The organism is Streptomyces sp. NPDC020597, from assembly GCF_044335095.1.
Classification (GTDB): Bacteria; Actinomycetota; Actinomycetes; order Streptomycetales; family Streptomycetaceae; genus Streptomyces.
The window spans coordinates 57,270-112,409 of record NZ_JBIRUL010000024.1; the positions used below are offsets into that span (position 1 = coordinate 57,270).

General features: G+C 71.1%; 54 protein-coding genes and 1 tRNA gene (1 of these 55 cut by a window edge). 32 read left to right on the forward strand and 23 right to left on the reverse strand.

Annotated features, from left to right (window positions below):
- The 3 genes in view from ACH4ZA_RS30920 to yjfF are tightly spaced (each overlapping or abutting the next) and all read left to right on the forward strand, a layout consistent with a single transcriptional unit that may run on beyond the window.
- Positions 1-390: the 3' end of a sugar ABC transporter ATP-binding protein gene (locus ACH4ZA_RS30920; protein ID WP_319279146.1), read on the forward strand. It extends 1,143 nt beyond the left edge of the window; the window shows 390 of its 1,533 coding nt (coding positions 1,144-1,533); its start codon lies off the left edge, out of view; the stop codon is at positions 388-390.
- Positions 387-1,508, forward strand: a complete 1,122-nt coding sequence (locus ACH4ZA_RS30925; RefSeq protein ID WP_319279145.1) for an ABC transporter permease — start codon at positions 387-389, stop codon at positions 1,506-1,508. The genes ACH4ZA_RS30920 and ACH4ZA_RS30925 overlap by 4 nt, the downstream gene beginning before the upstream one ends.
- On the forward strand, positions 1,508-2,530 hold the full coding sequence (gene yjfF / locus ACH4ZA_RS30930) for a galactofuranose ABC transporter, permease protein YjfF (RefSeq protein ID WP_319279143.1): 1,023 nt from the start codon (positions 1,508-1,510) through the stop codon (positions 2,528-2,530). The genes ACH4ZA_RS30925 and yjfF overlap by 1 nt, the downstream gene beginning before the upstream one ends.
- A gap of 138 nt (positions 2,531-2,668) precedes the next feature.
- Here yjfF and ACH4ZA_RS30935 read toward each other — a convergent pair whose 3' ends face one another.
- The gene (locus ACH4ZA_RS30935; RefSeq protein ID WP_319279141.1) at positions 2,669-3,091 is read right to left on the reverse strand and encodes an ATP-binding protein; all 423 of its coding nucleotides are present in this window, start codon (positions 3,089-3,091) and stop codon (positions 2,669-2,671) included.
- 179 nt (positions 3,092-3,270) lie between these two features.
- On the opposite strand from ACH4ZA_RS30935, the gene ACH4ZA_RS30940 reads away from it, so the two are divergent.
- Complete coding sequence (locus tag ACH4ZA_RS30940) at positions 3,271-3,813, forward strand: UTRA domain-containing protein (protein WP_319279140.1); 543 nt, start codon at positions 3,271-3,273, stop codon at positions 3,811-3,813.
- Positions 3,810-4,640 carry a GntR family transcriptional regulator gene (locus ACH4ZA_RS30945; protein WP_398432616.1) on the forward strand — a complete coding sequence of 277 codons (831 nt, stop codon included), beginning with the start codon at positions 3,810-3,812 and terminating at the stop codon, positions 4,638-4,640. Before ACH4ZA_RS30940 ends, ACH4ZA_RS30945 begins: the two co-directional genes overlap by 4 nt.
- Here the strand turns inward: ACH4ZA_RS30945 and ACH4ZA_RS30950 are convergent.
- Positions 4,637-5,110, reverse strand: coding sequence for a MarR family transcriptional regulator (locus ACH4ZA_RS30950; RefSeq protein ID WP_319279136.1), 474 nt, complete (start codon positions 5,108-5,110; stop codon positions 4,637-4,639). The two genes, ACH4ZA_RS30945 and ACH4ZA_RS30950, sit on opposite strands and share 4 nt — an antisense overlap.
- A gap of 113 nt (positions 5,111-5,223) precedes the next feature.
- Between ACH4ZA_RS30950 and ACH4ZA_RS30955 the strand changes: the two genes are divergently transcribed.
- Positions 5,224-6,243 (forward strand): NADP-dependent oxidoreductase, encoded by a 1,020-nt coding sequence (locus ACH4ZA_RS30955; protein ID WP_398432617.1) that lies wholly within the window; start codon positions 5,224-5,226, stop codon positions 6,241-6,243.
- A gap of 168 nt (positions 6,244-6,411) precedes the next feature.
- On the opposite strand, the gene ACH4ZA_RS30960 is transcribed toward ACH4ZA_RS30955, so the two are convergent.
- Positions 6,412-7,587, reverse strand: coding sequence for a serine hydrolase domain-containing protein (locus ACH4ZA_RS30960; protein ID WP_398432618.1), 1,176 nt, complete (start codon positions 7,585-7,587; stop codon positions 6,412-6,414).
- A 255-nt stretch (positions 7,588-7,842) separates the two neighbouring features.
- Here ACH4ZA_RS30960 and ACH4ZA_RS30965 point away from each other — a divergent pair, with 255 nt between their 5' ends.
- Positions 7,843-8,703 (forward strand): EI24 domain-containing protein, encoded by an 861-nt coding sequence (locus tag ACH4ZA_RS30965; protein WP_398432619.1) that lies wholly within the window; start codon positions 7,843-7,845, stop codon positions 8,701-8,703.
- A gap of 11 nt (positions 8,704-8,714) precedes the next feature.
- Positions 8,715-9,032 (forward strand): YrdB family protein, encoded by a 318-nt coding sequence (locus tag ACH4ZA_RS30970; RefSeq protein ID WP_398432620.1) that lies wholly within the window; start codon positions 8,715-8,717, stop codon positions 9,030-9,032.
- Between the two features lie 247 nt (positions 9,033-9,279).
- Here ACH4ZA_RS30970 and ACH4ZA_RS30975 read toward each other — a convergent pair whose 3' ends face one another.
- Positions 9,280-10,257 (reverse strand): aldose epimerase family protein, encoded by a 978-nt coding sequence (locus ACH4ZA_RS30975; protein WP_319279127.1) that lies wholly within the window; start codon positions 10,255-10,257, stop codon positions 9,280-9,282.
- A gap of 15 nt (positions 10,258-10,272) precedes the next feature.
- Positions 10,273-11,166 carry an SGNH/GDSL hydrolase family protein gene (locus ACH4ZA_RS30980; RefSeq protein WP_398432621.1) on the reverse strand — a complete coding sequence of 298 codons (894 nt, stop codon included), beginning with the start codon at positions 11,164-11,166 and terminating at the stop codon, positions 10,273-10,275.
- A gap of 281 nt (positions 11,167-11,447) precedes the next feature.
- On the opposite strand from ACH4ZA_RS30980, the gene ACH4ZA_RS30985 reads away from it, so the two are divergent.
- Complete coding sequence (locus tag ACH4ZA_RS30985; protein WP_319279123.1) at positions 11,448-11,942, forward strand: DUF3145 domain-containing protein; 495 nt, start codon at positions 11,448-11,450, stop codon at positions 11,940-11,942.
- A gap of 135 nt (positions 11,943-12,077) precedes the next feature.
- Here ACH4ZA_RS30985 and ACH4ZA_RS30990 read toward each other — a convergent pair whose 3' ends face one another.
- From ACH4ZA_RS30990 to ACH4ZA_RS31010, 5 genes are all read right to left on the reverse strand, one after another.
- Entirely contained in the window at positions 12,078-13,358 is a 1,281-nt protein-coding gene (locus tag ACH4ZA_RS30990) for a beta-ketoacyl synthase (RefSeq protein WP_266717250.1), read from the reverse strand.
- 102 nt (positions 13,359-13,460) lie between these two features.
- On the reverse strand, positions 13,461-13,709 hold the full coding sequence (locus tag ACH4ZA_RS30995) for an acyl carrier protein (RefSeq protein WP_057583001.1): 249 nt from the start codon (positions 13,707-13,709) through the stop codon (positions 13,461-13,463).
- 81 nt (positions 13,710-13,790) lie between these two features.
- Positions 13,791-14,792 (reverse strand): ketoacyl-ACP synthase III, encoded by a 1,002-nt coding sequence (locus tag ACH4ZA_RS31000; protein WP_319279122.1) that lies wholly within the window; start codon positions 14,790-14,792, stop codon positions 13,791-13,793.
- Between the two features lie 9 nt (positions 14,793-14,801).
- Positions 14,802-15,719 carry an ACP S-malonyltransferase gene (locus ACH4ZA_RS31005; protein ID WP_319279120.1) on the reverse strand — a complete coding sequence of 306 codons (918 nt, stop codon included), beginning with the start codon at positions 15,717-15,719 and terminating at the stop codon, positions 14,802-14,804.
- Positions 15,720-15,808: 89 nt separating this feature from the next.
- The gene (locus tag ACH4ZA_RS31010) at positions 15,809-17,014 is read right to left on the reverse strand and encodes a CdaR family transcriptional regulator (RefSeq protein ID WP_057583007.1); all 1,206 of its coding nucleotides are present in this window, start codon (positions 17,012-17,014) and stop codon (positions 15,809-15,811) included.
- 169 nt (positions 17,015-17,183) lie between these two features.
- Here ACH4ZA_RS31010 and ACH4ZA_RS31015 point away from each other — a divergent pair, with 169 nt between their 5' ends.
- The gene (locus ACH4ZA_RS31015) at positions 17,184-17,876 is read left to right on the forward strand and encodes a pirin family protein (RefSeq protein WP_398432634.1); all 693 of its coding nucleotides are present in this window, start codon (positions 17,184-17,186) and stop codon (positions 17,874-17,876) included.
- On the opposite strand, the gene ACH4ZA_RS31020 is transcribed toward ACH4ZA_RS31015, so the two are convergent.
- The gene (locus ACH4ZA_RS31020; protein WP_398432622.1) at positions 17,845-18,663 is read right to left on the reverse strand and encodes a serine hydrolase domain-containing protein; all 819 of its coding nucleotides are present in this window, start codon (positions 18,661-18,663) and stop codon (positions 17,845-17,847) included. The two genes, ACH4ZA_RS31015 and ACH4ZA_RS31020, sit on opposite strands and share 32 nt — an antisense overlap.
- 209 nt (positions 18,664-18,872) lie before the next feature.
- On the opposite strand from ACH4ZA_RS31020, the gene ACH4ZA_RS31025 reads away from it, so the two are divergent.
- Positions 18,873-19,361: a MerR family transcriptional regulator gene (locus tag ACH4ZA_RS31025; protein ID WP_319279117.1), complete on the forward strand. Its 489-nt coding sequence runs from the start codon at positions 18,873-18,875 to the stop codon at positions 19,359-19,361.
- The gene (locus tag ACH4ZA_RS31030; protein ID WP_319279115.1) at positions 19,358-20,374 is read left to right on the forward strand and encodes an aldo/keto reductase; all 1,017 of its coding nucleotides are present in this window, start codon (positions 19,358-19,360) and stop codon (positions 20,372-20,374) included. The genes ACH4ZA_RS31025 and ACH4ZA_RS31030 overlap by 4 nt, the downstream gene beginning before the upstream one ends.
- Here ACH4ZA_RS31030 and ACH4ZA_RS31035 read toward each other — a convergent pair whose 3' ends face one another.
- The 3 genes from ACH4ZA_RS31035 to ACH4ZA_RS31045 form a co-directional block, all read right to left on the reverse strand.
- Complete coding sequence (locus tag ACH4ZA_RS31035; RefSeq protein ID WP_319279165.1) at positions 20,375-21,226, reverse strand: DUF4429 domain-containing protein; 852 nt, start codon at positions 21,224-21,226, stop codon at positions 20,375-20,377.
- Positions 21,227-21,284: 58 nt separating this feature from the next.
- The gene (locus ACH4ZA_RS31040; protein WP_398432623.1) at positions 21,285-22,502 is read right to left on the reverse strand and encodes an alpha/beta hydrolase; all 1,218 of its coding nucleotides are present in this window, start codon (positions 22,500-22,502) and stop codon (positions 21,285-21,287) included.
- 113 nt (positions 22,503-22,615) lie between these two features.
- Entirely contained in the window at positions 22,616-23,245 is a 630-nt protein-coding gene (locus ACH4ZA_RS31045; RefSeq protein ID WP_319279112.1) for a TetR family transcriptional regulator, read from the reverse strand.
- 66 nt (positions 23,246-23,311) lie between these two features.
- Between ACH4ZA_RS31045 and ACH4ZA_RS31050 the strand changes: the two genes are divergently transcribed.
- Together ACH4ZA_RS31050 and ACH4ZA_RS31055 are read left to right on the forward strand one after the other, a co-directional pair.
- A complete protein-coding gene (locus ACH4ZA_RS31050; protein WP_398432624.1) occupies positions 23,312-24,931 on the forward strand; it encodes an MFS transporter in 1,620 nt (539 codons plus the stop codon).
- 234 nt (positions 24,932-25,165) lie between these two features.
- A complete protein-coding gene (locus ACH4ZA_RS31055; RefSeq protein ID WP_319279108.1) occupies positions 25,166-25,507 on the forward strand; it encodes a small hydrophobic protein in 342 nt (113 codons plus the stop codon).
- Positions 25,508-25,531: 24 nt separating this feature from the next.
- On the opposite strand, the gene ACH4ZA_RS31060 is transcribed toward ACH4ZA_RS31055, so the two are convergent.
- Entirely contained in the window at positions 25,532-26,317 is a 786-nt protein-coding gene (locus ACH4ZA_RS31060) for a potassium channel family protein (RefSeq protein ID WP_398432625.1), read from the reverse strand.
- 96 nt (positions 26,318-26,413) lie between these two features.
- A complete protein-coding gene (gene aceE, locus ACH4ZA_RS31065) occupies positions 26,414-29,161 on the reverse strand; it encodes a pyruvate dehydrogenase (acetyl-transferring), homodimeric type (protein ID WP_319279104.1) in 2,748 nt (915 codons plus the stop codon).
- A 448-nt stretch (positions 29,162-29,609) separates the two neighbouring features.
- On the opposite strand from aceE, the gene ACH4ZA_RS31070 reads away from it, so the two are divergent.
- The 6 genes from ACH4ZA_RS31070 (at position 29,610) to ACH4ZA_RS31095 (ending at position 34,174) form a co-directional block, all read left to right on the forward strand.
- Entirely contained in the window at positions 29,610-30,047 is a 438-nt protein-coding gene (locus ACH4ZA_RS31070) for a DUF3052 domain-containing protein (RefSeq protein ID WP_057583034.1), read from the forward strand.
- Positions 30,048-30,160: 113 nt separating this feature from the next.
- A complete protein-coding gene (locus tag ACH4ZA_RS31075) occupies positions 30,161-30,619 on the forward strand; it encodes a peroxiredoxin (RefSeq protein ID WP_057583037.1) in 459 nt (152 codons plus the stop codon).
- A 113-nt stretch (positions 30,620-30,732) separates the two neighbouring features.
- On the forward strand, positions 30,733-31,308 hold the full coding sequence (locus tag ACH4ZA_RS31080) for a calcium homeostasis/redox stress adaptation protein (protein ID WP_319279100.1): 576 nt from the start codon (positions 30,733-30,735) through the stop codon (positions 31,306-31,308).
- 118 nt (positions 31,309-31,426) lie between these two features.
- On the forward strand, positions 31,427-32,002 hold the full coding sequence (locus tag ACH4ZA_RS31085) for a TerD family protein (protein WP_319279098.1): 576 nt from the start codon (positions 31,427-31,429) through the stop codon (positions 32,000-32,002).
- A 182-nt stretch (positions 32,003-32,184) separates the two neighbouring features.
- A complete protein-coding gene (locus ACH4ZA_RS31090; protein ID WP_319279096.1) occupies positions 32,185-33,333 on the forward strand; it encodes a DUF475 domain-containing protein in 1,149 nt (382 codons plus the stop codon).
- A gap of 103 nt (positions 33,334-33,436) precedes the next feature.
- On the forward strand, positions 33,437-34,174 hold the full coding sequence (locus tag ACH4ZA_RS31095; protein WP_319279094.1) for a Tellurium resistance: 738 nt from the start codon (positions 33,437-33,439) through the stop codon (positions 34,172-34,174).
- A 40-nt stretch (positions 34,175-34,214) separates the two neighbouring features.
- Here ACH4ZA_RS31095 and ACH4ZA_RS31100 read toward each other — a convergent pair whose 3' ends face one another.
- Positions 34,215-34,961 (reverse strand): TerD family protein, encoded by a 747-nt coding sequence (locus ACH4ZA_RS31100; RefSeq protein WP_398432626.1) that lies wholly within the window; start codon positions 34,959-34,961, stop codon positions 34,215-34,217.
- Positions 34,962-35,136: 175 nt separating this feature from the next.
- Here ACH4ZA_RS31100 and ACH4ZA_RS31105 point away from each other — a divergent pair, with 175 nt between their 5' ends.
- The 3 genes from ACH4ZA_RS31105 to ACH4ZA_RS31115 are packed head-to-tail and all read left to right on the forward strand — an operon-like array spanning position 35,137 to position 39,761.
- Entirely contained in the window at positions 35,137-36,303 is a 1,167-nt protein-coding gene (locus tag ACH4ZA_RS31105; RefSeq protein WP_319279090.1) for an HpcH/HpaI aldolase/citrate lyase family protein, read from the forward strand.
- A gap of 24 nt (positions 36,304-36,327) precedes the next feature.
- Entirely contained in the window at positions 36,328-38,952 is a 2,625-nt protein-coding gene (locus ACH4ZA_RS31110) for a phosphoribosyltransferase (RefSeq protein WP_398432627.1), read from the forward strand.
- Positions 38,952-39,761: an HAD family hydrolase gene (locus ACH4ZA_RS31115; RefSeq protein WP_319279086.1), complete on the forward strand. Its 810-nt coding sequence runs from the start codon at positions 38,952-38,954 to the stop codon at positions 39,759-39,761. The genes ACH4ZA_RS31110 and ACH4ZA_RS31115 overlap by 1 nt, the downstream gene beginning before the upstream one ends.
- Before the next feature lie 31 nt (positions 39,762-39,792).
- Here ACH4ZA_RS31115 and ACH4ZA_RS31120 read toward each other — a convergent pair whose 3' ends face one another.
- Positions 39,793-40,011, reverse strand: coding sequence for a zinc ribbon domain-containing protein (locus ACH4ZA_RS31120; RefSeq protein ID WP_319279084.1), 219 nt, complete (start codon positions 40,009-40,011; stop codon positions 39,793-39,795).
- Between the two features lie 285 nt (positions 40,012-40,296).
- Between ACH4ZA_RS31120 and ACH4ZA_RS31125 the strand changes: the two genes are divergently transcribed.
- The 3 genes from ACH4ZA_RS31125 to ACH4ZA_RS31135 all read left to right on the forward strand — a co-directional run bounded on the left by ACH4ZA_RS31125 (position 40,297) and on the right by ACH4ZA_RS31135 (position 45,102).
- Positions 40,297-42,474, forward strand: coding sequence for a transglycosylase domain-containing protein (locus tag ACH4ZA_RS31125; protein WP_398432635.1), 2,178 nt, complete (start codon positions 40,297-40,299; stop codon positions 42,472-42,474).
- 48 nt (positions 42,475-42,522) lie between these two features.
- Positions 42,523-43,806, forward strand: coding sequence for a hypothetical protein (locus ACH4ZA_RS31130; RefSeq protein ID WP_319279082.1), 1,284 nt, complete (start codon positions 42,523-42,525; stop codon positions 43,804-43,806).
- A gap of 138 nt (positions 43,807-43,944) precedes the next feature.
- Positions 43,945-45,102 (forward strand): amidase domain-containing protein, encoded by a 1,158-nt coding sequence (locus tag ACH4ZA_RS31135; RefSeq protein WP_319279081.1) that lies wholly within the window; start codon positions 43,945-43,947, stop codon positions 45,100-45,102.
- Here ACH4ZA_RS31135 and ACH4ZA_RS31140 read toward each other — a convergent pair.
- Both ACH4ZA_RS31140 and ACH4ZA_RS31145 read right to left on the reverse strand, forming a co-directional pair.
- On the reverse strand, positions 45,090-45,638 hold the full coding sequence (locus ACH4ZA_RS31140) for a DUF4383 domain-containing protein (RefSeq protein ID WP_319279079.1): 549 nt from the start codon (positions 45,636-45,638) through the stop codon (positions 45,090-45,092). The two genes, ACH4ZA_RS31135 and ACH4ZA_RS31140, sit on opposite strands and share 13 nt — an antisense overlap.
- Positions 45,639-45,747: 109 nt before the next feature.
- Positions 45,748-47,130: a hypothetical protein gene (locus ACH4ZA_RS31145; RefSeq protein ID WP_319279077.1), complete on the reverse strand. Its 1,383-nt coding sequence runs from the start codon at positions 47,128-47,130 to the stop codon at positions 45,748-45,750.
- A 214-nt stretch (positions 47,131-47,344) separates the two neighbouring features.
- On the opposite strand from ACH4ZA_RS31145, the gene ACH4ZA_RS31150 reads away from it, so the two are divergent.
- From ACH4ZA_RS31150 to ACH4ZA_RS31170, 5 genes are all read left to right on the forward strand, one after another.
- Positions 47,345-48,409 (forward strand): hypothetical protein, encoded by a 1,065-nt coding sequence (locus ACH4ZA_RS31150; RefSeq protein ID WP_398432628.1) that lies wholly within the window; start codon positions 47,345-47,347, stop codon positions 48,407-48,409.
- Between the two features lie 15 nt (positions 48,410-48,424).
- Complete coding sequence (locus ACH4ZA_RS31155; RefSeq protein WP_398432629.1) at positions 48,425-49,600, forward strand: toxic anion resistance protein; 1,176 nt, start codon at positions 48,425-48,427, stop codon at positions 49,598-49,600.
- Entirely contained in the window at positions 49,597-51,180 is a 1,584-nt protein-coding gene (locus tag ACH4ZA_RS31160) for a VWA domain-containing protein (protein WP_319279072.1), read from the forward strand. Before ACH4ZA_RS31155 ends, ACH4ZA_RS31160 begins: the two co-directional genes overlap by 4 nt.
- Positions 51,167-51,769 carry a hypothetical protein gene (locus tag ACH4ZA_RS31165; protein ID WP_319279071.1) on the forward strand — a complete coding sequence of 201 codons (603 nt, stop codon included), beginning with the start codon at positions 51,167-51,169 and terminating at the stop codon, positions 51,767-51,769. The genes ACH4ZA_RS31160 and ACH4ZA_RS31165 overlap by 14 nt, the downstream gene beginning before the upstream one ends.
- 159 nt (positions 51,770-51,928) lie before the next feature.
- Positions 51,929-52,000: transfer RNA gene (locus ACH4ZA_RS31170), tRNA-Val, on the forward strand.
- Positions 52,001-52,077: 77 nt separating this feature from the next.
- On the opposite strand, the gene ACH4ZA_RS31175 is transcribed toward ACH4ZA_RS31170, so the two are convergent.
- From ACH4ZA_RS31175 to ACH4ZA_RS31185, 3 genes are all read right to left on the reverse strand, one after another.
- The gene (locus ACH4ZA_RS31175) at positions 52,078-52,443 is read right to left on the reverse strand and encodes a hypothetical protein (protein WP_398432630.1); all 366 of its coding nucleotides are present in this window, start codon (positions 52,441-52,443) and stop codon (positions 52,078-52,080) included.
- Positions 52,444-52,536: 93 nt separating this feature from the next.
- Entirely contained in the window at positions 52,537-53,457 is a 921-nt protein-coding gene (locus tag ACH4ZA_RS31180; RefSeq protein WP_398432631.1) for a serine hydrolase domain-containing protein, read from the reverse strand.
- A 262-nt stretch (positions 53,458-53,719) separates the two neighbouring features.
- Complete coding sequence (locus ACH4ZA_RS31185) at positions 53,720-54,670, reverse strand: ketopantoate reductase family protein (RefSeq protein ID WP_398432632.1); 951 nt, start codon at positions 54,668-54,670, stop codon at positions 53,720-53,722.
- Between the two features lie 98 nt (positions 54,671-54,768).
- Here ACH4ZA_RS31185 and ACH4ZA_RS31190 point away from each other — a divergent pair, with 98 nt between their 5' ends.
- On the forward strand, positions 54,769-55,005 hold the full coding sequence (locus ACH4ZA_RS31190) for a DUF2277 domain-containing protein (protein ID WP_319279065.1): 237 nt from the start codon (positions 54,769-54,771) through the stop codon (positions 55,003-55,005).
- Positions 55,006-55,140 lie beyond the last annotated feature (135 nt).

Consider the following 55,140-nt stretch of genomic DNA (forward strand, 5'->3'; position numbering starts at 1 on the left):
CAGCGCGACGAACTGGTCGCCAAGTACATCAAGGCCCTGGACATCCGCCCCGCCAACCCCGAGGCCAGGGTGGGCCAGCTCAGCGGCGGCAACCAGCAGAAGGTTCTGCTGGCGCGCTGGCTGATCACCCAGCCGAAGCTGCTGATCCTGGACGAGCCGACGCGCGGCATCGACATCGGCGCGAAGGCGGAGATCCAGAAGCTCGTCGTCTCCCTCTCCGAGGAGGGGATGTCCGTGCTGTACATCGCGGCCGAGCTGGAGGAGGTACTCCGGCTCAGTCACACCATCGGAGTGCTGCGCGACCGCCGGCTGGTGGCGCAGATCGCCAACGGGCCCGAGATCACCACGAGCCGGATCCTGGAGACCATCGCGAGCGGAGAGCACCAGTGACCACGTCTTCGACCACCTCTTCCCGGTGGCGGGCGCTGACCCGTCACCATCTGTTCTGGCCGGTGGCGGTGCTCGTCCTCCTGCTGCTCGTCAACGTCCCCTTCACGCCCGACTTCTTCTCGATCAAGATGGCGGACGGCCACCTCTACGGCAGCCTCGTGTCGATCGTGCTGTTCGGGTCGCCGCTCATCCTGGTGGCGGTCGGCATGACCGTCGTCATCGCCACCGGCGGCATCGACCTCTCCGTCGGCGCGGTGGTCGCCATCACCGGAGCACTGGCCTGCTCGTACATCAGCGACCAGAAGGACCAGGGCGCCCTGTCCGGAGTGCTGCTCGCCATGGGCCTCGGTCTGCTCGCCGCGGTCGTCTGCGGTCTGTGGAACGGCTTCCTCGTCGCCCGGATGGGCATCCAGCCGATCATCGCCACCCTGATCATCATGGTCGCCGGCCGCGGTGTCGCGCAGCTGATCACGGACGGCCAGATCATCACCATCAACAGCGAGCCGTACAAGCTGATCGGCGGCGGCTACTGGCTGACGCTGCCGTTCTCCATCTTCGTGGTGGCCGCGGTCGTGGCCGTCACCGGCGCGCTGACCCGCCGCACGGCGCTCGGCCTGCTGGTGGAGGCGGTCGGCGGCAACGCCGAGGCGAGCCGCCTGGTCGGCATCAGGTCCCGTCGCATCAAGATCCTGGTCTACATGTTCTGCGCGCTCTGCGCGGGCATCGCCGGCCTGATGATCAGCTCCAACACCTCGGCCGCCGACGGCAACAACGCCGGCCTGTGGATCGAGCTCGACGCGATCCTCGCCGTGGTGATCGGCGGCACCTCGCTGCTCGGCGGCCGGTTCTCCATCGGCGGCACGGTGGTCGGCGCCCTCGTCATCCAGACGCTGACCACCACGATCTACACCATCGGCGTGCCGACCCAGACCAACCTGGTCTTCAAGGCCGCCGTCGTCATCGTCGTCTGCCTGCTGCAGTCCCCGAAGTTCCGCGACAAGGTCTTCGGCGCGAAGTTCGCCGCCCGGTTCCGCGCGAAGGGCGGCGCCAAGACGGCCGAGACCCCGGCGGACACCGCCACGGCGACCGAGGCCGCTCCCAAGATGGAGGTGTCGTGATGAGCGCGACCACCCAGAGCCCCACGGCCTCCGAAAGCCGTACCCCGTCCAAGGCCGCGCGTCTGCTCGGCGACCGGCGGCTGCCCGTCGGCGTGACGGCCCTGCTCTTCCTCGTGATGTACGGGGTGGGCCTCGGCCGCTACCAGTTCTACGGGTTCGCCGAACCGCAGGTCTTCCTGAACCTGTTCATCGACAACGGCTATCTGCTGGTCGCCGCGGTCGGCGTCACCTTCGTCATCCTGTCCGGCGGCATCGACCTCTCCGTCGGGTCGATGATCGGCTTCACGACGATGTTCACCGCCTGGCTGGTGGAGCGCCAGGGGCTGCCGATCGTCGTCGTGATCCCCATGGCGCTGGCGGTGGGGGCCTTCGGCGGGTTCCTGATGGGCTATGTGATCCACAACTTCGAGATCCAGCCCTTCATCGTGACCCTCGCCGGTCTCTTCCTCTTCCGCGGTCTGTGCCTGGTCATCAGCAAGGAGTCGATCTCCATCGGCGACGCCTCGGTGAGCAGCATGGCCCAGGCGCAGGTGTCGCTGGGGATGGGCTTCGTGTCGATCGGCGCGATCGTCTCGCTGGTGGTCCTCGCCGTGGCCTTCTACGTCCTGCACTACACGCGCTTCGGACGCCGGGTGTACGCCATCGGCGGCAACGAGCAGTCGGCCATGCTGATGGGCCTCCCGCAGGGCGGCACGAAGATCGCCGTGTACACGGTGAGCGGGTTCTGCTCGGCGCTCGCCGGTCTCCTCTTCACCCTCTACATCCAGTCCGGCGACCCGCTGCACGCCACCGGCATGGAGCTCGACGCGATCGCCGCGGTCGTCATCGGCGGCACGCTGCTGACCGGCGGCTCCGGCTATGTGCTGGGAACCCTGTTCGGTGTGCTGGTGCTCGGCCTCATCAAGAGCATCATCCAGTTCGAGGGCACGCTGAGCTCCTGGTGGACGAAGATCGCCACCGGTGTGCTGCTGTGCGCGTTCATCCTGGTGCAGCGCTTCATGACGACCCGGAAGAAGACCTGAGCCGAGGAACGGTCCCGGAGCGGTCCCGCACTCCCTGAAGCGGTCCCGAGCGGTTCCTGAGCGGTCCTGAGCGGTTCCCGAGCGGTTCCTGAGCGGTCCTGAGCGTGCCGTCCCGGCCGCTCGGGGCCGCTTTCGTCGTCACTCCCGCGGCGACAGGAGGGCGGCCCCGTCCGTCTTGAAGGTGACCCACACCGTCTTGCCGACGGCGTGCTCGGTGACGCCCAGGTCGTCCGACAACTCCCGGGCCAGGTAGAGGCCACGGCCCGAGCACGCGTCCTCGGTCGGCGGGGGCGCGGGCGCGGGCCGGTCGCCGGTGTCGCGCACCGCGAGCCGCAGCACCGGGCCGTCGAGGGTCAGCGTCACGCAGTACTGCCTGCCCGGGGGCGCGCCGTGCAGCAGGGCGTTCGTGGCGAGCTCCGACGCGCACAGCGTGACGTCGTCGAACCGGTCGACGCAGCCCCAGTCCGTCAGCGTCTGCTGGACGAACACCCGTGCGGCCCGTACGGAGGCGCGGGTGCGGGGGAAACGACGTTGCCGTGACTGGTGCCGTGACAGGGGCACGGGGGCACCTCCATGGTTCAGGGGCGTCCTGCGGCGAAACCTCACTGTTGTTCGCGAAAGGTAACAAGGTCGGTGGGGTGGCTGAGGGTGGCTGAGGGTGGCGGTTGGCCGATGAGGCAAGTCGCCTACCGTGTAGGGCGGCAGGGTCGCAGGAACGGTCGGCCGTACAGGAGGACGTCGTGGGTGGGAGCGGTTGGGTCAGCACGTCGTTGCCGTATCTGACGCCGGGGGACCCCGGGCGGGGCGACGCCTGGGCGGCGGAGGCGGCGGCACAGGGCCGGCGCGGCGGTCAGCGCATCCTGCACGCCGGTGAGACGCCCGCCCCCGCCGAGGTCGCGGCGCTGCTCGGCGTCCCGGAGGGCGACCCGGTCGTGGTGCGCCGGCGGCTGATCCTCCTCGACGACGAGCCCAGCGAGCTCACCGACACGTACTACCCGCTCGCCATAGCCGGCGGCACCCGTCTCGCCGGCGTCGCCAAGATCCCCGGCGGTGCGCTGACGCTGCTCGCCGAGCTCGGCCACGTCGGCGTCCTCGTCCGGGAGGACGTGACGGCCGGGATGCCCGACGAGGAGGAGCGCCGAGTCCTTCGGACCGCCGCCGGGGAACCGGTCCTGCGGCTGCTCCGGCTCACGCTCGACCGCGACGACCGGCCGATCCAGGCCGACCGTATGGTGATGCCAGCCCTCCGGCAGAGGCTGCGCTACCAGATCAGGATCGGATGACCGTGCCCAAGGCAGAACCGGAAGCCGTCGACCGCCGCTCCCTCCATGAGCGCATCGCGGCCGATCTGCGCGACGACATCATGAGCGGAGAGCTCGCTCCCGGCGCCAACCTGCCCACCACCGCCCAGCTGAAGGAACGCTTCGGGGCGTCGAGCGCCACCGTTCAGAAGGCCCTGCGCCTGCTCAAGGAGGAGCTCCTGGTGGTCGGGCGCGCGGGCGCCGCCGTGACCGTCCGGGCCCACCGCCGGCGCACGGTCCGGCCCGCCGACCTCGCGCGGCCCGCAGATCCCGGGGCGCCCTACCGCTGGCTCACCGAGTCCGCCAAGCACGGCTCGCACGCCCGCAGCGAGCTCCTCGAGGTCGGGGAGCGCCGCCCGCCCGCCGACGTCCGCGCCGCCCTGGGCCTTCCTGCGGACGGCGCCGCCCTGCTGCGCAGCCAGATCCTCCTGGTCGACGACGAGCCCGCCGAGCTGGTCGAGTCCTACTACCCCCTGGACGTCGCCCGCGGCACGCCCTTGGCCGAGCGCCGCCGGATCAGGGGCGGCGCCCCCGCCCTGCTGACCCGGCTCGGCCACCCGCCCCGGCTGAGCACGGACCGCGTCTGCGCCCGCGTCCCTACCCAGCACCAGTACCAGGCGCTCCGGCTCACCGGCGCCATGCCGGTGCTGCGCACCCTGCGCGTCGTCCGCGGCGACGACGGCCGTCCCGTCGAGGTGACCGTCATGGTGAAGGCGGGCCATCTCTACGAGTTGCAGTACGAGTTCGCCTCGCAGGAGCCGCAGGAGCCGCAGGAGCCGCAGGACCGGCAGGGGCCGGACGGACTCTAGGGGCGGCCGCTCTCCTCCGCCAGCATCCGCCGCAGCAGTCCCCGCAGCGCCACCCGCTCCTGCTCGGCCAGCCCCGCCAGCGGCTCCCGGGCGAACCGCAGCGACTCGCGCAGGCCCTTGGCGACGTCACGGCCCTCGTCCGTCGCCGCCGCCAGCTTCACCCGGCGGTCGGCCGGGTCGGGGCGGCGCTCGACCAGGCCGCGGGATTCCAGGCGGTCCACGATGCCGGTCACGTTGGACGGTTCGCACTTCAGCTTCTGCGCCAGCTTGCGCATCGGCAGCGGCTCCAGCGAGAGCAGACTCAGCAGTCGGGCCTGCGCCCCGGTGAGGGAGTGGTCGGCGGCGGCGTCCTCGTAGTCCTCGTAGAAGCGCGCCACGACCTCGCCGATCAGCTCGACGACCTCCATGGTCAGGGCGTCGGGCAGGGTGGTCGGGGCAGCTGGACGAGGGGGCGGATGTGAGGCGGCCATGGATCCAGGGTACCCGTTTACTTGACATCCTGAAATATTCAGCGGCATGGTTGTTTCAGGTAATGAAGCATTTCCGTACCGACGCGCTCTCCACACGTGAAAGGCAGCCCCCCATGACTGACTCGGCCCTCCCCGCCACCGGCCGCGAATGGCGTCTGCTCAGCCGCCCCGTCGGCTGGCCGAAGCCCGAGGACTTCGAGCTGGCCGAGACGGAGATCCGCCGGCCCGGTCCGGGCGAGGTGCTGGTGCGCAACGCGTACGTCTCCGTCGACCCCTACATGCGCGGCCGCATGAGCAGCGCCAAGTCCTACGTCGCCCCCTTCGAGCTGGGCAAGGTCATGCAGGGCGGGGCGGTCGGCGAGGTCGTCGCCTCCGAGGCGGAGGGCGTGGCGCCCGGCGACCACGTCCTGCACTTCGGCGGCTGGCGCGAGTACGCGGTCGTCGACGCCAAGCAGGCCGTCAAGGTCGACCCCGACGCCGCGCCCCTGTCCACCTACCTCGGCGTCCTCGGCATGACCGGCCTCACCGCCTACGCCGGACTGCTGCGCACCGCCTCCTTCAAGGAGGGCGACTCCGTCTTCGTGTCGGGCGCGGCCGGCGCCGTCGGCAGCCAGGTCGGCCAGATCGCCCGGCTCAAGGGGGCCTCCCGGGTCATCGGCTCGGCCGGCTCCGACGAGAAGGTCAAGCTCCTGGTCGAGGAGTACGGCTTCGACGCCGCCTTCAACTACAAGAACGGCCCGGTCGCCGAGCAGCTGCGCGAGGCCGCCCCCGACGGGATAGACGTCTACTTCGACAACGTCGGCGGCGATCACCTCGAGGCGGCCATCGGCTCCCTCAACACGAAGGGCCGCATCGCGATCTGCGGCATGATCTCCGTCTACAACAACACCGAGCCGGCCCCCGGCCCGAAGAACCTCGCCCGCCTCATCCAGACCCGCGGCCGCATCGAGGGACTCCTCGTCGGCGACCACTACGACCTGCAGCCGCAGTTCGTCCAGGAGGTCGGCGCCTGGGTCCGCTCCGGTGAGCTGAAGTACCGCGAGACGGTCGTCGAGGGCATCGAGAACAACCTCGAGGCGTTCCTCGGCGTCCTGCGCGGCGACAACACCGGGAAGATGATCGTCAAGCTCTGACCCCGCCCCGGCCCGGCCGTCTCCGCCGCGCGGGCCGCACCCCCGGACGTGGGGTGCGGCCCGCGCTCGGCCGCCCGCCGTGGGACCTCGCCGCGGTACGCGCCGAGCGTCCCGGCTCGACGGCCCTGTGCGCCGACCGTCCTGTCGCCCGCACCGGCCGCCCCGCCGTCAGGGGTGTGCGAGGGCCGCGGTGTGCGCCGCCTTCACCAGCCGTTCGTTCTCCGGCGCGGCGCCGCCCGGGAAGGCGCAGCGGCGGCGCGTGTAGCCGTAGGCCAGCCCGCTGCGCGGGTCCGCGAAGGCCTGGCAGCCGCCCGCCCCGCTGTGCCCGAACGCTCCGACGCCCAGGAACGGGTACCAGGTGTCCGCCGTGGCCTGGAAGCCGAGGCCGTACGCCTTGTGCGAGCGCGCCACCACGTCGTGGCCCACCGAGTGCAGCTGCCCGAACTCCGCGGCCGTGTCCTCCTTCAGCAGCGGCGCCTTCCCGTCGGTCTCGCTGATCGCCGCCGCGTACATGCCGGCCAGCCCGCGCGCCGACGCCACCCCGCCCACCGAGGCCGGTCCGCGGGCCCGGATCAGCGGGTCGTTGGGCAGCAGCTCGAGGTCGGTCGGCTGGGCGCCGTGCAGGTTGAACGCGACGGCGGCCAGCGTGTGCGGTCCGCCGGGCAGCGCGTCCAGCAGCGCCCGCTGCTCGGCGGTCGGCGCCATCGGCTGCGCGCTGCGGAACCGCGGCTCGTGCGCCGCCGGCAGCCCCAGGAAGAAGTCCAGCCCGTACGGGACGCGCACCCGCTCCGCGTACACCTCCTGGAGGGTGCGGCCCGTGGCCCGCCGGACGACCTCGCCGGTGAGCGCCCCGATGACCAGCGCGTGGTAGCCGAACGCGGAGCCCGGCCGCCAGAACGGCCGCTGGTCGGCGAGGCGTTCGGCGAGCTGGCGGTCGTCGGCCAGTTCCTGCGGCGAGAACCCGCCGTCCGTGCCGACCACTCCCGCCCGGTGCGCGAGCAGCTCCCGCAGGGTCAGCGCCCCCTTGCCCTCGGCGGCGAACTCCGGCCAGTAGTAGGTGACTTTGCGGTCCAGTTCCAGGGTGCCCTCCTGGACCAGCAGCGCGACCACCAGATGGGCGGCGCCCTTGGTCGACGAGTAGACGCCGTAGAGGGAGTCGGGTCCGGCGCCGTCCGTGGACGCCCACAGGTCGACGACCCGCCGGCCATGCACATACGCGCACAACTGGCCTTCGTAGTCCGGCTGTTCCTCCGCTACGAACGCGGCGAACTCCTCCCGCACCGCTTCGAATCCTTCGGCGACGCTGCCGTGGATCTCCTTGGTCGTCCGAGTCAATCGAGTCATCCGTTCTCCTCAACCAGCCCGCTGCTTGCGTGTGTCCTGATGATCGACGCCTGTGCGACCTGCGGGAACTGCCCTTCGGACGATCCCGGACAGGGGCTTCCGGGATCGTTGCTTCCGGAGATCGGTACGGCGAGGTGTGCCTGTTCGACTCAACTGCGGCAGGGGGGCGTGGGTGTCACCGATGCCCCGGATGGCCCATCGCGGCCCTCTCGGGCGCCCGCCGGGTGAGGTGAACACGGCCGATAGAATTCGGTCATGCGCGATCTCGGGGTGGGCTTCCAGTACCTGCTGAAGGGCCAGCGGTGGGTGGCCCGGCACGGCAGGCAGTACGGGTTCGGGCTGGTCCCCGGCCTGATCACGCTCGTCCTGTACCTCGCGGCCCTGGTCGCGCTCGCGGTGTGGGGCGAGGACTTCGTGGGGTGGGCGACGCCGTTCGCCGACGACTGGTCGAGCCCCTGGATCGACCTCTTCCGCGACTTCCTCACCGTCGTGCTGTTCGCTCTCGGCCTTCTTCTCGCCGTCCTGACCTTCACCGCCGTCACCCTGCTCATCGGGCAGCCCTTCTACGAGAGCCTCTCCGAGCGGGTCGACCGGGACGTCTCGCCCGACGGCACGGCCCCCGAGTCCGGGCTGCCGCTCTGGCGGGAACTGTGGATCTCCGCCCGGGACAGCCTGCGCGTCCTGGCCCGCGCGCTGGTGTGGGCGGTGCTGCTGTTCGCCCTCGGGTTCGTCCCGGTCGTCGGCCAGACGGTCGTGCCGGTGCTCGGGTTCTTCGTCACCGGCTTCTTCCTCACCGAGGAGCTCGCCGCCGTCGCCTTGCAGCGCCGCGACGTCGACCTGCGCGCGCGCCTCGCCCTCTTCCGCTCCCGCAAGACGCTGATCTGGGGCTTCGGCACGCCCCTGGGGCTGGCCTTCCTGGTGCCCTTCGTCGCCGTGTTCCTGATGCCGGGCGCGGTCGCCGGCGCCACCCTGCTCGCCCGTGAACTGCTCGGCGAGGAGATCTCCGAGGGAGCCGGGGCGGCCGACGCGGACGCGGCGGACGGAGCCGTCGCCGCCGGCCGGGACGCCGCCGGCGCATCCCGTGCGTACGGGCGGCCCGGCGCCGTGGACCGATGACACCGCCGCCCGTGAAGACGGCCAACCTGGGCGTCCTCTTCCTGATCGAGCTGGCCGCCCTCGCGGCCGTCTCCCTCTGGGGCTTCTCCACCGCGTACCCCTGGCTGCTGGGGCTCGCCTCCCCGACGGCGCTGATCGTGCTCTGGGCGCTGTGCGGATCGCCGCGGGCCCGCTTCGCGCTCAGCGGCGCCGCCCGGGCCGGTTTCGAAGCGGTCTGGTTCGGGGCCGGGGTCGTCGCGTTCTGGGCCGTCGGCGCGCACGGCTGGGCACTGGGCTTCGCGCTCGTGTGCGCGGTCAGCAAGGCCCTCGCGGTCGCATGGGACCAGTGAGCCGCCCGCAGGCCGTCGGGGCCGAGGCGGACGACCGGTGGTCCTTTGTGAAGGGTTCGTACGAAACCCGGGCGGGCCGCTCGATCGCCGACCGGAGGAACACCGCGACGATTACCGTGTGGGCAGGCGCTCGCCGCCTCCGCGAACAGCCCCGGTCCGGGACCTGACCCCTGGACCGGGGCAATGCTTTTCTCCGGGCCTCCGGCTTCGCGGACCCCTCGCGGCTTTCGCGGACCCCCGTCGCCGGCTACCGGGCGGAGAAGCCGTACACCGTCTGCGACCGGTAGACCTCGCCCGGCCGCAGGACCGTGCTCGGGAACTCCGGGCGGTTCGGCGAGTCGGGGAAGTGCTGGGTCTCCAGCGCGACGCCCTCGCCGGGCGCGAACGGCTCGCCGAGGTGGTCGGCGGTGTAGAACTGGAGCCCCGGCTCGGTCGTCGCCACCGTCAGCACCCGTCCGGACGACGGGTCGTGCAGCTCGGCCACCTCGGCCGGCGCGTCCGTGACGCCCTTGTCGAGCACGAAGTTGTGGTCGTAGCCGGAGTCGACCTTGCGCGACGCGCGGAAGTCGAAGCGGGTGCCCGCGACCGGCGCGAGCTCCCCGGTCGGGATCAGGTCGGCGTCCACCGGCGTGTAGCGGGAGGCGGCCAGCCGCAGCTCGTGCCCGCCGGCGCCGCCGCTGCCGGGGCCGGCGAGGTTGAAGTAGCTGTGGTTGGTCAGGTTCACCGTCGTCGGCGCGTCCGTGACCGCCTCGTACACGAAGGACAGCGCCCCCGACGCGTCGAGCGTGTACGTCGCCGACACCTCCAGCCGGCCCGGGAAGCCCTCCTCGCCGTGCGCACTGACCCGGCTCAGCCGCAGCCCGTGCTCGACCGGCTCCACCTCCCACACCCGCTTGTCGAAGCCGCGCGCGCCGCCGTGCAGGGAGTTCGGCGCGTTGTTGGGCTCCAGCGCGTACGTCAGGCCGTCCAGCCGGAAGCGGGCGTGCGCGATCCGGTTGGCGTACCGCCCCACCAGCGCGCCGAGGTAGGGCTCGGGGTGGGTGAGATAGCCGTCCAGATCCGCGAACCCCAGGACCACGTCCGCCGTGCGGCCGTCGCGGTCCGGGACCTCGACGGACTGCACGATCCCGCCGTACGACAGGACCCGCACCCGGGTTCCCGCCCGCTCCAGGGTCCAGCGGTGCACCGCGGTGCCGTCGGAAAGTGTTCCGAAGTGTTCGCTCATGGGCGGAACTTTAGGTCACGAGGTCGTCGCGGTGACCTTGCGATACGCCATCTCCGCGAGCCGCGCCTGCCCGTCCTTGCTCGGATGGAACCAGTCCCAGTGACTCAGCTGCGCGGTGCCGAACCGGAAGTCGTACACCGCGCCGCCGTCGAACCGGCACCGCGCGTCCTTCGCGCAGACCTCCTTCAACACCGTGTTGTACTCCTCCACCCGCTTCGACACGGTCGCCCGCCGCAGCGTCGCCGCCGAGTCCAGCGCGTCCGCGTCGCCCAGCATCGACGGACAGATCCCCAGCTTCCACACCTGCTTGCCCAGCGCGTTCGTCCGCCCCTGCGACCACAGCCGCTTGAGGTTCGGCACGCTCGCCACGTACACCTGCGTCCTCGGCAGCGCGCGCCGCAGCGTGCGGAGCGCCTCCTCGAACTGGGCGCGGAAGTCCGCCACCGGCGTCATCGCCGCCGTCGACTTGCGGCACGCGTCGTTCGCGCCCGTCATCACCGCCACCAGCTGCGGTTTCTGCGCCGTCGCCCGCACCATCTGGGCCGGCAGGTCCGCCATCCGGGCCCCGGTCTCGGCATGGTTCCAGCTGTGCGTGGCCGCCTTCGCCGGGCCCAGCAGCCGGACGGCGAGACTGTTCACCTCGGCGCTGCTGCCGGTCGCCCAGGACACCTCGGGGCAGTCCGCGAGGACACCGCAGGCGTCGAAGCCGCGCGTGATCGAGTCGCCGACCGCCGCCACCGAGTCGGGGCTCGTGTCCCACTGCGACGTCGGCGACGGCTTCGCCTGCCGGGCCCGGGTGCCCGGCGCCCCCGCGCCGTCGCCGCCCTGGGCGTCGCAGCCGGCCAGTCCCAGGACGGCCGCCGTCGTGCCCGCGAGCAGGGCCCGCGCGTGCCGGTTTCGCATCCGCATCCGCTGGTGTTCCCCTCGACTCCGCCGACTCTGTCCGATCTTCGAACACGCTCTCCTCATGACAACGCACGGGAGTTCCCGGCGAATGACACCCACAAGATGGAACGCTCCATGCCCGCACAGGCGTCCTGCCGAGTGAAAGGCGGACGTTTCACGGCACTGGGACCGACGGTACGTCACACTCCTTGCGCCGCCGCACGGTAGCCTCGCCATCAGCGCGGCTGCCTGCCACCGCCGCCCTGCCAGCCAGCAAGACTGTCCCGCTCTGCCCGGAGGTCCCGGTGACGACACGTGGAGTTCTGTACGTGCACTCCGCGCCGCGCGCGTTGTGCCCGCACGTCGAATGGGCCGTCGCCGGGGTGCTCGGCACGCGCGTCGGCCTCGACTGGATCCGGCAGCCCGCCGCGCCCGGCACCTGGCGCTCGGAGTTCTCCTGGAAGGGCGAGGCGGGCACGGCCTCCAAGCTGGCCTCCGCGCTGCGCGGCTGGCAGATGCTGCGCTTCGAGGTCACCGCCGAGCCCTGCGCCACGGCCGAGGGCGAGCGCTACAGCTGCACGCCCGAACTGGGCATCTTCCACGCCGTCACCGGCATCCACGGTGACATCCTGATCCCGGAGGACAGGCTGCGCGCCGCCCTGCTGCGCAGCAGGCGCGGCGAGACGGACCTCGAGGGCGAACTCGCCAAGCTCCTCGGCAAGCCGTGGGACGACGAGCTGGAGTCCTTCCGGCACGCGGGCGAGGGAGCCCCGGTGCGCTGGCTGCACCAGGTGGTGTGACCCGCGTGATGTGACCGCCCGTCCCTCCGGGGCGCGCGAACCGCGCGATCAGCCCCGCCGGCCCGCGGCCTACGACCGACGCGAAGCGGCCCGGACCCCCACGGGGTCCGGGCCGCTTCGCGTGCACCAGGCGGATCAGACCGTCCGGAACGCCAGGACGACGTTGTGCCCGCCGAACCCGAACGAGTCGTTCAGGGCGGCGATACGGCCCTCGACGGGCAGCTTGCGCGCCTCGCCGCGCACGATGTCCGCGTTCGCCTCGGCCTCGGGGTCGAGGTTCTCGACGTTGATGGTGGGCGGGGCGATCCGGTTGTACAGCGCGAGCACCGTCGCGACGGACTCGACACCGCCCGCGCCGCCGAGCAGGTGACCGGTCATGGACTTGGTCGCGGAGACCGCGAAGTGGTCCGCGTCGTCGCCGAAGACCTTGCGCAGCGCCTTCAGTTCGGCCACGTCACCGGCCGGCGTGGAGGTGGCGTGCGCGTTGACGTGCACGATCTCCGCCGGGTTCAGGTCGGTGTTGTCCAGCAGGTTCTGCAGGGCGTGCGCGATGCCGCGGCCCTCGGGCTCCGGCTGCACGATGTCGTGGCTGTCGGCGGAGATGCCCTGGCCGACGGCCTCGGCGTACACCCGGGCGCCGCGCGCGGCGGCATGCTCCGCGGACTCCAGGACGATCACGCCGGCGCCCTCGCCCATGACGAAGCCGTCGCGGGCGACGTCGTAGGGACGCGAGGCGGCCTGCGGGTTCTCGTTGTTCTTGGACATCGCCATCATGTTGCCGAACGCGGCGATGGGCAGCGGGTGGATCGCCGCCTCCGTGCCGCCGGCCACGACGACGTCGGCGCGGCCCGTGCGGATCATCTCGATGGCGTAGCCGATGGCCTCCGCGCCCGACGCGCACGCCGAGACCGGCGTGTGCACGCCGGCGCGGGCGCCCACGAGCAGACCCACGTTGGCGGACGGGCTGTTCGGCATCAGCATGGGCACGGTGTGCGGGGAGACGCGGCGGACGCCCTTCTCCTTCAGCACGTCGTACTGGTCGAGCAGGGTGGTCACGCCGCCGATGCCGGAGGCGATGACCGCGCCGAGCCGGTCGGGGTCGACCTTGCCGTCGCTGCCGTCCTCACCGGCCTTGCCGGAGAACCCGGCGTCCTTCCAGGCTTCCTGGGCCGCGATCAGCGCGAACTGCGCCGAGCGGTCCAGCTTGCGGGCCTGCGGCCGCGGAATGACCTCGAGGGGCTCCACCGCGACCGGGGCCGCGATCTTGACGGCCTGATCGGCCGCCCACTCCTGGGACAGTGCCTTGACGCCGGACTTGCCGGCGACGAGGCCCTCCCAGGTAGAGGCTGCGTCGCCACCCAGCGGTGTGGTTGCGCCGATACCGGTGACGACCACGGTGCGATTGGTCGGGCTCACGGATTCTTTCTCCAACGTTGCGAGGAGGACTGCCCCCGCCTCAGCGGGGAGAACGGCGCCACCGCCGGGTGGCGGGGCAGTTCAGCCCAGGTGATCGGTAGATCAGGCCTGGTGCTTGAGGATGTAGCTCGTCGCGTCGCCGACGGTCTTGAGGTTCTTGACGTCCTCGTCCGGGATCTTGACGTCGAAGCGCTCTTCGGCGGCGACGACGACCTCGACCATGGACAGCGAGTCGACGTCCAGGTCGTCGGTGAAGGACTTGTCCAGCTGGACGTCCTCAACCGGGATGCCGGCGATCTCGTTCACGATGTCGGCGAGACCGGCGACGATCTCTTCCTGAGTGGCGGCCATGTGGCGCTCCTTCTTTACTGTTCCAGAGGGTGTGGCATGGGCTGTTTCCCGTACCGGACCGGATGATCCGGCACGGAGTGCCTAGGGGAGGGTAACGACAGTGGCGGCGTAGACGAGACCCGCCCCGAATCCGATGACGAGCGCGGTGTCGCCGCTCTTCGCCTGACCGGTCGCCAGGAGCCGCTCCATCGCGAGCGGGATCGAGGCGGCCGAGGTGTTGCCGGTGGTGCGCACGTCACGGGCGACCGTGACCGTCTCCGGCAGTTTGAGGGTCTTCACCATCGAGTCGATGATCCGCTCGTTGGCCTGGTGCGGAATGAAGACGTCCAGCTCTTCGGCGGTGATGCCGGCGGCGTCCAGCGCCTCCTTGGCGACCTTCGCCATCTCGAACACGGCCCAGCGGAAGACCGCCTGGCCCTCCTGCGTGATGGCGGGGAACTTCGCGACGTGGCCGTCCCGGTAGTCCGTCCACGGCACGGTCTGCTTGATGGTCTCCGACTTGTCGCCCTCGGAGCCCCACACCGTCGGTCCGATGGCCGGTTCGGCGGAGGGGCCGACGACGACCGCGCCCGCGCCGTCGCCGAACAGGAAGGCCGTCGCGCGGTCCTCCAGGTCGGTCAGGTCGGACAGCCGTTCCACGCCGATGACGAGCACGTACTCGGCGGAGCCCTCCACGACCATGCCCTTGGCGAGGGTCAGGCCGTAGCCGAAGCCCGCGCAGCCGGCCGAGATGTCGAAGGCGGCGGCCTTGTTCGTGCCGAGCTTGTCGGCGATCTCGGTCGCCACGGCCGGGGTCTGCTTGAAGTGCGAGACGGTCGAGACGACCACCGCGCCGATCTGCTCGGCGGTGATCCCGGCGTCGGCGATCGCCTTGCCGGACGCCTCGACCGACATGGCGGCGACGGTCTCCTCGTCGTTCGCCCAGTGCCGGGTCTCGATGCCGGAGCGCGAGCGGATCCATTCGTCGGAGGAGTCGATCGTCTCCAGGATCACCTCGTTGGGCACGACCCGGGTCGGCCGGTAGCCGCCGACGCCCAGGATGCGCGCGTACGGGGAGCCCTTGCTGGGCTTGATCTTCGCCATCAGGGCTCCTCAGGCGACGCCGTGCTCGGCGATGAGCTCGCGAGCGGCGTCGAGATCGTCGGGGGTCTTCAGCGCCAGAGTCTTCACGCCGGGCAGGGCACGCTTGGCGAGGCCGACCAGCGTGCCGCCGGGGGAGACCTCGATGATCGCGGTCGCGCCGAGCTCCTTGAAGGTCTCCATGCACAGGTCCCAGCGGACCGGGTTGGCGACCTGGCCGACCAGCCGGTCCAGGATCTCCGCGCCGGTGGACACGGCCTGCCCGTCCTTGTTGGAGACGTAACGGACCGTCGGGTCGGAGGGGGTGAGCTCGGCGGCAGCCTTGGCCAGGGATTCGACGGCCGGCGCCATGTGGCGGGTGTGGAACGCGCCGGCGACCTTCAGCGGGACGACCTTGCGGACGCCCTCCGGCTTGTCCTCGTTCAGCGCGGCGAGCTGCTCCAGCGTGCCCGCGGCGACGATCTGGCCCGCGCCGTTGATGTTCGCCGGGGTCAGCCCCAGCTTCTCCAGGTGCGCGACGGAGACCTCGGGGTCGCCGCCGAGCAGCGCGGACATGCCGGTCTCGGTGATCGCGGCGGCGTCGGCCATGGCCAGGCCGCGCCTGCGGACCAGGCCCAGCGCGGCGGTGTCGTCGAGGACGCCCGCGAAGACGGCCGCGGTGATCTCGCCGACGCTGTGACCCGCGACGGCGCCGGGCGTGACGTCGCCGAGCGCCGCGGCGGAGACGAGCCCGGCCGCCACGAGCAGCGGCTGGGCGATCGCGGTGTCGCGGATCTCGTCCGCGTCGGCGTTCGTGCCGTAGTGCACCAGGTCGAGATCGATGGCCGTCGACAGGGCGCGCAGACGGTCCTCGACACCGGGAAGGTCGAGCCAGGGAGTCAGGAAGCCGGGCGTCTGGGCGCCCTGGCCGGGAGCGACGAGTACGAGCACTCTCACACTCTCTCTTGGGGACGGCCGAAGCCGCCCGTGGGGACAGGGACGAAGAACGGCAGGGGGTTTTGTGGACCCCCGACAAAAAGCTAGCTCTGAGGATCTCCATCGACCAGACGCCCCAGGATCAGCGCGATCCGGAGCGTGAACGCGGAGCGTACATCCGAAGGCGACCAGCCGGTGACGTCAGTCACACGTCGGAGCCGGTAGCGCACGGTGTTCGGATGCACGAAGAGCATCCGGGCGGCCCCTTCGAGACTGGACGCCTGTTCGAGGTAGACGGAGAGCGTCTCCAGGAGCGCCGACCCCGCCTCCTCCAGCGGTCTGTAGATCTCCTCCACCAACTGCTCACGCGCGCCGGGATCGCCGGCGATCGCGCGCTCCGGAAGAAGGTCGTCCGCCAGGACCGGCCGGGGTGCGTCCTGCCAGGCGGAACACGCCTTGAGCCCGGCCGCGGCGGCCTGTGCGGACCGGGTGGCGGCGAGCAGGTCGGGCACGACGGGCCCCGCCACCACCGGGCCGGCGGCGAACGGCCCGATCAGGGACTTGGCGACCGCCAGCGGGTTGTCGCTGCCGCCGGCGATCACCACGAGCCGGGAGCCGAGCACCCCGGTGAGCACCTGGAGCTTGGAGTGCCGCGAGGCCCGCCGGATCGCCTCCACGGTCAGTTCGGAGTCGCCGTCCGGGGCGGTGCCGAGGACGACGCACACGTGCTCCGGCGAGTTCCAGCCGAGCGCGGCGGCCCGGCTCACGGCCCCCTCGTCGGCCTCGCCGCTCAGCACGGCGTTCACGACGAGCGACTCGAGCCGGGCGTCCCAGGCGCCGCGGGCCTCGGCGGCCTGGGCGTAGACCTGGGCGGTGGCGAACGCGATCTCCCGGGCGTACACCAGCAGCGCCTCGCGCAGCACGTTCTCGTCACCGGGCGCCGCGACCTCGTCGATCGCGGACTCCATGACCTCGATGGTGGTGCGCACCATCTCCACCGTCTGCCGCAGCGTGATGGCCCGGGTCAGCTCGCGCGGCGCCGTGCCGAACACGTCGGTGGAGATGGCCTGCGGGGCGTCCGGATGCCGGAACCACTCGGTGAAGGCGGCGATGCCCGCCTGGGCGACCAGCCCGATCCAGGAACGGTTCTCCGGAGGCATCGCCCGGTACCACGGCAGTGTCTCGTCCATCCTCGCGATGGCCTGGGCGGCGAGGCTCCCGGAGGACTTCACCAGCCGCTTCAGCGTCGCGGGGTGGGAGTGGACGGCGTGCGCCGCGGGTTCGGGATGACTGGTTTCGGGTTCGGGCACGGGACAAGACTGCCTCATCCCGGCGGCCGCGTGTGCCGCCGGGTCGCAGGTGGGGACGTCCCGCCGCGGCCGGACGGCCCGCTTGCGGGCCGTGCGCGGGCCTTTCCTCCGCGCGCCCCGTCGCGGCCCGGCCCACCTCGCCCGGCGGCGGGTCTACCGTGGTCGCGTGATGGACGTACGGCGCGCCGACGAGCGCTTCCGGGGCGGGGACCGGGCGGCCGGGATCGACACCCGGCACGCCTTCTCCTTCGGCCCCCACTACGACCCCGACAACCTCCGCTTCGGCGCGCTGATCGCCTGCAACGAGGAACGCCTGGAGCCCGGCGCCGGCTTCGACGAGCATCCCCACAGCCACACCGAGATCGTGACCTGGGTGATCGAGGGGGAGCTGACCCACCGCGACTCGGCCGGACACGAGACGCGGGTGCGCCCCGGCGACGTCCAGCGGCTCAGCTGCGCGGCCGGCGTACGGCACGTGGAGCGCAACGACGGCGACGTTCCGCTGGCCTTCGTGCAGATGTGGCTGGCCCCGCTGGACGCCGGCGGCGAACCGTCGTACGAGATCGTCCGCGGCATCGCCGACCCCACCCCGTACGCCGTCCCCGAGTCCGGCGCGATGCTGCACGTGCGGCGCCTCGGCGCGGGGGAGCGGACGGCGGTCCCGGACGGGGAGCACGTGTACGTGCACGTCGTGCGCGGCGAGGTACGGCTGGACGGCGAGAAGCTGGGACCGGGCGACGCGGCTCGCGTCACGGACGCCGAGGACCTCGAGGCGGTGGGTCTGAGCGGCGCCGAGCTGCTGATCTGGGAGATGGCCCGCCCGGCCCCGGCTACCGCGCCTCGGCCAGCACCGCGTCCGTGAACGGCGGCCAGGCCTCGACGGCCCACGGCCCGAAGGCGCGGTCGGTGAGCGCGACGGCCGCGACGCCCGCCGCGGGATCCACCCACAGGAACGTGCCGGACTGGCCGAAGTGCCCGAACGTGCGTGGCGACGACGAACTCCCCGTCCAGTGCGGAGACTTGGAGTCACGGATCTCGAAGCCGAGCCCCCAGTCGTTGGGGTTCTGGTGCCCGTACCCCGGCAGGACGCCCTTCGTCCCTGGGTACTGCACGCTCGTCGCCGCCGCCACCGTCCGCGGATCCAGCAGCCGCGGCGCCTGCAGCTCGGCCGCGAAGCGCAGCAGGTCCGTGACGGTGGACACGCCGTCCTTGGCCGGCGAGCCCTCCAGGGAGGTCTGCGTCATCCCCAGCGGCTCCAGCACGGCCTGCCGCAGGTACTCCGCGAACGGGATGTCCGCCGCCTTCGCGATGTGGTCGCCGAGCTGCTCGAAACCGGCGTTGGAGTACAGCCGCCGCTCACCCGGGGCCGAGGTCGTCCGGTGCTCGTCGAAGGCCAGCCCGGAGGTGTGCGCGAGCAGATGACGCACCGTGGAGCCGGCCGGCCCCGCGGGCTCGTCCAGCTCCACCGCGCCCTCCTCGTACGCGACGAGGGCTGCGTACGCGGCGAGGGGCTTGGTGACCGAGGCCAGCGGGAAGCGCCGGCCGACCGGGCCGTGGGTCCCGATGACCGTGCCGTCGGCCCGTACGACGCCCGCCGAGGCGGAGGGAACCGGCCAGTTGTCGATCAACGCGAGACTCTTCAGCGACATGCCGACGAGCCTATGCCGTGCGCTCCGCGCGTCTCACCGCAGCAGCTCCGTCGAGGGGCCTCGGGGTCCGGCGGACCGCACGGCCCGGCGCCCGGACGTCCGCACGGCACGAGGGCGCGGCGGCGACCGGCGCGATCTCGCCGCGCCGCCCGGATTTCTTACCGGTTTCGCTTGCTTGGAGCACACTCCAAGGCCATAGCGTGGGAGTCATGACGGTGTTGCAGACCACGCCCGTGACCATCGAGCAAACCCCGAGCCCCGCAGACGTCTGCTCCGCGCCACCCCCGCGGCACCCGCGCCCCGACGGACAGGACAGCTACACGATCAGCGAGGTCGTCGCCTTCACCGGACTCACGGCCCACACCCTGCGCTGGTACGAGCGGATCGGGCTGATGTCGCACATCGACCGCTCGCACACCGGCCAGCGTCGCTACAGCAACCGCGACCTGGACTGGCTGGACCTCGTCGGCAAGCTGCGGCTGACCGGCATGCCGGTCGCCGACATGGTGCGGTACGCCGAGCTGGTGCGCGAGGGCGAGAGCACGTTCGGCGAGCGCCACGAGCTGCTCGAGGCGACCCGGCGGGACGTCCGGGCCCGGATCGCCGAACTCCAGGACACGCTGGCCGTGCTCGACCGGAAGATCATGTTCTACGCGGACGCCACCCGCACCCCCGAAAGTGAGAGGACCGCCCGATGACCGACCGCAGGATACCGACGGCGCCGCTCGGCGAGCACGGCCCCGAGGTCGGCGTGCAGGGACTCGGCTGCATGGGGATGAGCTTCGCCTACGGCCCCGCCGACGCCGACGCGTCCCGGGCCGCCCTGGAACGCGCCCTCGAACTCGGCGTCACCCTCTACGACACGGCGGACGCCTACGGCGCGGGCGAGAACGAGCGGTTCCTCTCCCCCTTCTTCAAGGCGCACCGCGACGAGGTCGTGATCGCGACGAAGTTCGCCCTGTCGATCCCGCCGGACGACCCGACCCGGCGCGTCATCCGCAACGACGCGCCCTACATCCGCGAGGCCGTCGAGGCGAGCCTGCGGCGTCTGGACGTCGACGTCATCGACCTCTACTACATGCACCGGCGCGATGTGAGCGTGCCGATCGAGGACACCGTCGGCGTGATGGCCGAGCTGGTGCGCGAGGGCAAGGTGAAGCAGCTCGGCCTCAGCGAGGTGACCGCCGCCGAGCTGCGGGCCGCGCACGGCGTGCACCCCGTCGCCGCCGTCCAGTCGGAGTGGTCGCTGTTCAGCCGCGACATCGAGGCGCAGGTCGTCCCGGCGGCCCGCGAGCTGGGCGTGACGCTGGTGCCGTACTCGCCGCTCGGCCGGGGATTCCTCACGGGCTCCTTCGCCGACGCCGCGACGGACCTGACCGAAGGCGACTTCCGCCGCGGCCAGCCCCGCTACCACGGTGCGAACGCGGCGGCCAACGCCGCGCTCCTGGAGCCGATTCGCGCGGTGGCCGAGGCGCACGCCGCGACGCCGGCCCAGATCGCCCTGGGCTGGGTCCAGCAGCAGTCCCGGGTGCACGGGCTGCCCGTCGTCCCCATCCCGGGCACCCGCAGTCCGGGCCGGGTCGAGGAGAACGCGGCGGCGACGGCCGTCGAGCTGACGCGGCAGGAACTGGCGCTGCTGGAGCCGATCGCGGGCAAGGTCGCCGGCGACCGCTACGCGGACATGTCGTTCGCCTCCGCCGGCCGCGAGTGATCACAGCTCCGACAGCAGCTCCGCCTTCTTCACGGAGAACTCCTCGTCGGTGACCAGTCCGGCCCGGTGCAGCTCCCCGAGGTGACGGATGCGTTCGGCGATGTCGGAGGGATCGCGACGGGGGACCGAGGCCGGCACCATGGCCGCGGGCCCCCGGTTGCGCACGGCCGCCAGGACCGCCGCCGCGAACGGCAGCGACTCGTGGACGGGTCCGTAGCCGAGACCGAAGACGACCGTCGCCGGGTCCTGGTCGGCCGGCGTCGCGGTGGGCTCGCCGCTCAGCAGCCGCAGGTGCCCCTCGAACAGCTCCGGCGAGCGCCACTCCACCCCGGTCAGCTCGGACACGGCGAAACTCTGGTCGCCCGCCTTCCACTTCGCCGACGACGCGCCCGTCCAGAACCACCGGAAGCGCACCGTGCGCCCGTCGAACGAGGCCTTGCCGTCGTACGCCTTGAACGACAGCGGCCCCTCGGGGGCGTCCACCAGGAAGCGGTCCGCGGGACCGGACCCGGTCAGCCGCTCCCGCAGCTCGTCGGCGTAGTACTCGGCGAGCGTCTCCCGTTCGGCGGGCAGCACCAGCCGGTACGGATCGCACCCCTCCTTCAACTGCCCCGCGGCCGCCTCCATCAGCGGATCGGCGCCGGGCCGCGGCTCGGCGCGCAGCACGACCGTCCCGCGCCGTCCCGGGGTCAGCGTCACCCGGGCGATGGCCGCCACCGGGATGCGGCGCTCGCCCAGCGCCGACAGCAGCTTGGGGGTGCGCAGCCCCCGTTCGTGACGGATGAGGACGGAGTCGGAATCGAACTCCCAGGCGGCATGAAATCCGGCCAGTACGTCACCCATGCGGCTCATCGTATGCGGGACACCCATTCTTCGTCCCCTCCCCGCGCGCACCGCAATTCCAGCGTCTCTACGCGCGTCCGGCCTTCGTCGTGTCGGACAAACCCGTCGTGCAGGCGACATCGTCCTGGGCGCACTCCACCGAGCCGTACGCGCCGGTGCCGATCTCGGCGAAGTTGCGCAGGCTGTCGGTGCCCGGTTCGAAGTAGCCGCCGTGGCCCTTGGCCTCCCGTGCCGACAGCACCCGTGCGCCGAACTCCCGCGCCATCGGGTCCTCGCCGTGCCCGAGGCCGCCGACCTCCAGATGCGGCACGTCCTGGATCCAGTCGTCGGCGTCCCGCATCGCCCACACCCGGGCGTCGGTGCCCAGCCCGGCGGCGTTCTCCACGCGCATCCCGGGACTGCCCGCCACCGCGATGTCGGCCACCCGCTCGGGCATCGCGTGTGCGGCGACCCCGCAGACCACGGAACCGTAGCTGTGGCAGAACATCGCCACGGGCGCGTCGCCGGGCAGCGCGCCGACGAGGGCGTTCAGCCGGACGGCGCCGTTCACGGCGCGCATCGCGGTGGCCGAGTCGATGCCCAGCCCGTCGGGGGAGGTGTAGTCGGCCCAGGCGATCACGGCCGTACGCGTCGACGGGCTCGCCTCGCGCTCGGCCGCGTACAGCGCCTGGGCCATGCCGACCGGCGCCGAGTACTTGCGGTTGGTGCGCTGGAAGGTGAGCAGGTCGGTGTCGACGCCGGGCACGACGATCGAGATCCGGTCCGCCTCGTCGAGGCCGCCGAACACCTCGGCGGCCCGGCCCGAGCCCTCCGGGTCGAAGGCGAGGATCTGCCGGCCGGGGGAGCTCAGCGCCTCGTAGCGGTGCATACGGCGCTCGGCCAACTGCTGCCCGGCGGGCGAGAGTCGGCTGTCGTGCGTCCGGGTCCGCTCGATCGCCGCCTGCCGCAGCAGCGCGACGCGGTTGGCGCGGTAACGCAGCCCGGTGGGCGCGCCGTTCATGTTGCCGACGGCGAGCGCGTAGTCCTGCACGAGCGCGGTGTGCTGCGTCGCGCTGAGCGAGGCGAAGAACCGGGCGATCCGCGCGGGGCCGGAATCGAGGTCCGGCAGCGCACGGCCGGCGAGCCGGCCGTGCTCCCAGGCGGTGCGCGAGGTCTGCAGGGCGCTGTCGTCCCGTTGCTGTCGGACGGCGGTCCAGCCGGTGGTCGCCAGCATCACGAACACCACGGCCAGGGTGGCGAGGGTGCGCCAGACGCCGAGTTGCGGGGAGGTGTCGAAGGAAGTCACTGAAAGGACACACTAGGAGAACGAGACGGTCTCGAGTGACCCAAGTGATGGGGATCACGTTTCGTTCGGCGTGGGAATGGTCATAAAGACCCTCAGGCCTTGCGCCGAAACCGTCAGGCCGTGCGCCAGTCTCCCAGCAGCGCGGGTCCCACTCCGTCGAGGTACGCCGCCGTCAGCGCGCGGATCCCCGCCAGGCTGAAGTCGTCGCCGGTGGACCACTGTCGCTCCGTCACCCGCATCACTCCGCTGAAGACGGCCACCGCCAGCCGGGGCCGGGGATCGGCGTCCACGTCGAGCCCCTCGCGTTCGGCGATCACCCCGGCGAGGTCCTCCTCGACCTCCGTCGACCGCCGCAGATGTGCGGCGAGCAGCACCGGCGTCGACTCGATCACCCGGTACATGCGCAGGTACTGCTCCACCGGCGCGACCGACTCCACGACCTCGTTGATCGAGTCCCAGCCGTCCAGCACCGCCTGCCGCAGCGCCTCCAACGGCGGCTCGTGCGGCGGGCGTTCGCGCACCGCCTCCACAAACCGGTCCACCGTCATCTCCACCAGGGCGAGCGCGGCCTCCTCCTTGCCGGCGAAGTAGCGGAAGAAGGTGCGCTGCGAGACGTCGACCGCGTCGGCGATCTGGTCGACGGTCGTCCCGTCGTATCCCTGGGAGGTGAACAGTTCGACGGCGGCCCGCAGCAGCGCGTCCCGGGTGCGCTGTTTCTTGCGTTCGCGCAGTGTCGTCGGCATGGGTGTCAGTTACCGCCTTGTGAACTCGTTTGTCAATTGTCAGTGGCTGTCACTAGCCTCGAACGCATGACTAGTCAGACCACCATCGACTCGACGGGTCCGGGGGGCAAGGCGCCGGCGGACCGGTCGGACGGACCGCCCGCCAAGGGGCTGCGCGGCCACCCGTGGCTCACCCTCATCACCGTCGCCGTCGGCGTCATGATGGTGGCCCTCGACGGCACCATCGTGGCCATCGCCAACCCGGCCATCGCCAGCGACCTGGGCGCCACCTTCGCCGAGGTGCAGTGGATCACCAACGCGTACTTCCTCGCCCTCGCGGTCTCCCTGATCACCGCAGGCAAGCTCGGCGACCGCTTCGGCCACCGTCAGACGTTCCTCATAGGCGTCGTCGGCTTCGCCGCCGCCTCCGGCGCGATCGGCCTGTCGGGCAGCATCGGCGCGGTCGTCGCCTTCCGGGCGCTCCAGGGCCTGTTCGGCGCCCTGCTCATGCCGGCCGCGCTCGGTCTGCTGCGGGCGACCTTCCCGGCGGAGAAGCTCAACATGGCCATCGGCCTGTGGGGCATGGTCATCGGCGCCTCCACCGCCGGCGGTCCGATCCTCGGCGGCGTCCTCGTCGAACACGTCAACTGGCAGTCGGTGTTCTTCATCAACGTGCCGGTCGGCGCCCTCGCCCTGGCGCTGGGCGTGCTGATCCTGCTCGACCACCGCGCGGCGAACGCCCCGCGCTCCTTCGACGTGCCGGGCATCGCCCTGCTCTCCGGCGCGATGTTCTGCCTCGTCTGGGCCCTGATCAAGGCTCCGGCCTGGGGCTGGGGCGACGGACGGACGTGGGCGTTCGTCCTCGGCTCGGCGGTGCTCTTCGTGGCCTTCGCCGTGTGGGAGTCGAAGGTGCGGGAGCCGCTGATCCCGCTGGCGCTGTTCCGGTCGGTCCCGCTGTCGGCGGGCGTGGTCCTCATGGTGCTGATGGCGATCGCCTTCATGGGCGGCCTGTTCTTCGTGACGTTCTACCTCCAGAACGTGCACGGCATGAGTCCCATCGACGCGGGCCTGCACCTGCTTCCGCTGACCGGCATGATGATCGTCGGCTCGCCGGTGGCGGGCGTGCTGATCACCAAGCTCGGCCCGCGCATCCCGCTGGCCGGCGGCATGGCGGCCACCGCGATCGCCATGTACGGCATGTCCACGCTGGAGACGGACACCGGCAGCGGCGTCATGTCCGTGTGGTTCGCGCTGCTGGGCTTCGGCCTCGCCCCCGTCATGGTCGGCGCGACCGAGGTCATCGTCGGCAACGCCCCGATGGAGCTGTCGGGCGTGGCGGGCGGTCTCCAGCAGGCCGCCATGCAGATCGGCGGCAGCCTCGGCACGGCCGTGCTGGGCGCCGTGATGGCCTCCAAGGTGGACGGCGACCTGCCGGCCAACTGGAAGGCCGCGGGTCTGCCCGGGCTCACTCCCGCTCAGCTCGACCAGGCCTCCGAGGCGGTCCAGGTGGGCGTGCCGCCGGTCGCCAAGGGCACCCCCGAGGCGGTCGCCGCGAAGATCGCGGACGTCGCCCACGACACGTTCATCTCCGGCATGAGCCTGGCCTCGCTGGTCGCGGCCGGGGTGGCGGTCGTCGCCGTCTTCGTCGCGCTGCTCACCAAGCGCGGCGAGAACGCGGAGGCGGGCGCGGGCGTCGGTCACCTCTGACGGGATTTCCAGGCGAATTTCCCTCATCAGGGTGACGACGCTAAAGGTTTCTCGCCTCCGGCACGCGTCACAGGTCACAGTGGGTCAGGCCCTCCGGATGGCAGGGCCTGCCAGGGCCGTGGCGCGCTGTCGGAGGGGGACAGCGCGCCGACCGCCCGGTGGCGGCGGGGCATGGACCGTGTTCCGCGGGTTACCCGTTCATCGAAACATCCCCGCCAGTCCAGGGAGTTGACGATGGCCGGTTTCGGAAACGGCGCCCGCAGGTACCCCCGCTCGCCTGGCCGCACCAGGTCAGGATGGGGGTCCCCCCGGTCGAGCGAAGCGGAGACCGGGGGAGGGCCGGACAGCGCGACGCTGGGCATCATCGGCCTCGTCTGCGCGGTCGCCGGATTCTTCGCGCTGGGGATCGTCCTCGGCCCCGCGGCGATCGTCTGCGGCTGGCTGGCCATGGGCCGCACCTGGGCGGGCCCCCGCCCGGTACCGGCCCTGGTCGCGGTCGTCCTCGGCGCGATCGACACCCTGCTGGCGCTGGTCTGGCTGGCGGGAGCTGCGGGCCCGGGCAACGGACTCCTCTGACCCGGCCCGCCGGGCGGCCGTCGGCTAACCGGGCGGGTGACCGGCGGTCAGGGACGGGGCCTTCCGGGCGCCGTCCCGCAGCGCCGCGACCTCGCGCCGCAGCGCCCTCACCTCTTCGGTCAGGGCCAGGATCGCCTCCGTCTGCGCGCGCTCCTCGACGTCGTCCTTCTCGAACCGCTCGATGAACCACGCCGCGATGTTCGCGGTCACCACACCCAGCAGAGCGATCCCGGAGAGCATCAGGCCGACGGCGATGATCCGCCCCAGTCCGGTGGTCGGCGAGTGGTCCCCGTACCCCACCGTCGTCATCGTGGTGAACGACCACCACAGCGCGTCACCCAGCGTCCGGATGTTCCCGCCCGGCGACTCCCGCTCGACCGACAGCACGGCGAGCGAGCCGAACATCAGCAGCCCGACGACCGCGCCCACGACGTAGGTCGTCATCCGGATCTGCGAGGCCATCCGCGCCCGCCGGCCCACCAGCAGCAGCGTCGAGACCAGCCGCAGCAGCCGCAACGGCTGCAGCAGCGGCAGGACGACCGCGCACAGGTCCAGCCAGTGGGTACGGACGAACCGTCGCCGCCCGGTGGTCAGCGCCAGCCGGATCAGGTAGTCCGCGGCGAACGCCCCCCACACCGTCCACTCCACCGCGGCGCACACCACCGTCGTCGTGCGGCCGGCCGAGGTGTCCACGATCGGCACCGCGTAGGCGACGGCGTACATCACGGCAAGGGCCAGCAACGGCCGCTGGGTCCGCTGTTCCCACCGGTCCTGCCGGTCCCACGGGGGCTGCGCCGTTCCTTCGTGCATGCTCGCATCGTAAAGAACGGGTAAGGGTGGTGGAGCCAAAAGGGCGGTGGAGCCCGAAGACTCCACCGCCCCTCGTCCGCTCACGTCGTGCGCAGACTACGCGTCGCCCCCGGCGGCCCCCGGGTCCGCCGCCGAGACGTCCAGCAGCTGGTACCGGTCGACCGCCTGCTTCAGCAGCGACCGGTCCACCTTGCCCTCACGCGCCAGCTCCGTCAGCACCGCCACGACCACCGACTCGGCGTCGATGTGGAAGAAGCGGCGCGCCGCCCCGCGGGTGTCGGCGAAGCCGAAGCCGTCCGCGCCAAGCGACTGGTAGGTGCCCGGCACCCAGCGGGCGATCTGGTCCGGCACCGACCGCATCCAGTCCGAGACGGCCACGAACGGCCCCTCGGCCCCGGAGAGCTTGCGCGTCACGTACGGCACCTGCTGCTCCTCCTCCGGGTGCAGCAGGTTGTGCCGCTCGACCTCGACGGCTTCGCGCCGCAGCTCGTTCCAGGAGGTCGCGGACCAGACGTCGGCCTTGACGTTCCAGTCCTCGGCGAGGATCTTCTGCGCCCGGACCGCCCACGGGACGGCCACGCCGGACGCGATGATCTGCGCCGGGATGGACCCCGAGGTGCCCTCGCTGAAGCGGTGGATGCCCTTGAGGATGCCCTCGGCGTCCACGTTCTCCGGCTCGGCGGGGTGCTGGATGGGCTCGTTGTAGACGGTGAGGTAGTAGAAGACGTCTTCGCCGTGCGGGTGCTCGGCCGAGCTGCCGTACATCCGGCGGAGCCCGTCCTGCACGATGTGCGCGATCTCGAAGCCGAAGGCCGGGTCGTAGGCGACACAGCCCGGGTTGGTCGAGGCGAGCAGCTGGGAGTGGCCGTCCGCGTGCTGGAGTCCCTCACCGGTCAGGGTGGTACGCCCGGCGGTCGCCCCGAGGACGAAACCGCGCGCCAGCTGGTCCGACATCTGCCAGAACTGGTCGCCGGTGCGCTGGAAACCGAACATCGAGTAGAAGACGTAGACCGGGATCAGGGGCTCGCCGTGCGTGGCGTAGGCCGAACCCGCCGCGATCAGGGAGGCCGTGCAGCCCGCCTCGGAGATGCCGTCGTGCAGCATCTGCCCGGTCGGCGACTCCTTGTACGCGAGCAGCAGCTCCCGGTCGACCGACTCGTACTGCTGGCCGAGCGGGTTGTAGATCTTCGCACTCGGGAAGAAAGAGTCCATGCCGAAGGTGCGGTACTCGTCCGGCGCGATCAGCACGAACCGCTTGCCGATCTCCTTGTCCCGCATGAGGTCCTTGAGGAGACGCACAAAGGCCATGGTCGTCGCGATGGACTGCTGGCCCGACCCCTTCTTCACGGTCGCGTACGTCTTGTCCTCGGGCAGTGCGAGCGGCTTGGAGCGCACCACACGGGTCGGGACATAGCCGCCGCAGCTCTTGCGGCGGTCGTGCATGTACTGGATCTCCTCCGAGTCCCGGCCGGGGTGGAAGTACGGCGGCACGCCGCCTTCCAGCTCCTTGTCGGAGATCGGCAGGTGCAGGCGGTCGCGGAAGCCCTTCAGGTCGGCGACCGTCAGCTTCTTCATCTGGTGCGTGGCGTTGCGGCCCTCGAAGTTCGGGCCCAGCGTCCAGCCCTTGACCGTCTTGGCGAGGATGACCGTCGGCTGGCCGGTGTGCTCCACGGCCGCCTTGAACGCCGCGTAGATCTTCCGGTGGTCGTGACCGCCGCGGCCCAGGTGCAGGATCTGGTCGTCGGTCATGCCCTCGACCATCGCGCGCAGCCGATGGTCGTCGCCGAAGAAGTGGTCCCGGATGTAGGCGCCGGACTCGGTGGCGTACGTCTGGAACTGGCCGTCCGGCGTCGTGTTCATCCGGTTGACGAGGGTGCCGTCGCGGTCCTGGGCGAGCAGCGGGTCCCACGACCGGTCCCAGATCAGCTTGATCACGTTCCAGCCGGCGCCCCGGAAGACCGACTCCAGCTCCTGGATGACCTTGCCGTTGCCCCGCACCGGCCCGTCGAGCCGCTGGAGGTTGCAGTTGACCACGAAGGTCAGGTTGTCCAGGCCCTCACGGGCGGCGATCGTCAGCTGGCCGAGCGACTCCGGCTCGTCCATCTCGCCGTCCCCGAGGAACGCCCACACGCGCGACTTCGACGTGTCGGCGATCCCGCGCGCGTGCATGTAGCGGTTCATCCGCGCCTGGTAGATCGCGCCGATCGGGCCGAGGCCCATCGACACCGTCGGGAACTCCCAGAAGTCCGGCATCAGACGCGGGTGCGGGTAGGAGGACAGCCCGTGCGGCGCCTTCGACTTCTCCTGGCGGAACGCGTCGAGGTTGTCCTCGCTGAGCCGGTCGAGCAGGTACGCGCGCGCGTAGATGCCCGGTGAGGCGTGGCCCTGGAAGAAGACCTGGTCGCCGCCGTCGCCCTCGTCCTTGCCGCGGAAGAAGTGGTTGAAGCCGACGTCGTACAGGGACGCCGAGGAGGCGAAGGTGGCGATGTGGCCGCCCACGCCGATGCCCGGCCGCTGGGCCCTGGACACCATCACGGCCGCGTTCCAGCGGGTCGCGTTGAGGATCTTGCGCTCGATCTCCTCGTTGCCCGGGAAGAACGGCTCGGCCCTGGTGGGGATGGTGTTGACGTAGTCCGTGCTGCGCATCTCGGGCACGGCCACGCGCTTCTCGCGGGCCCGCTCGATCAGGCGCAGCATGAGATAGCGGGCCCGATCCCGGCCGCGCTCGTCGATCGCGGCGTCGAGGGAGTCGAGCCACTCCTGGGTTTCCTCGGGATCGAAGTCAGGAACCTGACTCGGAAGGCCGCCAATGATGATCGGGTTGCGATCGGATCCGGAAGCCACGCTGTTCCTTACCTGTCAGAGGGGCTGTGAGGGGCTGGGTGGGGCTATGGGTCTCGCTCGGTGTCTCGCGGGCGTCACTCGGACGGCTCCGCCTGTCGCTCGGGCGCCTGCACCGCCCCATCGTCCACCTAGGGGCCGTAAACGTCATCTCTACCCCTAGGTAACAGCAGTCCGTTCGGATCTCGTACCCTTGGGTGGTTCTCAAATGCGCAAACAGGGCAGATAGGTGTGGTGTACGTCACTATTCGTCCGCACCGTGTGCCTGGAGTTGCGTCGAGACGGCCAGGATCGTCACCGTTTCGGCGGTCCGAACCGCCGGGTACTTGCGCGATCCGTCCCGTCCGTGTGGACTACGGCCAATGCCTCGCGCACGCGCGTGGCTGAGTTTCCCCCCAGCCCTGGACGGGCCCGGGGGAACCCCATCCGAATCAAGATCAGGAGGCAACCCGTGAGCGCGACCGCGGACCACGCGGAGGAGCGGACCAGCCCTGCCGTCAGGCTGGGTTTCCAGCCCGAGCAGGTGGTCCAGGAGATCGGCTACGACGACGACGTCGACCAGGAGCTCCGCGAGTCCATCGAGGAAGTCATCGGCAGCGATCTGGTGGACGAGGACTACGACGACGTCGCCGACGCCGTGGTGCTCTGGTTCCGCGACGATGACGGAGACCTGACGGATGCGCTGGTGGACGCCACCACGTACATCGAGGAAGGCGGGTCGATCCTCCTCCTGACGCCGAAGACCGGCCGTACGGGATACGTGGAGCCGAGCGACATCTCCGAAGCCGCGACGACTGCGGGTCTGTCGGCCAGCAAGAGCGTCAGCGTCGGCAAGGACTGGAGCGGCAGCCGGCTGGTGACGCCCAAGGCGGCCAAGTCCAAGAAGTGATGTGACGTGCGGACGGGCCGGGCCTTCGCCTTCGGCCCGTCCGCCTGCCTTCGGCGGCCGCTGCGTAGGGTGGATCCCACCCAGACAGCCCCACCCGAAGGGACATCCAGGCGATGGCGATCCAGGTCGGCGACAAGGCCCCCGACTTCGAGCTCAAGGACAACCACGGCCGGGCCGTGCGGCTCTCCGACTTCCGGGGCGACAAGAACGTCGTCCTCCTCTTCTACCCGTTCGCCTTCACCGGCGTGTGCACCGGGGAGCTGTGCGAGGTGCGCGACCACCTGCCGCAGTTCGCCGACCGCGACACCCAGGTGCTCGCCGTCTCCAACGACTCGATCCACACCCTGCGCGTCTTCGCCGAGCAGGAGGGCCTGGAGTACCCGCTGCTGAGCGACTTCTGGCCGCACGGCGAGGTGTCCCGCGCCTACGGCGTCTTCGCCGAGGACAAGGGCTGCGCGGTGCGCGGCACCTTCGTCATCGACAAGGAGGGCGTGGTGCGCTGGACGGTCGTCAACGCGCTGCCGGACGCGCGCGACCTCGGCGAGTACGTCAAGGCGCTCGACACCCTGTGATTGTTCGGCCCCACGGCCTGCGTGCTGCGGGAACCCGTCACTAGGATCGACACGTTGATCCGATATCCGACGCATCACGGGGCTCCCCGCCCCGAAAACCAATGGAGGAGCTCGTGGGAGTCAGCCTCAGCAAGGGCGGCAACGTATCGCTGACCAAGGAGGCCCCGGGCCTGACCGCGGTCATCGTCGGTCTGGGGTGGGACGTCCGCACCACGACCGGCACCGACTTCGACCTGGACGCCAGCGCGCTGCTGGTGAACAGCGCCGGCAAGGTCGCCAGTGACGCCAACTTCGTCTTCTTCAACAACCTGAAGAGCCCCGACGGCTCGGTCGAGCACACCGGTGACAACACCACCGGTGAGGGCGAGGGCGACGACGAGGCGATCAAGGTCAACCTCGCCACGGTCCCGGCCGACGTCGACAAGATCGTCTTCCCGGTGTCGATCTATGACGCGGAGAACCGCCAGCAGTCCTTCGGACAGGTCCGCAACGCGTTCATCCGCGTCGTGAACCAGGCCGGCGGCGCCGAGATCGCCCGCTACGACCTCAGCGAGGACGCGAGCACGGAGACCGCGATGGTCTTCGGCGAGCTGTACCGGCACGGCGCCGAGTGGAAGTTCCGTGCCATCGGCCAGGGCTACGCCTCGGGTCTGCGCGGCATCGCGCAGGACTTCGGCGTCAACGTCTGAGCCGGCAGCACAACCCGAGTCACCTGGACGTCCGGCGCCGCACCGTTTACGGGCGGCGCCGGACGCGCAGGACAACCGAAGAGAGTGCCTGAGCACGACCTAGGGGAGGACAAGCAATATGGGCGTCACGCTCGCCAAGGGGGGCAACGTCTCCCTGTCCAAGGCCGCGCCGAACCTCACTCAGGTGATGGTCGGACTCGGCTGGGACGCGCGCTCCACCACCGGAGCCGCCTTCGACCTGGACGCCAGCGCCCTGCTGTGCACCGGCGGGCGGGTCATGGGGGACGAGTGGTTCGTCTTCTACAACCAGCTCCAGAGCCCGGACGGCTCGGTGGAGCACACCGGCGACAACCTGACCGGCGAGGGCGAGGGCGACGACGAGTCGCTGATCGTCGATCTCCTCAAGGTGCCGCCGCACTGCGACAAGATCGTCTTTCCCGTCTCCATCCACATGGCCGACGAGCGCGGCCAGACCTTCGGGCAGGTCTCCAACGCGTTCATCCGCGTCGTCAACCAGGCCGACGGCCAGGAACTCGCCCGCTACGACCTCAGCGAGGACGCCGGCACCGAGACCGCGATGATCTTCGGCGAGCTGTACCGGTACCAGGGCGAGTGGAAGTTCAGGGCCGTGGGACAGGGGTATGCGTCGGGTCTGCGGGGCATCGCGCTCGACTTCGGGGTGAACGTCTCCTAGGAGTCCCGGATTCCGCACGGAGGCCGGCTACCGATCGGTACGGGCCCGCCCGCCCCCTACGGAGCAGTCGACCTTTAGACTTCGCAGCTGGAAGTCAACGTTTCGTAAAGCCGAGTACGGCGTGGGGGAGACCCGCTCTCAGATCCGTCTGGGGGGACCCCCGACACAGGATTGGGTAGCCAGTGCTTCTGAAAACTTTCGGCTGGTCGTTCGCGATCACCGCGCTCGGCCTGGTCGCAGCGGCCTTCTACGGGGGGTGGGAGGCGCTCGGCATCGTGGCGATCCTCTGCATCCTGGAGATCTCGCTGTCGTTCGACAACGCGGTGGTCAACGCCGGAATCCTGAAGAAGATGAACGCCTTCTGGCAGAAGATCTTCCTCACGATCGGCGTGCTGATCGCGGTCTTCGGCATGCGGCTGGTCTTTCCCGTCGTCATCGTCGCCATCAGCGCCAAGATCGGTCCGATCGACGCGGTCGACCTGGCGCTGAACGACAAGGACAAGTACCAGCAGCTCGTCACCGACGCCCACCCGTCGATCGCCGCGTTCGGTGGCATGTTCCTGCTGATGATCTTCCTGGACTTCATCTTCGAGGACCGGGACATCCAGTGGCTGCGCTGGATCGAGCGCCCGCTCGCCAAGCTCGGCAAGGTCGACATGCTGTCGGTCTGCATCGCGCTGGTCGTCCTGCTGATCACCTCCTTCACCTTCGCCGCCCACGCCCACCAGCACGGCGGGGCGCACGTCGACAAGGCGGAGACGGTCCTGATCTCCGGCATCGCCGGCCTGATCACGTACATGGTCGTCGGCGGGCTCTCCGGCTACTTCGAGGACAAGCTCGAGGAAGAGGAGGAGCGGGAGCACGAGGAGGAGGAAGAGGCCGCGCGTACCGGCAAGCAGCGCCCGGCGATCGTCCTCGCCGGCCAGGCCGCGTTCTTCATGTTCCTGTACCTCGAGGTCCTGGACGCGTCCTTCTCCTTCGACGGAGTGATCGGCGCCTTCGCCATCACCAACGACATCGTCCTGATGGCCCTCGGCCTCGGCGTCGGCGCCATGTACGTCCGGTCCCTCACCGTGTACCTGGTCCGCCAGGGCACCCTCGACGACTACGTCTACCTGGAGCACGGCGCCCACTACGCGATCGGCGCCCTGGCCGTGCTCCTCATGGTCACCATCCAGTACCAGATCCACGAGGTCATCACCGGTCTCGTCGGCGTGCTCCTGATCGCCGGGTCCTTCTGGTCCTCCGTGCGCCGCAACAGGGCCCTGGCAGCGGCAGAGGGAAAAGCGACGGCCTCGGACGAGAAGACTGAGGTGTCGTCCGGGGTGTGATCACCTTCTGCGGGAGGAACGCTCTGAGCGGGGCGGCCGGTGAGGGAACTGTCCTCCACGGCCGCCCCGCCGGTTTTTCATCACTGGACGTGGGGGCGGGCAAATGGGCATCTTCGACGGGCTCCTGGGCAGCCGCGCGACCGACTTCGACTCGGGCAACGCGGCCACGAACGCGATCGAGCTGACCAAACGGCACAGCCAGGTCTCCCTCACCAAACAGGGGGCCGCCACGGGCAACCTGCGCGTCAACCTGGCCTGGCGGATGCGGACGTCCGACATAGGCGGGCCGCAGCGGGAGAGCCTGCTGCGCCACCCCTTCAAGGCGCTGCGGCCGCCGGAGGTCGTCGGGCACAGCCAGAGCATGGTCAACGTCGACCTCGACCTCGGCTGCCTGTACGAGCTGGCCGACGGGACGAAGGGCGTCGTGCAGCCGCTCGGCGGACTGCTCGGGGACGTGAACGCGCCGCCGTACGTCAAGCTCAGCGGCGACGACCGGTTCGGGTCGGCGTCCGGCGAGACGATGTACGTCAATCTCGACCACCGCGACGAGATCAAACGGCTGCTCGTCTTCGTGTACATCTACGACCAGACGCCGGCCTTCGACCGCACGCACGCCATCGTCACGCTGTACCCCAGCAACGGGCCGCGGATCGAGATCGGCCTCGACGAGCGGCACCCCCAGGCCCGCTCCTGCGCGGTCGTGATGATCGAGAACGTCAAGGGCGAGCTGATGGTGCGACGCGAGGTGCGGTTCGTCTACGGCTTCCAGGCGGAGCTGGACCGGCTCTACGGGTGGGGGCTGCAGTGGGGGCGCGGCTACAAGACCAAGGCCGAACGGTAGGGGCGGCCATCCGGCGGCCCGCTCGCAGGCCTTCGGCCGCTCAGCGTCCGACGAACTGGGGTCCCTGCGGCGGCAGCCGGAACGAGCCGTCGGGGTAGCCGTAGCCGTAGGTCGGCAGGTTGGCCGGGTAACCGTAGGCCGGCGGCTGCGGGGAAGCGGCCGACGTGGGCCGCTCCGGCGGCAGCGGCTGCGATGCGCCGGGCGTCTGCGGAGCCGGCGCGGCGGCCTCGGGGACGCCGGCCTCCTCGGACTCGTCGACCGAGATGCCGAAGTCGGTGGCCAGCCCCTTGAGACCGTTGGAATAGCCCTCGCCCAGCGCGCGGAACTTCCAGCCCTCGCCGCGCCGGTACAGCTCGCCGCAGATCAGGGCCGTCTCCTGGCCCGTCTCGGGGCGGATGTCGAAGGTGGCCAGCAGCTCGCCGTCGGTCGTCGCGTCGTACAGCGCGATGGTGAGGGAACGTACGCGGTCGAACGTGACGCCGTCCGCCGAAGCGACCAGGAGAATACGGCCGACGCCGGACTCGACACCGGACAGATCGGTCTGGATCGTGTCGGTGAGGCCCTCGGCGACCCGCTTCTTGCCGAGCCGCCACACCTTCCCGGAGGGGTGCCGGGGCTGGTTGTAGAAGACGAAGTCCTCGTCGGAGCGCACGCGGCCGTCGAGACCGAGGAGCAGCGCGGAGGCATCGACGTCCGGGACCCCCTGCCCGGGGGTCCAGCGCAGCACGGCGCGCACCGTGGTGGCTTTCAGCGGGACGTTCGACCCCTTCAGCATCGCGTGCGTCATGCGGTCATCCTGCCTTCTCGGGCCTGCTCACGACAACGCGGGGTACTCGGCGAGCTACATGGGCGAGTTACCTGAAATTCATGCCCTGGGGGAACCTGGGACATGAATCCCTACGTACTATTACCGGCCACCTCTTGCCGAATCCATTCCATACCTTGCACCGCGGGGGAGATTTATGCGTCATTTCGGGCACCTCGCCCCTGAGGTGCGACAGCGCCTCTTCCACCGGGAGCCGTGCGTCTTCGACCCCGACTCGCCGGCCAGGCTGCTCTCCGCTGCCCTGGGCGCGACGCTCTACAGCCCGGCCACCCGGCCCCGGCTGGCGGACGACGTCGTCAAGCAGACCGGGCGCGGCGTGGTGTCGATGGTGCTGTGCCTGGAGGACTCCATCGGCGACGAGGACGTCGCCGCCGGCGAGGAGAACCTCGTCCGGCAGTTCGCCGACCTCGCCGACCGGCCGGGCGGCGAGCTGCCTCTGCTCTTCATCCGGGTGCGCACGCCCGAGCAGATCCCCGATCTGGTCCGGCGTCTCGGCGGCGCCGCGCGGCTGCTCAGCGGGTTCGTGTTCCCGAAGTTCACCGAGGAGCGGGGCATCCCGTTCCTGGAGGCGCTGGCCGGCGCGGAGGCGGCGAGCGGGCGCCGCCTGTTCGGCATGCCCGTGCTGGAGACGCCCGAGCTGATGTACCGCGAGTCACGGGTGGACGCGCTGGAGGGCATCGCCCGCGCCGTCGACAAGTACCGCAGCCGGGTCCTCGCGTTGCGCCTCGGCGTGACCGACTTCTGTTCCGCGTACGGACTGCGCAGGGCGCCCGACATGACCGCCTACGACGTCCAGATCGTCGCCTCGGTGATCGCCGACGTGGTGAACATGCTGGGGCGGGCCGACGGCAGCGGGTTCACGGTGACCGGGCCGGTGTGGGAGTACTTCCGGGTCCCCGAGCGCATGTTCAAGCCGATGCTGCGGCACAGTCCCTTCCTGGAGGGGCAGGCCGTGGAGCTGCGCGAGAGACTGATCGAGCACGCGATGGACGGTCTGCTGCGAGAGATCAGCCTCGACCAGGCCAACGGCCTGCTCGGCAAGACCTGCATCCACCCCTCGCACGTGCCGGCCGTGCACGCGCTGTCCGTGGTCAGTCACGAGGAGTACAGCGACGCGGCGGACATCCTGCGGCCGGAACGCGGCGGTGGGGGTGTACTGCGGTCGCAGTACACGAACAAGATGAACGAGGTGAAGCCGCATCGCGCCTGGGCGGAGCGCACCATGCTGCGCGCGGAGGTCTTCGGCGTCGCGCACGAGGACGTCAGCTTCGTCGACCTGCTCGCAGCCGGCATTCCCGGCTGAACACCTTTCACGATCTAGGGACGCATGAGAAACGCAGTGAACAACGGGGTCTGGTCCGGCGCCTGGGTCGCCGAGCGGCTCGGGGTGGAACTGGCGGGCGACGACGTGCTGCCCGAGATGCTGGGGCTGGCCCTGCGCCGCAACCCCAAGCGGGCGCATCTGCTGGTCTCGCACGTCCTGGGCAAGCACGTCCCGCAGTCCCCGGCGGTCGTCCACGGCCACGGCCTCGCCCTCGGCCGCCGGGTGCGGGAGCTGCTCGGCCCCGAGGAGGCGGCGAGGGCGGTCGTCCTCGGCTACGCGGAGACGGCCACCGGCCTCGGCCACTGCGTCGCCGACGGCATCGGCGTCGCCCCGTACCTGCACTCCACCCGGCGTCCGGTGCCGGGCGTCGCGGCGGCGGGCGGCTTCGAGGAGTCCCACTCCCACGCCACCTCCCACCTGCTGCTGCCGGAGGATCCGACGCTGCTGGTGGGCGACGGCCCGCTGGTGCTGGTGGACGACGAGTTCTCCACCGGCAACACGGTGCTGAACACGATCCGGGATCTGCACGCGCGCTATCCGCGCGACCGGTACGTCGTCGTCGCGCTCGTCGACATGCGCTCGGCGGCCGACGCGGGCCGCCTCGACGACTTCGCCCGCGAGATCGGCGCCCGGGTCGACCTGGTCGCCACCGCGTCCGGCACGGTCCTCCTGCCGGAGGGCGTCCTGGAGAAGGGCCAGGCCCTGGTCGCCCGGCACGAGGCCGAGGCCGGGACCGCCCCGAGCGGTGAGCGGTCGCCCGCGGATCTGCGGGGGCCGGCCGCGCAGGTCCAGGCGTCCTTCGGGGACGTCGCGGCCGACGCCCGCTCCGACACCTCAGGGGCGCGGGGAACCGCGCGACAAGCCCCATCGGACCCGCACCCGGCGGACGACCGCACGGGGCGCACGCGTGCCCGGGGCGGCTTGACCCGCGTGGACCTGCACTGGCCGCGCGGCCTCCCCGACGGCGGCCGGCACGGGTTCACCCCGGCCCACCGGGACCGGCTGGAGGCCGCCCTCCCCGCGATGACGGCCCGCCTGGCGGAGGCGATACCGGACGACGCCCGGAGCGTCCTCGTCCTCGGCTTCGAGGAGCTGATGTACACGCCGCTGCGGCTGGCGCGGGAACTGGCGGAGGCGGTGCCCGCCGAGGTGCGCTACTCGACCACCACCCGCTCGCCGGTCCTCGCGGTCGACGACCCCGGCTACGCGATACGCAGCCGAATCGTTTTCCCCGCCCACGACGACCCCGCCGACGGCCCCGGCGAGCGCTATGCCTATAACGTCGCAGGCGGCGGCTTCGACGCCGTCGTCGCCGTAGTGGACTCCGTGGCGGACACCCCGCCGCTGCACGCCCCCGACGGCCTCCTGTCCCGCCTCGCCGCGCACACCCCGCACGTCGTCCTCGCGGTCGTCCCCTCGTACGTGCCCGAGCCGCTGTACGCAGCCGCCCTGCCCGAAAAGAGACCCTTCATGCTGCCCGAGCCCCTTCGCGGCCCCGCCTTCTCCTCGTACGCGCCCGAGGAGGTCGGCTGGCTGCTCCAGGACCTCTCGGACGTGACGCTGGAGGCGCCGACCGAGGAGCGCGAGGAGGCCATCCAGAGCGGCGGCGCGCACTACGCCGAGTCGCTGCCCGTGGAGTACCAGCCCAGCGAGCAGTACCAGGAGTTGTTCCACGCGGCGCTGGAGACCTCGGCCGGGCGGATCGCGCAGGCCGTGGGCGTCGTCACGGAGACCGTCATCGCCGAGCGGTCCCCGCGGCCCGTCCTCGTCTCGCTCGCCCGCGCCGGCACCCCGGTCGGCGTGCTGATGCGCCGCTGGGCGCAGTTCCGGCACGGCCTCGACCTGCCGCACTACGCGGTGTCGATCGTGCGCGGCCGGGGCATCGACGCCAACGCGCTGCGCTGGCTCGCGGCCCATCACGACCCGCGGGACGTCGTGTTCGTCGACGGCTGGACCGGCAAGGGCGCGATCACCCGGGAACTGGCCGCGGCCATCGAGGAGTTCGAGGCGGGCGGCGGTGCGGCCGGCTTCGACCCGGAGATCGCCGTGCTGGCCGACCCCGGCTCCTGCGTGCGGACGTACGGCACCCGCGAGGACTTCCTCATCCCCTCCGCCTGCCTCAACTCGACCGTCTCCGGGCTGATCTCCCGGACCGTCCTGCGCGCCGACCTGGTCGGGCCGGACGACTTCCACGGCGCGAAGTTCTACCGCGAACTCGCCGGCGTGGACGTCTCGGCCGACTTCCTGGACGCCGTGGCCGCCCGCTTCCCCGAGGTCGCGGAAGCCGTCGGCGGCGCGGTCAAGGAACTGCTGGCAGGTGACCGCACGCCGACCTGGGAGGGCTGGGCGGCGGTCGAGCGGATCAGCGAGGAGTACGGCATCCACGACGTCAACCTGGTCAAGCCGGGCGTCGGCGAGACCACCCGGGTGCTGCTGCGCCGGGTCCCGTGGAAGATCCTCGCGCGGGCCGGCGCGGGCGCCGACCTCGACCACGTACGGCTGCTCGCAGGACAGCGAGGGGTGCCCGTCGAGGAGGTCGGCGACCTGCCGTACAGCTGTGTGGGGCTGATCCACCCGCAGTTCACCCGCGGCGCGACCGGCGCCGACGGCAAGGCGGTGACGGTCTGATGCCGGTTCTGGTGGCGAGCGACCTCGACCGCACGCTCATCTACTCGGCGGCGGCGCTGGCGCTGACCATGCCCGACCCCCGGGCGCCGCGGCTGCTGTGCGTGGAGGTCCACGAGGCGAGGCCGCTGTCGTTCATGACCGAGACGGCGGCGCAGCTGCTCACCGACCTCGGGGACGCGGCGGTGTTCATGCCGACGACCACCCGGACGCGCAAGCAGTACCAGCGCATCAACCTCCCCGGGCCGCCGCCGAAGTACGCGATCTGCGCCAACGGCGGCCATCTCCTCGTCGACGGGGCGACCGACCACGACTGGCACGCACGCGTGCTCGCGCGGCTGGCCGACGAGTGCGCGCCGCTCGCACAGGTGCAGGAGCACCTGACGAAGACGGCGGACCCGCTCTGGCTGCGCAAGCAGCGGGTCGCCGAGGACCTGTTCGCCTATCTCGTCGTGGAGCGCGAGCTGCTGCCCGAGGAGTGGGTGAAGGAGCTGGCGGCCTGGGCGGAGAACCGCGGCTGGACCGTGTCGCTCCAGGGCCGCAAGATCTATGCCGTTCCGAAGCCGCTCACCAAGAGCGCGGCCGTGCGGGAGGTGGCCCTCCGCACCGGCGCCGAGCTGACGCTGGCGGCGGGTGACTCGCTGCTCGACGCCGACCTGCTGCTGGCCGCGGACCGCGGCTGGCGCCCGGGCCACGGCGAGCTGGCCGACGCGGCCTGGGCGGCCCCCCAGATCACCGCCCTCCCGGAGCGTGGCGTGCTGGCCGGAGAGCGCATTCTGCGGGAGTTTCTGAGGGTCTGTCGCGGAAAGTAGCGCACGGAAAGGGTTTCCGCGGGTAACAGCTTCAGGAACAGCAGCCCCCGCCGCAGCAACCGCCTCCGCCCCCGCCGCCCGCTTGTGGCGCGGGGGCGGATCTCGTGCCGCCGACGGCCACCGCGGACAGGAGTTTGACCGTATCGTCGTGCCCGGCGGGACAGGCCGCGGGGTCGGCGGACTGTGCCATCGGACGGCTCATTTCGAAGGTGTCGCCGCAGGTCCGGCAGCGGTACTCGTAGCGAGGCATGCGGTCAGGGTAAGCCCCTATGCTCGGAGACGGTGTCAGCAGTTCTCCCTCTGTTCGCTTCTGTCACTTTCTTATGTGGAGAACTTGCGAAGAGCGCTGGTAATTTGAGAGCGCCGCGCGGAACCCCTACGTCGGAGGGTTCACTGTTTGCGGCCGCGTCAACGGCAACCATGTCAGGCCCTCGGAAGTCTGTACGTCTGCCTGCGAGCAATACGGAGTGCGGGAGGGAGACGGGTCGTGACCCAGGCGGGGCAGGGGGAGGAGCCCCAGGAGCCGGATGCCACCATGCAGTTGAAGGTGCCGGCCGCTTTCCAGGCGGACGAGACCATGCAGCTGCGCGTGTCGGACATACCGGTTGTCCCGGATATATCCCAGGGGGGCGCCGACGGCGAAACGCGTTCGTCGAAGAATCGGCGCAAAGCCCCCCGGCCTCCCGTGCATGTCCGTATTTCTGCCGCTCTGGGACCTCGACTCGCCCCGCTCCTCGCCGCGCTGGCGCCATATGTGTCTCGTGTCACTCCCTACGTCCGCAAACTGCGTCCGCAGTACCCGCGACCCGGCCGTGACGACTGGCGGCGCTGGATACCCTCCTGGCGGCAGTGGCTCGGCGGGGTCCTCGCCTCCATAGGCCTGAGCAGCATGTTCCTCGTCGTCGCCTACGCCGCCACCGACATCCCGGACAATCTCAACACGTATGCCACACAGCAGGACAACGTGTACTTCTGGGCCGACGGGACGCCGATGGCCCGCACCGGCTGGGTGCAGCGGCAGGCGATGCCGCTGAAGGACATCCCCGAGGACGTCCGCTGGGCCGTGCTCTCCGCGGAGAACGCGAGCTTCTACAGCGACCCCGGCATCTCCTTCAAGGGCATCGGCAGGGCCCTGTTCCGCACCATCGGCCAGGGCGACACCCAGGGCGGCTCCACGATCACCCAGCAGTACGTGAAGAACGTCTACCTGAACCAGAACCAGACGCTCAGCCGCAAGTTCACCGAGGCGATGATCTCCCTCAAGCTGGACAACCAGATGAGCAAGGACGACATCCTCGAGGGCTACCTCAACACCAGCTGGTTCGGCCGTGGCACCTACGGCATCCAGCGCGCCGCCCAGGCCTACTACGGCAAGGACGTCGGCGAGCTCAACGCCAGCGAGGGCGCGTTCCTCGCCTCGCTCCTCAGGGGCGCCGGCCTGTACGACCCGACCCTCAACCCCGCCAACCGCGCCCGGGCCGTCGAACGCTGGACGTGGACCCTGGACCGGATGGTCGAGACCCACAAGCTGTCGAAGGCCGAGCGCGCCACCTACACGAAGTTCCCCGAGCCGCTCAAGGCCAACCCGCTCTACGACACCGGTGAGCAGAGCGACTACCTGGTGGAACTCGCCGCCCAGTACGCCAAGAAGGCCGGGAACATCTCCGACAAGGACTTCGACCTCGGCGGTTACCAGATCTACACGACCTTCGACAAGAAGCGCGAGGCCCAGCTCACCGCAGCCGTCGCCAAGGCCCGCGACAAGGCCCTCAAGGACGATCCGAAGAACGCGAAGGCCGCCCACTACGGCGCCTCCTCGGTGGCCACCGACGGGCGGATCCTCGCCGTGTACGGCGGCCCCGACCACCGTACGCAGGGCTACAACGAGTCCAACGCCACCACCGTCCCGGCCGGCAGCGCCTTCCTGCCGTTCGTCTACGCGGCCGGGCTGGAACACGGCGTCCACAAGTCCCGCGACGGGGACACCACGCCCGTCACCGGGGACTCGCTGTACGACGGAAACGACAAGGTGCCGGTGAAGACACCCGAGGGCCCCTACTGGGACCGCAGCGGCAAGCAGGTGGCCGCGAAGAACGACGGGGGCAGGTCCTACGGGCAGATCTCCCTGCACCGGGCGCTGGAGCTGTCGGTGAACACGCCGTTCATGCAGCTCGGCATGGACACCGGCCTGGACCTGGTGCGCGCCACCGCAGAGAAGTCCGGGCTGCTGCCCTCCAGCTTCGGGGCGCAGGTGCCGGCCCTGAGCATGGGCAGCGCCACGCCCAGCGCCATCCGCATGGCCAGCGGCTACGCCACCTTCGCCGCGGACGGCAAGCACACCGAGCCGTACTCGGTGCGTCTGATCACCAAGAACGGCACCAAGGTCGTCCTGGAGACCCCGACCGCCGACCGTGCGATGAGCGCGCGGGTGGCCAGGGAGGTCAGCTCCGCGCTCGCCGACTCCTTCCGCACGGCCCACCCCCGGGACACGCCCGACACCCCCTCCAGGGTGGCCGGGAAGGCGGGCACCTCCGAGGGCGACACGGCCGCCTGGTTCGTCGGCACGGCCAAGTCCGTGTCCACGGCGGTCGTCGTCTACCGCATCGACCTCACCAAGAGCCTCGAACCGCTTCCCCTGAAGGGCATCGCAGGCACGGCCCAGAAGAGCGTCCCGTACGGCATCTGGTCAGGTGCCATGAGCCCCCTCGGCTGACCACCGCGCAGGAGCCCGCGTCCCCAGAATCCGGAGAATGAGCCGCACATGAAGTCACCGTCGGGCCGCCGCCGCAAGGCCCCGGCAACAACGCGCCACCCCGCTGCCACGCATCCGGGGTTCCTGACGCTGGCGGCGCTGCTCGTCGTCGCGTCCCTGATGGCCGGATATCTGGTGCTCAACCGCACGACGAACACCGAGCCGACCGCGTCGTCGGGGGACAGCAAGAAGGCGTCGGCGGGGGCGACCGAGCCGGCGTGGGACGGCAAGACGCACGTGCTGGGGGACGGATCCACCTCGTACACCGGTCCGCAGAAGAGCGAGCTGAAGCCGGTCCCGCTCAAGCCCGGTGAGAAGCCGCCCCAGTTCGTGGTCTTCTCCTGGGACGGCGCGCTCATGGGCGACGACGGTCTCTTCGAGCACTACCGGAAGATGGCCGAGCAGTACAACGCGCACATGACCTTCTTCCTCACCGGCATCTACCTGCTGCCCAAGAGCAAGAAGGACCTGTACTCCCCGCCGCAGCACCCCAAGGGCTCCTCGGCGATCAGCTTCCCCACCGACGAGCACATCCGCACCACGCTGGAGCAGCTCGGCGAGGCGTGGAAGGAGGGGAACGAGATCGGCACCCACTTCAACGGCCATTTCTGCGGCGCCAAGGGCGGCAAGGACTGGAGCGTCGAGGAGTGGAAGAGCGAGATCGACCAGTTCTACAAGTTCGTGGAGAACTGGAAGACCAACACCGGCTACAAGGACATGGCGCCGCTGCCCTTCGACTTCAAGAAGGCGGTCGTCGGCGGCCGGGCGCCCTGCCTGGAGGGTCAGGCGAACCTGCTGAAGGCCGCCAAGGGCTACGGCTGGCGCTACGACGCGTCCTCCGCCGGCGACTTCCAGATCTGGCCGACGAAGAAGGACGGCATCTGGGACTTTCCGCTGCAGATGCTCCCGTACGAGGGCGGCAAGTACCAGGGCCTGTCCATGGACTTCAACTTCCTGTACAACCAGTCCAAGGGAGAGGTCCAGGGCAACCCGGCCGAGTATCCGCAGTGGGAACAGGAGACCGCCGACGCCTACATGGCGGGCTTCAACCGCGTGTACTACGGCAGCAGGGCCCCGCTCTTCATCGGCAACCACTTCGAGGAATGGAACGGCGGCATCTACATGAAGGCCGTCGACCAGACCATCGAGAACGTGTGCACCAAGAAGGACGTCAAGTGCGTCTCCTTCAAGGAGCTCGCCGACTGGATGGACGTCCAGACGCCCGCCACTCTGGAGCGGCTGCGCACGCTCGATCCCGCGCAGAGCCCGGACTGGTCCACGGTCGTCAAGTGACCGCCGGGGGACGGCGGGTGAAGTAACCAAACCTCAACCGCAACCCCCTTCACAACAGCCACACACCCCGTGCAAAGATGCCCTCCTCGGCATCCCATCGCCGGGGCAAGAGGGGAAACATCAGTGAAGTCAAGGAAATTGAAGGCGACACGCCGCCGCGTCGCGATACTCGGGGCCGCCGCCACCTCGGTCGTCGCCGGAGTGGCGCTGCTGCCCAACTGGTCCGCGGGCGCCGCGGTCGTCGACGACCCCACGGTCGACGCCAAGACGAAGGCCACTTTCCAGAAGCTGGCCGACGCGGTCTTCACCGATCGCACCGACGCGCTGGTCACCGGCGCGCAGGGCAACCGGTCGAAGCCGCTGACCGACGGTTTCTCGGGCGATGTCAAGCTGTCCTCCGGCACGGCCCGCACGGAGGACGCCGCGCTGTCCACGCTCGGTGAGCGCAAGGACAAGCTGGCCAAGGCCGGCGAGAAGTACAGCAAGGCCGCCACCACCGTCACCCTGAACGCCACGCGCGTGACGGGCCGCACGGCCAAGGCCGCGGTCACCGAGACCACGACCCTGACCTACGCCCAGACGCGCGGCAACGCCCCGAAGACCACCGGGTTCCAGGCCAGGCACGAGCTGACGTTCAAGGCCGACCGGCAGGGCAACTGGCAGCTCACCACCATCCGGGACACCGACCAGGGTGGCCTCGCGGTGAACACGCTCTCCAAGCCGACGCCGACGGTGAAGGTGACGACGGCGGACGACACCATGCCGAACGCCAAGCGCGCGGCGACCACCTGGAACCCGCCCGCCGTCCCGAAGACGGGCACCGCCTACGACTACAAGGCGATGGCGGCCTACGCCGAGAAGTACGTGTACTCGTACAACAAGGACTACCCGGACTTCAACAACCACACCGCGGGCGGCGACTGCACCAACTTCGTCAGCCAGTCCCTCAAGGCCGGCGGCTGGAAGCACGTCCCGGGCTACGTGTACGACTACACCCGGTGGTTCGGCAACGCCGACATCCAGTCCGACTCGTTCGTCGGCGTCAACGAGTGGTCCTGGTTCGCGCAGAACTCCAAGCGGACCACCCCGCTCGCCAACGTCTACCAGCTGGAGGTCGGCGACGTCCTCCAGATGGACTTCGACCGCGACGGGTCCAAGGACCACACGATGATCGTCACGGCCAAGAGCAACGGCATGCCGTACCTGACGTACCACTCGAACAACACGCTGCGTAAGTCGTTGTCGAGCATCATCATGCAGAACCCGAACTCGTACTACTACGCCTACCGCACCTGATCGGGGCCCTTCGCCCCTGATCCGGCCGGCCCGTCGCCCTCGGGGTGACGGGCCCGCCAGTACGGGTTGTCGTGCGGCAGGGCGGACCCCACCCTGCCGTACATCCCGAACACCATCAGCAGGATGCCGATCACGAAGCTGAGCATGCAGTTCTGGATCTCGAAGGCCAGGAAGTTGTAGTCCGTCTCCAGCAGGGCCATGTTCAGGAACCCGCTGAGGATGAACAGCACGCCGAAGACCATGTTCAGCGTGGACGCGACGTTCCCGCCGATCACCATGCCGACGACGAGCAGCAGCCCGACCGCCACCGACAGCCAGCTCAGCGCCCCGTTGGTGTTCAGGCTCCACACCTCGTCCCCGCCGGTGTCGAAGAAGCCGATCCTGTCGATGATCCCGAAGACGCCGAAGACGATCAGACCCAGGCCCATCAGCCCGGCGCCGATTCGGTAGACCAGGTTCAGCCGGTGATCGACGGGCAGATGGTCGTCGATCCTGATCCGCCGTTTCGAGCCGGAACGCAGTGCGTGCGTCGCCATCTCCGCCTCCCGATGGGTGAGACATGCGGACAGAGGGACGTCACGTGCCTGAAATGTCCGCACGTGTCCTCGTCATCCAATATCCGCCCGTCGGGCGGCGGGGGCAATGTCAGTGCCCGGTGCCGCGCTCCTCGCGGATCCGGGCCACCGTGCCGGCGACCGCCCGCCGGACGGCCTCCGTCTCGGTGAGGAAGTGCCAGTAGTCGGGGTGCCGGCCCTCCAGGCCGGCGATCGCCCGCTCCAGCCGGGCCACCGACTCGTCCAGCGGACGCGCGTGCCGGGGGTCGGGCGTGTTGCGCCCCGCCATGGCCAGCCGCTGGGCGTCCCGGATCGCGAACCGGGTCCGGTCGATCTCCGCCTGCGGATCCTTCTGCACCGCGTTCAGCCTGGTCAGCCGATCCCCGGCGGCCGACACCGCCTCGTCCGTGGTGTTCAGCAGCGCCCGCACCGTGGACAGCAGCGCGGTGGCGTCCGGCCAGCGCTGCGCGTCGCGTGCGGCCTGCGCCTCGATCAGCTTCGCCTCGGCCTGCCGGACGTTCTCCGTGGCCCGGCCGGGAACGTGCTGAAGATCCTGCCAGCAGGCTGCCGTGAACCGTCGGCGCAGCTCGCTGAGCACCGGATCCAGCTGTCCCGAGCGGGTCGTCAGCGCCTGTGCGCGGGTGCGCAGCGAGACCAGCCGGTGGTCGATCTCGGCGGCCCGCTCCGGCAGCCGGGCGGCCTCCGCGCGGACCGCCTCCGCCTCCCGCGCGACGCGTTCGGCGCGCTCCAGGGTCTGCGGCACCCCGTGGCGGCCCGCGCCCTGGTTCAGCATCGTCAGCTCCGGCGCGAGCGCCGCCAGCCGGGCCGCCAGATCGTCCGCCCGCAGGCCGCCCTCCCGGGCCGCGTCCAGTGCGCCGGAGGCGGCCAGCAGCCCCTGCCGGGCCCGCTCCACCGCGGGCGCGAGCCGGGCCAGCTGGGTCTCGGCCTTGCCGAGCAGCGGACCCAGCCCGGCGGCGAACCGGTCGAGCTCCTGCTTGACGCGGTCCAGTTCCTCCTTGGCGCGGGTCAGCCGCTCGCGCGCCTGCGCGGCCGCCGACGCCTCCAGGTCGTCCCGGTCGAGATCGTGGGCGTCCACCGCTTCGATGTACTGGTGACTGGCTTCGTCGATGCGCCTGCCGACGGCCTCGAAGTCCGAGACCGCGCGTCGCGCGGCCGGCGAGTCGTCCACCGCCTTGATGGTCTCCATCGAGATCCGCAGATCCCGCTGGGCGCTGTCCAACTCATAGAACGCGGCGGCCGCCGCGTCCTTGGCGGCCTGGGCCTCGGCGCGCTGCTCCTCCGACCGCCCGCCGAACCAGCGCCGGGTGCCGCCGCCGGCGAACGCGGCGGGCAGCGCCAGCGCGGCTGCCAGCGGGAGGGCGACGAGCAGCAGGGCGTCCTTCAGCGCGGTGAGCGCGGGTCGGTCCGCGCGCGGCGGCGACGGCGGGTACGGCCGTACTGGTGTCGCCGTCACATCCCTCTCCCGTGCTGTGGTCCACCCTGCCCCGTGTCATTCTCCCACCGGTTAAGGACGAACACACGGGCCGGTCAGTTCACCGTCCGGCCGGTTACTTTGCTCCGCACCCCGCAGGGGCGTCACACAGGCGTTGCAGGGCCGGGGCCGGCGTGTCACCGTCCGTTCACCAGGGATACCCGGGAACGTGGGGTTCCGGGAGCAGGCTCCACGTGTGAGACGAATCATGGGAATCGTCCTCGCGGTACTGCTGATGGCGGGTGTGGTGGTCGCCGTCGTCGCGGGTCGCAGCGATGAGGACAAGGGCACGGCAACGAAGACCGTGCGGATGGTGATCGGGTCGGAGAAGTCGGAGTTCTTCGCGGACCCGGACGTGGTGAAGGCCCTCGCCGCCGAGGGCTACACCGTCAAGGCCGAGACCTCCGGGTCCTGGGCCATGGAAGGGCTGGACCTCAAGGGCTACGACCTGGCGTTCCCCAGCAGCCAGGCGCCCGCCGTCGAGCTCGCGGCCAAGTACAAGGTGCAGGGGACCCTGCCCCGCCCCTTCTACTCGCCCCTCGTCGTCGTGGCGCACAAGAGCGCCGCCGGGGTCCTCGCGGCGAGCGGTCTGGCCACCCTGGACGCCGCGCACCGCGGCATCCTGAAGATGGCCGCCTATCTGGACGCGGCCCGCGCCGACCGGACCTGGCAGCAGCTCAAGGGCGCCGGGAAGTACGGGGAGCTGACCGGCACCCTCTACCTCTCCAGCACCGACCCGGAGACCTCCAACTCCGGCGCGCTCTATCTCGCCGCCGCGTCCTACGTCGCCAACGGCGGCAAGGTCGTCGCGAGCCCCGCCGAGGTCGACGGGACCGCGCCGCTGCTGCACGAGCTGGTCAGCGTCCAGGGCGCCCAGCAGTCCAGCACGGACGCGGCCTTCCGGGACTTCGTCAGCGGCGCCGGCAACCCGCTCGTCCTGGTCTACGAGTCGCAGGTCGCCGCCCTCCTCGCGGCCGGGCAGCAGCCCGACGACCTGGTGGTCCTCTACCCGGACACCACCGTCAACAGCGACCACACCGCCGTGCCGCTCACCGAGAACGGCTCCGGACTCGCCCGGCTCCTCTCCACGGAACCGGAGTTGCGCAAGCTGGAAATCCGGCACGGGTTCCGCCCGCAGGGCGTCGCCGCCGAGTTCGCCTCGGCCGGCACCTATCTCAAGCAGCAACTGACCGGCGTCCGCCAGGCGCCCGTGCCCACCTCCGCGGTGCTGCACGAGCTGGCGCGACGGGCGCGCGGATAAGGGGGACAGCAGCAGATGAGCAGCACCGACAACGACTTCACCCTCACCCCGCCCGAGGCCGTCGCCGCCGTTCCGCGCGAACGGGCCGGCGGACTCGTTCCCGTGGACGACGGCGTCCGCACCGACATGGCGACCAAGGCGGCCGCCTACGTCGACCAACTCGCCGCCCTCGACGCCCGCTCGCCCGAGTTCGTCGGCAAGGTCGGCGAGATCACCGCGCTCGGCGCGGGCGAGATGCGCACCGCCGCCGCACAGTCCAACCGCATGCTGGAGCGGACCGTGCGCAGCCTGCCCGACAAGGGCGGCGACGCCCAGTCGAAGGTCGCCGGCTCGCTGGTCGAACTCCGGCGCGTGGTCGAGGACCTGGACCCGCGGGACCTGCAGGCGGGCAAGGGCCGCAAGTTCCTCTCCAAGCTCCCCGGCGGCAACAAGCTCCGCGACCATGTCGCCAAGTACGCCTCCGCGCAGGGCACGTTGAACAGGATCGTGGGCTCGCTGCGCGGCGGCCAGGACGAACTGCGGCGCGACAACGCCGCGTTGCAGACCGAACGGGTCCGGCTCTGGGAGACCATGAGCAAGCTCCAGGAGTACATCGTCCTGGCCGACGCCCTGGACGTCGCCGTCGCGCAGCAGATCTCCGACGCCGAGCTCACCGACCCCGAGCGGGCCGACAGCCTGCGCGCCGACGTCCTCTTCCCGGTCCGGCAGAAGCACCAGGACCTGCTCACCCAGCTCGCGGTGTGCGCACAGGGCTACCTCGCCATGGACGTCGTCCGCCGCAACAACGACGAGCTGATCAAGGGCGTCGACCGGGCCGCCACGACCACCGTGTCGGCGCTGCGCATCTCGGTCATGCTGGCCTCCGCGCTCGACACCCAGAAGAAGGTGATCGAGCAGGTCAACGCCCTGCGCGGCACCACCGAGGACCTCATCCGGGGCAACGCGGAGATGCTGGCGACGCAGAGCGGGGAGATCCAGCGCATCGCCGCCGACCCGGCCGTCGGCGCGGAGACCCTGCGCTCCGCCTTCCAGCAGATCTACCGCACCCTCGACGCCATCGACACCTACAAGGTGCAGGCGACCGAGGCCATGGCGGTGACCGTCGAGAACCTGACGGCCGAACTCCAGCAGGCCGGCGCCTACCTGGACCGCAGCCGCTCCCGCAGCGCGCTGGAAGGCGGCCTCTCATGAGACGACCCCCCGGACCCCTTCGACCCCCGCAGCTCCTTGGTCCCCTCCGGCCCCTCCTCGCGCTGAGTGCCCTCGCCCTCCTGCTCACCGCCTGCTCGGCGGCGGCCGACGGGGACGGGGAGGACCCCGACGCGCCCCGGCCCGGCACCCTCCGCGTCCTCGCCTCCAGCGAGCTGAGCGACATGGCCCCCGTGCTGGAGCAGGTCCGCAAGGACACCGGCGTCACGATCCGGCCCACCTACATGGGCACGCTCGACGCCGTGAACCTGCTGGCGAAGCCCGGCACCGACGGCAGGTACGACGCCGTGTGGCTGTCCTCCGGCGACTATCTGCGGCTGCGCCCCGACGCGGCGAACAAGATCGTCTCGGAGACGCCGATCATGTCCAGCCCGGTGGCCGTCGGCGTGCGGACGGCGACCGTGAGCTCCCTCGGCTGGAAGCCCCAGCACGTCACCTGGTCGCAGATCGAACAGGCGGTCAGGGACGGCGAACTCACCTACGGCATGACCGACCCGGCGCGCTCCAACTCCGGTTTCGCCACGCTCGTCTCGGTCGCCTCGGCGCTCTCCGGAGCCCAGTCCGCGCTCACCGACGCGGACGTCGCGAAGGCGGCCCCGAGGCTGAAGGAGTTCTTCAAGGGGCAGCAGCTGACCTCGGGTTCGTCCGGCTGGCTGGCGAGCGCGTACGCCCGGCGCGCCGACGTCGACGCGCTCCTCAACTACGAGTCCGTGCTCAAGGGCATCCCCGGACTGACCGTGATCCGCCCCACCGACGGCGTCGTCACCGCCGACTACCCGCTCTCCTCCCTCGCCGCGACCGGCGCGACGGCCCGAGACGACGTCAAGCGGGTGACCGACGCGCTGCGCACGGAGGCCGTCCAGCGGCTGATCACCGCCAAGACGCACCGCCGGCCGGTCGTGGCCTCGGTGCCGCCCGCGGCCGGACTCGACACCGCCCGCCGGCGCGAACTGCCCTTCCCCGGCACCCGGTCCGTCGCCGACGGGCTCCTCGACGCCTATGAGAACGACCTGCGCCGCCCCTCCCGGACGGTGTACGTCCTCGACACCTCCGGCTCGATGCAGGGCGACCGGCTGCGCCGCCTCAAGACCGCCCTCACCGATCTGACCGGCGACTTCCGGGACCGCGAGGAGGTGACGCTGATGCCGTTCGGATCGGACGTGAAGAGCGTGCGGACGCATGTCGTCAGCCCCGCCGACCCCGACGCCGGGCTCGCCGCGATCCGCAAGGACACCGAGGAGCTGTCGGCCGACGGGGACACGGCCGTCTACACGTCGCTGGAGAAGGCGTACGACCACCTCGGCGCCGACCGGGACGCGTTCACGTCGATCGTGCTGATGACGGACGGCGAGAACACGGCGGGCGCGAAGGCGGGCCACTTCGACGGCTTCTACAAGAGCCTCGGCGCCGAACGGCAGGCCATCCCCGTCTTCCCCATCCTCTTCGGCGACTCCGACCGGGGGGAGCTGGAGCACATCGCCGAACTCACCGGCGGCCGCCTCTTCGACGCCCGGAAGGGCTCGCTGGACGGCGCCTTCGAGGAGATCCGTGGCTACCAGTAGGTTCGTCGGATTCCTGGAGTCCCGCAAGAACATCGCCGGCAGCGCGGCGGGACTGGCCGGCCTGGTCCTGACCTTCACGGGCGTCGCGGGCCCGTACTGGCCGGTCGTGGTCGTCGGTCTCTACGGCGCGGGCTCGCTGATCGCCCCGCCGGAGCGGCCCCCGCTGCCCGACTTCCCGGACCCGTCGGCCCAGCTCGGCGAAGTGCGCGGCGACTTCGATCGCCTCGGCGCCTACCTCGCGGAGGTCGACCTGCCCCCGGCTGCCGCGGGCCGCCTCACCGAACTCACCGGCCTGCTGGCCGCCCTCCTCGAACCCGGCTGGGTCGCGGAGATCCTGGCCCAGGACCCGGAGGGCGTCCACGTCCTGTCGAGGGCGGTGCGCCAGGACGTTCCCGAGGCGGTCGACACCTTCGTGCGAACGAGGTGGTGGACACGGCTGGCGCCGGGCCAGGATCCCCCGGAGCGCCATCTGGAACGCCAGTTGGCCCTGCTCCAGGAGGAGGCGGAGCAACTGGCGGGCGCGCTGCGGGAGACAGAGGCCAGACGCCAGGAGTCCCACACGCGTTACCTGGAGGACCGCTCGCAGTAGCCGCTTCGGGGGCGCGGGGCCGCATCGACCATGGGCGAGGCTCCGTCGTCGGTCGCGGCCCGCGGACGATCCGGCGTCCTCCCGGATCCGGGGCGGGGACGGCCCCGATACGGGTTTGCGGGGCACGGGCCGGGGCCATGTAGGCTGTCGACTCGTCCTGGGTGCGTAGCTCAGGGGTAGAGCGCCTGCCTTACAAGCAGGATGTCGGCGGTTCGAAACCGTCCGCGCCCACCGAGGACGACGCCCCGCTCTCCGAGGCGTCGCCGCCGACGGCCCCCCGATCCCCGGGGGGCCGTCGGCGTATCCGGTCAGGGCTGTCGGTCCGTGGGGTCGGCGTGCGGGTCGTGGGGTGGGTCGGGGGTGTGCTTGAGGGCCATGCGGGCCTCGACGCGGTCCGCCGCGGCGACCTCCGCCCAGAAGCGGTGGCAGGTCACGAACACCGCGAGCTCGTGCTCCCGCCGCCGCAGCTTCTCCACCTCGGCCTGCTCGTCCGCCGTCCAGCCGGGGGAGGCGGGCCGCTCGGCCTTGCGCCAGCCTCCGGTGTCGCTGTAGCCGTCCAAGGGCTCGACCGACCAGGGAAGCCGCTTCAGCAGGGCCGACAGCTCGGCCCGGACCTGATGCAGCTCCTCCTGACCGGCGCGCAGGTCGCTGGGAAAGTCATAGGTCGTAGCCACACGCCAATGGTACGCCTGTTCGATTTTGAGTAGCGAGCTCCTTCGGGGTGTTCGTGTGAACGAATGTTCGAATTATCGGGAGGGTGTGAGGGGTCAGGTCGGCTGTCCGGCGTCGTCCCCGGTCGGGTCCCCGGTCCGGTCGGCGGCCTGCCGGAGCAGCGCTACGCCCAGCTGGTCCGTCTCCTCCGGTTCCGCGTTCAGACGGTGGACGACGACCCAGCGACCGTCGTCCACGGCCCCGGCGAACAGCGACGCGAGCTGTGTCGCCCCGTTGTGCCAGACCAGCGGACCGGTCCGGATCCAGGTGGGCGCGGGGTCGCCCAGCCGCCGCTCCACGAGGAGCCGCACGACCAGGTCGGCCACGGCGCGGGGAGTCGCCCACAGGCCGCCCGCGGGCAGGATCGCGCCGTCCATCGTCCAGGGCCTGCGGGACCCGCCGAACAGCCCCGGCGCCTGCAGACACCGCTCGGGGGCGGGCCGCGCGGTCACCTCCGTGATGTCCAGCGGGCGCAGCACGTACGCCGCCGCCAGCTCCTCGTAGGTCGTCCCGGCCGCGGCGGTCAGGGCGGCGCCGAGGATCGCGTAGCCGAGGTTGGAGTACTCCTCGCCGCTTCCCGGCGGCCCCACGGCCAGGGTGTCCAGCCGGGGGAGGAGCTCATGCAGCGCGGGAAGGTCGAACGCGGCGTACGGGTCCCGGTCCGGCAGGGGGCCGGGCGGCAGCCGGGGCAGGCCGGAGGTGTGCCGGGCGAGGTGGAGCAGCGTGATCCCGGTGGCGGGGGCCGTGGGCAGCCACCGCTCGACCGGATCGTCGAGCGAGAGCACGCCCGCCGCGGCCATCCGGGCCAGCGCCGTGCCGGTGACGACCTTGGTCAGCGAGGCGATCGGCACGTACCGGTCGACGGCGTGGCCGCCGCTGAGGGACGGCGGACCGGCGTGGGTGAGCACGCAGGTCGGAACGCGGCGGCGCACGAGCGACCTCGCCCGCGACACGGCGCCGAGGACGGGAAAGGGCATGCGTCCTGCCTCCGTGGATCGTGAACAGGGCGTCGGCGGGGCCGAGTTCGCCCGGGACGTCATCATCGTACGTTCGACGCCCGACGCCCGACGCCTGTGTCGCCCTCGGCCCCGCCCGCCCTTCCCGTCGTGGACCGTGCCGCGTCCGACGCCGTCCGGCACAGGCCGGGTCGACGCTGCTGGGGGAGGGCGGGTTCGCGTGCCCGAAAGGGAACCGGATCACGTCCGACGACCGGTGCGTCGGTCTGCGCGCCGCCGGCTGCTACCGAGGTGCGTCGTGCCCAGTGGCGTCCGGTCGGGCGGCCGCCGCTCCGTGCAGGTCCGTCAACTCCCGCACCAGGCGCGCCGTCACCGGCGCCGATACCCCGTGCCGCTCGGCAGCGCGCAGCAACGCCCCGCCGATCGCGTCGAGTTCGAGAGGCCGCCCCGCCTCGGCGTCGCGCTGCATGGAGGACTTGGCGGCCGGGGCGAAGACGTCGTATCGCGCGAGGACCGCGGCCGGGTCGGCCGGTGCGCCGCAGGCGGTGCTGACGGCGGCGGTCTCCTCGACCAGCGCGGCCAGCTCCTCGCGGTGCCGGGTGCGCGCCTCGCCCAGGGGCAGAGCGTGGCGGGTGGTGAGCAGGGCGAAGGGCGCGAGGAACGACATCTTCGCCCACAGGGCGGCGGTCTCGTCCGGCAGCACGCGGACCGTCGGGCCGGCCGCCGTCAGCGTCCGCGCGAGCGCGTCGAGGCGCGGGCGCGGCACGGTGTCGCCGGTCAGGTCGATCTTGGCGAACGAGCTCCCGTGCTCGATCACCCCAGGGGCGACGCGGGTGGACTCGACGCGGATGACGCCGGGGGCGACCCCGTCCGGACGGTGGTGCGCGCGCAGGGCTGCCGGGTGCTCGACGCCGTTCAGCAGCGGCACGAGCAGGGTGTCGTCGCCGAGCGCCGGGGCGGGGATGCGGGTCACAGCCGCGTCGAGCGCCGTGTGCTTGACGGCGATCAGGACCGCGTCGACCGGAGCGCGCAGCTCGGTGTCCGCGTCGACGGGGGCGGTGAAGTCGCCGAACACTGCGCTGCGGACGCGGATGCCCTGCGTGCGCAGGACCTTCGCGGTGTCCTCCCCGGCCAGACACGTCACCCGGACCCCCGCGCGGGACAGCAGGGCGGCGAGCAGTCCGCCCACCCCGCCGGGGCCGAGGACGGCGACGGTGCTTATCTCATGCGGCATGGTGCTGTCGTTCCTCTCGTCGGTCGGCCCCGCGGGAGCGGTGGCCGCCAAAGAGATGATCGTGGCACAGGAGGGGAGCGCGGGGGCAGACTGTGAGCATGTGCCGGAGTATCAAGACGTTGCGTCCGCCCGCGTTGCCCGAGGAGGCGACCGAGGACGAGGTGCGCGCCGCAGCCCTGCAGTACGTCCGCAAGGTGTCCGGTTTCCGGGCCCCGGCCGAGCACAACCGGGAGGTGTTCGAGCGGGCGGTGGAGGCCGTCGCCGCGGCCACTGCGGAGCTGCTGGACGGCCTCGAGGTGCGCGGCGCGTCCCGCGGCGCCACGGCGCGGGCCTAAGAGGGCGTTTATGCAGGTCAAGCCCTAAATATGGCTCTCGCCCCTGCCCTGCTTTGGGGTCTTCATCCCATAGGCGGCGAATGATGGTCTCCAGGGCGGATGCTCAGCCATCCGTCTCGTTCGCTTCCATGCCTG

Coding starts and splice junctions, on each gene's coding strand:
- yjfF (WP_319279143.1), top strand. CDS start 1,508: ATGAGCGCGACCACCCAGAGCCCCACGGCCTCCGAAAGCCGTACCCCG.
- ACH4ZA_RS30945 (WP_398432616.1), top strand. CDS start 3,810: ATGACCGTGCCCAAGGCAGAACCGGAAGCCGTCGACCGCCGCTCCCTC.
- ACH4ZA_RS30950 (WP_319279136.1), bottom strand. CDS start 5,110: ATGGCCGCCTCACATCCGCCCCCTCGTCCAGCTGCCCCGACCACCCTG.
- ACH4ZA_RS30955 (WP_398432617.1), top strand. CDS start 5,224: ATGACTGACTCGGCCCTCCCCGCCACCGGCCGCGAATGGCGTCTGCTC.
- ACH4ZA_RS30960 (WP_398432618.1), bottom strand. CDS start 7,587: ATGACTCGATTGACTCGGACGACCAAGGAGATCCACGGCAGCGTCGCC.
- ACH4ZA_RS30965 (WP_398432619.1), top strand. CDS start 7,843: ATGCGCGATCTCGGGGTGGGCTTCCAGTACCTGCTGAAGGGCCAGCGG.
- ACH4ZA_RS30975 (WP_319279127.1), bottom strand. CDS start 10,257: ATGAGCGAACACTTCGGAACACTTTCCGACGGCACCGCGGTGCACCGC.
- ACH4ZA_RS30980 (WP_398432621.1), bottom strand. CDS start 11,166: ATGCGGATGCGAAACCGGCACGCGCGGGCCCTGCTCGCGGGCACGACG.
- ACH4ZA_RS30995 (WP_057583001.1), bottom strand. CDS start 13,709: ATGGCCGCCACTCAGGAAGAGATCGTCGCCGGTCTCGCCGACATCGTG.
- ACH4ZA_RS31000 (WP_319279122.1), bottom strand. CDS start 14,792: ATGGCGAAGATCAAGCCCAGCAAGGGCTCCCCGTACGCGCGCATCCTG.
- ACH4ZA_RS31015 (WP_398432634.1), top strand. CDS start 17,184: ATGGACGTACGGCGCGCCGACGAGCGCTTCCGGGGCGGGGACCGGGCG.
- ACH4ZA_RS31020 (WP_398432622.1), bottom strand. CDS start 18,663: ATGTCGCTGAAGAGTCTCGCGTTGATCGACAACTGGCCGGTTCCCTCC.
- ACH4ZA_RS31025 (WP_319279117.1), top strand. CDS start 18,873: ATGACGGTGTTGCAGACCACGCCCGTGACCATCGAGCAAACCCCGAGC.
- ACH4ZA_RS31030 (WP_319279115.1), top strand. CDS start 19,358: ATGACCGACCGCAGGATACCGACGGCGCCGCTCGGCGAGCACGGCCCC.
- ACH4ZA_RS31035 (WP_319279165.1), bottom strand. CDS start 21,226: ATGAGCCGCATGGGTGACGTACTGGCCGGATTTCATGCCGCCTGGGAG.
- ACH4ZA_RS31045 (WP_319279112.1), bottom strand. CDS start 23,245: ATGCCGACGACACTGCGCGAACGCAAGAAACAGCGCACCCGGGACGCG.
- ACH4ZA_RS31050 (WP_398432624.1), top strand. CDS start 23,312: ATGACTAGTCAGACCACCATCGACTCGACGGGTCCGGGGGGCAAGGCG.
- ACH4ZA_RS31055 (WP_319279108.1), top strand. CDS start 25,166: ATGGCCGGTTTCGGAAACGGCGCCCGCAGGTACCCCCGCTCGCCTGGC.
- ACH4ZA_RS31060 (WP_398432625.1), bottom strand. CDS start 26,317: ATGCACGAAGGAACGGCGCAGCCCCCGTGGGACCGGCAGGACCGGTGG.
- ACH4ZA_RS31075 (WP_057583037.1), top strand. CDS start 30,161: ATGGCGATCCAGGTCGGCGACAAGGCCCCCGACTTCGAGCTCAAGGAC.
- ACH4ZA_RS31085 (WP_319279098.1), top strand. CDS start 31,427: ATGGGCGTCACGCTCGCCAAGGGGGGCAACGTCTCCCTGTCCAAGGCC.
- ACH4ZA_RS31095 (WP_319279094.1), top strand. CDS start 33,437: ATGGGCATCTTCGACGGGCTCCTGGGCAGCCGCGCGACCGACTTCGAC.
- ACH4ZA_RS31100 (WP_398432626.1), bottom strand. CDS start 34,961: ATGACGCACGCGATGCTGAAGGGGTCGAACGTCCCGCTGAAAGCCACC.
- ACH4ZA_RS31105 (WP_319279090.1), top strand. CDS start 35,137: ATGCGTCATTTCGGGCACCTCGCCCCTGAGGTGCGACAGCGCCTCTTC.
- ACH4ZA_RS31110 (WP_398432627.1), top strand. CDS start 36,328: ATGAGAAACGCAGTGAACAACGGGGTCTGGTCCGGCGCCTGGGTCGCC.
- ACH4ZA_RS31115 (WP_319279086.1), top strand. CDS start 38,952: ATGCCGGTTCTGGTGGCGAGCGACCTCGACCGCACGCTCATCTACTCG.
- ACH4ZA_RS31120 (WP_319279084.1), bottom strand. CDS start 40,011: ATGCCTCGCTACGAGTACCGCTGCCGGACCTGCGGCGACACCTTCGAA.
- ACH4ZA_RS31125 (WP_398432635.1), top strand. CDS start 40,297: ATGCAGTTGAAGGTGCCGGCCGCTTTCCAGGCGGACGAGACCATGCAG.
- ACH4ZA_RS31130 (WP_319279082.1), top strand. CDS start 42,523: ATGAAGTCACCGTCGGGCCGCCGCCGCAAGGCCCCGGCAACAACGCGC.
- ACH4ZA_RS31140 (WP_319279079.1), bottom strand. CDS start 45,638: ATGGCGACGCACGCACTGCGTTCCGGCTCGAAACGGCGGATCAGGATC.
- ACH4ZA_RS31155 (WP_398432629.1), top strand. CDS start 48,425: ATGAGCAGCACCGACAACGACTTCACCCTCACCCCGCCCGAGGCCGTC.
- ACH4ZA_RS31160 (WP_319279072.1), top strand. CDS start 49,597: ATGAGACGACCCCCCGGACCCCTTCGACCCCCGCAGCTCCTTGGTCCC.
- ACH4ZA_RS31180 (WP_398432631.1), bottom strand. CDS start 53,457: ATGCCCTTTCCCGTCCTCGGCGCCGTGTCGCGGGCGAGGTCGCTCGTG.
- ACH4ZA_RS31185 (WP_398432632.1), bottom strand. CDS start 54,670: ATGCCGCATGAGATAAGCACCGTCGCCGTCCTCGGCCCCGGCGGGGTG.
- ACH4ZA_RS31190 (WP_319279065.1), top strand. CDS start 54,769: ATGTGCCGGAGTATCAAGACGTTGCGTCCGCCCGCGTTGCCCGAGGAG.